This is a genomic window from Hymenobacter glaciei (assembly GCF_039539585.1).
Lineage (GTDB): Bacteria > Bacteroidota > Bacteroidia > Cytophagales > Hymenobacteraceae > Hymenobacter > Hymenobacter glaciei.
On record NZ_BAABDK010000011.1, the window covers coordinates 45,801 to 103,471 of the forward strand.

Below are 57,671 nucleotides of genomic sequence, written 5' to 3' on the forward strand. Positions count from 1 at the left end.
GCCAATAGGTCTTTGGTCAGCTCATCCTTGTCGGTGAAGAACAGGCCGTGAGGCGCGCCTTCGTACACTTTCAGGGTGGCACCGGCTACCATTTTTGCCGTGCGCTCGCCGCTTACGGGGAAGGGCACCGTCTGGTCCTTATCGCCGTGGATGACGAGCGTGGGCACGGTGATTTTCTTCAGGTCGTCGCGAAAGTCGGTACCCGAGAACGAGGTTACGCAGTCGTCGGTGGCGTTGGGAGCGGCCAGCGTGGTTACGGTCTGGTTCCAGTTCAGCACGGCCTGGCTCACGGGGTGGCTGATGAGGCTCTGGCCGTAGAAGTCCTTGGCGAAGCTTTCGAGGAAGGCAAAACGGTCCTTTTTGATGCCTTCGTGCATGCCATCAAACACCTTTTGCGGTACGCCGTCGGGGTTGTCGGTGGTTTGCAGCATGTAGGGCGTCACGGCGCTCACAAAGGCTACGCGGGCAATGCGCTGCTGGCCGTAGTTGCCAATGTAGCGGGCAATTTCGCCGCCGCCCATCGAGAAGCCCACCAGCGTCACGCCAGTCAGGTCGAGCTCGGTGAGCAGGGCGTTGAGGTCAGAAGCCAGGGTGTCGTAGTCGTAGCCGCCCCAGGGGCGCGACGAGCGGCCGAACCCGCGCCGGTCGTAGGCGATAACGCGGTAGCCGGCTTGGGCCAGCGCTACGGCCTGATGTTCCCACATCGTATGGTCGAGCGGCCAGCCGTGGATGAGCACCACCGGCGCACCCTGGCCCCAGTCTTCGTAGAAAATATTGACCGGATGCCCGCCCGTGTCGTTGCCTGCCTTAATATGAGCCATCGCGCGAAAGAAGAGTTGAGGTTAATTAATCTCTTCTCTTACTGCTGCAATGGGTCAGGGTTGTGCAATGCCCGGGTTTTGTTAGGTAGACACAGATATTGTAAGCGCAACAGCAAGGATAGGGCAGTTCTTACTTGGCTGCATCAAGTTCAGCGTCTTCAATGCCTCATTACATTTTCTATCATCAATCAATGGGAAAAGCAATTAGTTGGCCATTCCAGTCGTGTACCTCAAGGGTAGTAATTGCGTCAATTGGTTTGTAGACTAGCTGCCGGATATTCTTTCTGAGGCCCTCAAGCGATGCTGACTCATATTCGACTTCCAGGCCGGAAGCGTAGCAGATGGTGCAGGTGTATCTCTTATCCAGGGCCTTTTGCTCGTGCAATAATTGCTGAGTATGCGCCAGCTTCAGTTCCTTTTGGGCTTGCAGGAAATCCATCTTGCCAACTGAGAGTACGATATCGTTTCGCAGTAGGACGTGAGCGATTTCAGCTAGATATTCATCGTTCAGCGCCTGACCGAATGAACTGTATTGGTCCGTTAGTTTAGCCAACCAGCCAGGGTCATTGGTCTTTATATAATTGCTGAAATACTCGTCGTATAATTCGGAATGCCTTTCAGAATAGCCACTGATAAGGTCGTTGTCCGGTTCCAGCGTGGCTATGTGGTAGCCGTTGATTGTGGCCCAGATGGGAGAGCAAGGAATCGCCTCAAACCAAATGTCAATGGCAACCGCATCATTCCGGGACTCAAAGTGAAACTCATAGGCCAGCTGGCTTTCAGCAAAAGGCGGAAACCCGTACGATTGCAGGAATGCAAAACGAGTCTCAACGCTTTGCCTGACGTGGTCGAGTAAACCGGTTGCAGCCATGGTCGCTGTTGGGTTTAGGGTAAGCTGTAGCGAATGCTGTTACGCTAGAACCGCCGAGGTTTCGGTTTCCTTGCGCTCGCCGATTTGCTGGCGCCACATGGCGTAGTACAGGCCTTTTTGGGCCAGCAGTTCGGTGTGGCCGCCCTGCTCGGCAATGTGGCCGCGCTCGAGCACGAAAATGCGGTCGGCGTGCAGGATGGTGCTGAGGCGGTGGGCAATGAGGATGGTCATGTGCTGGCGCGAACCCGATAACTCGCGCACCGTTTTGCCGATTTCCTCCTCCGTCAGCGAGTCGAGGGCCGAGGTGGCTTCGTCGAACACCATGAGCGTGGGCTTGCGCAGCAGGGCGCGGGCAATGCTGAGGCGCTGCTTCTCGCCGCCGGATACCTTCACGCCGCCCTCGCCAATCACGGTGTCGAGGCCAAGCGGAGCGCGGGCCAGCAGCGTGTCGGCCGCGGCCTGGTGCAGGGCGTGCAGGCATTCGTCGTCGGTGGCGTGCGGGGCCACGAAGCGCAGGTTCTCGCGGATGGTGCCAGCGAACAGCTGGGTGTCTTGGGTCACGAAGCCGATTTGCTCACGCAACTCGTCGAGGTCGATTTCTGACCCCGGGATGCCGTTGTATTGAATCTCGCCCGAGAGGGGAGGGTAGAGGCCCACCAGCAGCTTCACGAGCGTGGTTTTGCCCGAGCCCGATGGGCCGACGAAGGCAATAGTCTCGCCGAGCTTCACCCCAAAGGAAATGTTGGTCAGCGCCTGGCCCTTGGCCGTGAGGTGCTGGAAGCTGACGTGGTCGAAGGCCAGGTTTTCGATGTGAGCGACCGACTTGGGGTGCAGGGGCTTCACGTCCTTGGGCGTGTCGAGAATTGTCTGGAAGTTGCCCAGCGAAATCTCGGTTTCGCGGTACACGCCGATGATGTTGCCCAGTTCCTGCAAAGGGCCGAAAATGGAGAACGAGTAAATGAAGAACGAGAAAAACTCGCCCAGACTGATATGATTCTGCACCCGTAGGTACAGGAGCAGCAGCACGATGATATTACGCAGCAGGTTCACGAAGGTGCCCTGCACGAAGCTCAGCGAGCGCAGGTAGCGCACCTTGCGCAGTTCCAGCTTCAGGATTTTGCTGGTGGTGGCGTTCAGGCGCTCGGTTTCCTGCTGGGCCAGCCCCAGGCTTTTGATGAGCTCGATGTTGCGCAGGCTTTCGGTAGTAGAGCCGGCCAGGGCCGTGGTTTCGGCCACAATAGTCTTTTGAATAACCTTAATGCGCTTGCTCAGGAAAAAGCTCAGAATGCCCAGCAGCGGAATGGTGAGGAAGTAGCCCAACGCAATGGGCCAGTACACCGTGATGGCGTACCACATCACGAAAATGATGCCCACCACCGCCGTAAACAGCACGTTCACGAAGCTCTGAATCAGCTTTTCTGCATCGATGCGCACCTTCTGGAGCTTGCCCAGGGTCTCGCCCGAGCGCTGGTCTTCGAATACCTGATAGGGCAGTTCCAGCGAGTGGCGCAGGCCGTCGGAGTACATTTTGGCCCCCAGCCGCTGGGTGATGACGTTGACGTAGTAGTCCTGAAAGTTCTTGGCGATGCGCGACACCATGGCCACCCCCAGCATGATGGAAAGTAGCGGAATGGCTTCGCGGAAAAAAGGCCAGAACGGCACTTGCCGAAGTTGATGCAGGGTAAGCTCGGGGTACTTGGCGGCGAAAAAGTCGACCAGTTTGCGAAAGAAATACGGGTCGAGCAGCGAGAACACCTGGTTGATGGTGGCCAGCCCGAGGGCCAGCACCAGCAGCGGCCAGTAGTTGCGCAGGTAGCTATAAAGGATTTTCATGGGGAGAACACACAGGTAACCCAACCGGGCCGGCCTGAAGGCAAGCAACCTGACCGGGCAGCAATGGTTTGGGATGAAAACCGGCCAACGGCCGGAGAAGGGAAAGGGTTAAACCGACCGCACTTCGGTGCGACTGCGCAGCACCAGCACCACTACCAGCAGCACCAACGATACAATGGCCGGCACACCATTGGCCAGGCCGCCGGGGATTTTGGTGGCGTGCATAAACACCGCCCCCAGCATGATGATGATAAGGCCAATGGCGGCGAGGCGCACCGTGCGCGGTATTAGCAGCCCGATGCCGCCCAGCAGCTCGGCCACGCCGATGAAGCCACCAAACCAGCCGGGGAGGCCCAACTGGCCAAACATGGTCATGGTGCCGTCGAGGTTCAGGAGTTTTTTGCTGCCACCATAAATAAAGAAGGCGGCCAGCAGGGCCTGTAAAATCCAGGCGATGATGTTGCGTACGGAAGGGCTCATAGCGAAAGGGAAGGGGTTGAGAATGAGTTGAGGCCACCAAGGTAGCGCGTCGCTGCCTGCACACCTGCCCCTGGCAGACGCGTAGCTGAGGCAAATACTTTACCGGCGCCCGCACCTGCTGCATCCGGGCTGCTACGGAGGGAAAATACCGGCTGGCTCGGATTGCCCAGCCTGGTACTATCCGGCTTCTTTGCGGCGGCGATAGTGCGGCTTTTTGGTCGGCTGCTGCCGGAGCCGGGTATCGTGGTGGAGAGCCGGTTCCTGCGTCTGTCGGCTTCTGCCTGCTCCGGGACGGGGTAGGTAGGGGCCGGCTTTCGGGCACTGGCACTGCCTGTTATTAAGGCCTAAGATTAATGGTAGGTAACATATCAGTATTTACCTCTAGCAGAACCCGTAGTTATCCAGCTTAGAAATCGAATGAGTATCACTAAATTCGTGTTATAGATAATTATTAATAGACAACTAGCCGATGGGTAGCCATCAAATCTGCTCTCATTAAACGTCTGTCGAATTCATTCAGCCCTGGTTATGACAACAGTATTCCACGAACTATTGCCTGAGAGTTACCTCATTATCCTGGCGCCGGGCACGGATGGCCCCTCCGAAGTAGCGCTGGCCGACCAGCTGCATTGCGCCGAGCGCAGCGGCAAGCCCGAAGTGTGGGTCGATTGCGGCATGCTGAATGAATTGTCGGGCGAAGCGGCCCACCTGCTGTGGGACGCGCATTACCACCTGCAAGAGCATTATGGGCGGCTGGTGCTGGTGCATGTGGCCGAGCCGGTGAAGAAAGCCCTGCTGGCCCAGCACCTTGGCCCCACGCCGCGCATTGTGCCCACGCTGCTCGATGCGGCCCGGCAGGTGCCGACCACGCTGCGGGCCGAAGCACGGGCGCGGCGTGTGGTGCGGCATTAAGCAGCGTGGGGCTGGCCTGATTAGCCTTCGGCGTTGGCGATGCTGGCGCTGGTGTGGCCGTTGCTGCCGTTGCCGCCGTTGAGCAGGAACTCGCGCAGGCGGTTGATGTGCTTGGTAATTTCCTCGAGCCGCTCGGCCTGTTGCACCGAGTACAAGCCCTCACCCCGCATGGCCATGCTGCCGAGCAAGTTTTTGCGCTCCTCCATCATGCGCAGTGCTACCCATAGCGTTTCCTCCAGGGTTTCCTGCGAGCTGCTTAGCAGCACATCCGCAGTGAAGGCGTGGCCCGTGTGGCAGCGAAACCGCAACACCTTTCCTTCGTTCACTTCCCATAGGTTGCCCCCGCAGTCGGGGCAGGTAAGGGCGACTTGATGCCCAATGCTATTGACTTCTTCGATTTTTCCCACAACTCTTTCCGCAATGGCGGCCTCCAGTTTTAGGTCCTCGGGTATCGTAACTGGATGATTCGAGGGGCTGCCGATGAGTTCATCCAGCAGCTGACCCATCTGGCCGAGCGGCACAACGTAATCGATGGCCACGTTTTGCAGCGCGCTTTGGGGCATGCTGGGGAATTCGGCTTCGGCCGGGTCCTGAACGATGGCAATGCCGCCGCAGCGCTTGATGAATTCCAGACCGGCGGTGCCGTCGTGTAGCATGCCGGTGAGCACAATGCCCACCGTGCGCTCGCCGAAGGCCACGGCGGCCGACCGGAACAAGGCATCGACGGACGGGCGGTAATGGTTTTCGCGGGGGCCTTTGGTTACGAGCAGCTGGGCGCGGCCCTGGTCTTTGGCCAGCAGGTGGCGGTCGGGCGGGGCCAGGTACAAGGTGCCGGCTTCGATGGACTCACCATCAGTGGCCAGGCGGCAGGGCAGAGCCGTGTGGCGGGCCAGCCGGGACACGAGGTGTTGGCCGTCGGAATCGGGCGCAAAGTGCTGCACCACCAGCACGGCGGCCGGTAGGGTAGCGGGCAGCTGGGCCACGAATTGCACCAGGGCAGGCATACCCCCGGCCGAAGTGCCCACAACAATTAAATGAGAAGGAACAGACATGAATAGCGCGTAAGCGAAGGCAACGGTTTTCCTACGATTATTAGGAATGAAAAGATAAAAAACGGGTGGGATTTACGGTAAATTTGCCTGGCGCGGCACCGGCCGCTACAGCGCCGGCATGTTGCCCGGGCCGCTTGCTGCTGCCTTTTGCCCCCCATGACTGAGCCAACCCTCCTGCCACCTGCTAACGAGCCGGGCCTGACCCTTACGCCGGCCGCCGACCTGCCGCGTGACGGCGATACCCCCCGCACGCCCGCTTTCCGGCGCGAAGCAGCCCGACTGGGCGGCCCCACCACCCCGTTTCCGCTGGTGGCGCTGGGAGGGTCGGCGGGTTCGCTGGTGGCCTTCGAGCAGTTTTTTCGGGCCATGCCGCCGGGCAATGGCATGGCCTTCGTGGTCATCACCCACCTTTCGCCGGACCAGGGCTCGGAACTGGCACAGGTGCTGCAGCACTTCACGCCTATGCCGGTGCAGGAGGCTACCGACGGCCTGCACGTGCGCCGCGAGCACGTGTATGTGATTCCGCCCAACCGCGACATGAGCATTCTGCACGGGTCGCTGCTGCTGTTTGCGCCTACCCAGCCGCTGGGCCGCCGCCTGCCCATCGATTTCTTCTTCCAGAGCCTGGCCAAGGATGCCCGCGAGCGCGCGGTGTGCATCATCTGCTCGGGGCTGGGGGGCGATGGCACGCTGGGGCTGAAGATGGTGATGGAGAACTTCGGGATGGTGATGGTGCAGGACCCCATCACGGCCGAGTTCGACGCCATGCCGCGCTCGGCGCTGGCCACCGAGTTTGTAGACTACGTGCTGCCGGCCAGCGAGCTGCCGGCCCGCCTGCTGGAGTACGTGCGCCACCCGCCGCACCGGCCCCGGCGCGACGAGGACAAGAGCGGCCAGACCAAGCCGGCCCACGCCCTGCAGAAGATTTTTCACCTCATCCGGGCCCAAACGGGGCACGACTTCTCTTTCTACAAGCGCAACACGGTATTCAGGCGCATCGAGCGGCGCATGAATGCCCATCAGATTGTGGACTTCACGCACTACGTGCGGTTTCTGCAGCAAACCCCGGCCGAAGTCACGGCCTTGTTCAAGGAGTTGCTGATTGGGGTGACGAAGTTTTTTCGGGACCGCGAGGCGTTCGAGCAGCTGCAGGCGCGGCTGCTGCCCCTGCTGCGCCTGAAGCCCGACGGCAGTACCGTGCGGGTGTGGGCCCCGGGCTGCTCGACGGGCGAAGAGGCGTATAGCCTGGCCATTGTCCTGCTCGAAGCCCTCGACGGCGTGGAGCGCACCAAGCACCTGAGCGTGCAAATTTTTGCCACCGACATCAACCCCGATGCCATCGACGCGGCCCGAACCGGCGAGTACACCAACAGCCTGGTGCCCGACGTGAGCCCCGAGCGCCTGCGTCGCTTCTTCGTGAAAACCGAAGCGGGCTACCGCGTGAAAAAGGAAGTGCGCGACGCCGTGGTGTTTGCCGTGCACGACCTGAACAAGGACGCGCCCTTCACCAAGCTCGACCTGCTGGTGTGCCGCAACCTGCTCATTTACCTAAGCGCCGAACTGCAGAAAAACCTGATTCCGATTTTTCATTACGCCCTGAACCCGGGCGGGCTGCTGCTGTTAGGGCCAAGCGAAAACCTCACCGGCTTTCAGGACCTGTTTCAGACCCTGGACGTAAAGTGGAAGCTCTCGCGCCGCACCGAGCAGGCGTCGTCCATCGCGCGGCTGGCCAATTTTTCGTTTTCATTGGGCCGGCACCCGCTCTCGGCCCTGCCTGCTTCTTCTTCTCCCGGCCCCATGCAGCCTGCTAATTCCCCCAAAGAAGGCCCGTTTGCCGCGCTGGTGCAGCGCCTGCTGCTGCGCCACTCACCCCGCCCGCCGTGGTGATAAACCCCAAAGGCGATATCCTATACGTGAACGGCCGCACCGGCCGCTTCCTGGAGCCGGCCCCCGGGCTGGGGGGCATGAACGTGTTCGACATGGCCCGCGAGGAGCTCAACTACGAGCTGAGCGGGGCCGTGCACAAGGCCCAGACCACCAGCGAGCCCGTGGTGATGGACAACGTGAAGCTGCGCGTCGAGGCCGGGATGCAGCTGCTGCGCCTCACGGTGAAGCCGCTGGTGAACGAAGGCGAGTCCTTGGCCGGCCTGCTGCTGGTGGTGTTTGAAGAGCAGCCCACGCCCCGCAAGCTGCGCCAGAACAAGGCGCCCACCGCGCCCGATGCCCAGGTGCAGGCCCTGGAGAAGGAGCTGCAATACACCAAGCACCGCCTCCAAACCACCATCGAGGAGATGGAAAGCAGCCTGGAGGAGCTCAAGAGCACCAACGAGGAGCTGCAAAGCGCCAACGAGGAGCTGCAAAGCACCAACGAGGAGGCCATGACCAACAAGGAGGAAATGCAGAGCCTGAACGAGGAGCTGATGACCCTGAACATGCAGTACCTGAGCAAAACCGAGGAGCTGAGCCAGGCCGCCAACGACATGAAGAACCTGCTCGATGCGACGGAAATTGCCACCATCTTCCTCGACCACGACCTGGTAATCAAGCGCTTCACGCCGCCGGTGCACCGCATTGTGCCGCTGCTGCCCTCCGACGTGGGCCGGCCCATCACGCACTTTGCCAGCTCGCTGCGCTACGACAACCTGGCGCAGGACCTGCGCCAGGTACTCGACCGCCTCACGCCCATCGAAGCCAACATCCAGACTACCCAGGGCGAGTGGTACGCCATGCGCGTGCTGCCCTACCGCACCCTCGACAACTACATCAGCGGGGCCGTCATCACCTTCACCGACATCACGGCCCTCAAAACCCTGGAGGCCCAGACCCAGGAAAGCAACCGCTTCGCCGAAAGCATTGTGGAAAGCATGCGCGAGCCGTTGCTGGTGCTCGATGCCGACCAGCGCGTGCTGGCCATCAGCGGGGCGTTTGCCCAGCTGTTTGGGCTGGATGCCGCGGCCATCAAGGGCCAATCGCTGCGCGAGCTCGACGGCGGCGCCTGGCGGCAGCCCGCCCTGCGCCTGCGCCTGCAGGAGGCCCTGGAAAACCCCGACCAGCCCTTCGAAGACTTCGCCTACTCGGCCGATTTCCCCGGCGCCGGGCCGCGCCGCCTGCGCCTCTACGGGCGGGCCCTCGTCAGCCACGGGGCCCAAACGGGGCGGCTGCTGCTGGGCGTGGAAAACAAAACGGCGGGCTAGCGCCGCCGGGGCCAGCTAGGACCGGAAATACACCGTGAATGTAGAGCCCACGCCCAGCTCGCTTTGTACCTCGATGCGGCCCCGGGCATTCTCCAACATTTTCTTCACCATGTAGAGGCCCACACCCGAGCCCTCGACGTGGGAGTGGTAGCGCTGAAACAGCCCGAACAGCGGCCGCTCGGGCGTAAGGGCCAGGCCCAGGCCATTGTCCTGCACGGCCAGCACCCAATAGGGCATTTCGAGGTAGCAGCGCAGGTGCACTACCGGCACCCGGCCGGGATGGTGGTACTTGAGGGCGTTGCTGAGCAGGTTGTAGACCACCGAGCGCAGGTTTTTCTCGGCGAAGGGAAACGTGGGGAAGCCCTCTAGGGCCACCAGTACCTGCGCGCCCAAGGCGTCAATCTGGGGCGAGAGGTCGAGGCGCACGTCGCGGATAACGTCGGCCAGCAGCACCGGGGCCAGTGCCTGGCCCGTCTCCTGCTGCAGGTGGCCAATGTCGCCGAGGTGGGTGATGGTTTGCAGGAAGCGGTCGGCCGAGCTTTGCATCAGGTCCAGGAGGTGGGCCGACTTGCCCACCAGGCTAGCTGGGGGTAACTCGTCGCGCAGGGCGTGCAGCAGGCCGGTGAGGTTGGTGATGGGGCCGCGCAGGTCGTGCGAGGCCGCGTACACAAACGTCGACAGGTCGACGTTGGCGTGGGCGAGCTGTTGGTTGGAGTCGTCGAGCTCGTCGATGGAGGCCCCCAACTCCACGTTGGTTTCGGCTAGGGCCTCGTTGGCAGCATACAGCTTGTGGTTGACGGCGGTGAGCTGCTGATTGAGTCCCTGCACCTGTTGGCGGGCTTCCACTTCCTGGGTTATGTCCGTTACCAGGGAATAGAAGCCGGCCACGCGGCCGGCCTGCACGTCGGGCACAAAGCTGGTGCGGATGTGCTTCACAAAGTCGGTGCGGTAGGGCATGCGCGCTTCGAAATCAACTCGCTCGCCGGCCAGCGCCCGCTCGAAGTGCGGCAGCACGCCCAGGTAAGCGGCCTCGCCCACCACCTCGCGCACCAGCTGGCCCTGCAGCGCCGCCACCGGCTGCCCAAACCAGGCTTCGTAAGCGAAGTTGTTGAAGCGGTAGCGGTGCTCATGGTCGACGTAGCTGATGAGGACGGGCAGCGCATCGGTGAGCAGGCGCAGCTGCTTGGCGGTGGCCTCGCTGGCCTGGCGGGCCCGCACCTGCGCGCTCACCTCGAAGGCAAACACCAGCACCCCATCAATGCGCCCGTGCTCGTCGTGCCGCGCCTGGTACGTGAAATCGAAGTACCGGTCTTCGAGGGCGCCCCCTTCGGTGGTGTGATAGGAAACCAGCAGGCCGTACTCGCGGCAGGTGAGGCCCGTTTCGTACACCTGGCGCAGCATGCCGAGCACCGGGTGGTTGGCCAGCTCCGGCAGGGCCACCAGTAGGGCCTGGCCTAGCAGGGGACGGCCGGGCAGCAGCGCCTGGTAGCCGGGGTTCACCAGCTCGAACACCAGCGCCGGCCCAGCCAGGATGCAAATGGCGGCCGGCGCGGCCGTGAAGAGCCGCTCCAGGCGCACGCGGTGGCGCTCGGCGTCGGCGCGGGCGGCGTGGGCGGCCTCGGTGCGCTCGGTCACGCGGGCATCCAGGGTTCGGTTGAGCAGCTCAAGCTGTTTTTGGGTGCGCCGCAACTCGGAGTTGTGGGCGTGCAGCTCGGCGTTGGCGGCGAGCAGCGACCCATTGGCATGGGCCAATTGCTGGTTCAGGGCCTGCACCTGCTGGCGGGCCTGCACCTGCTCGCTCACCTCGGTGGCCACCACCGTTACGCCGCTGATGGCGCCGTTGGCCTCGCGCAGCGGGTGGTACACGAAGTTCCAATGCACGGTGTCGCGGAGCCCGGCCCGGTCGATGAACGAGGGCAGCTCGTGCGCCACGTAGGGTACCCCCGTGGCCATCACTCCATCCAGCAGCTCTTCGAAGCCCTGGCCGGCGGCCTCGGGCAGCAGCTCGAACAGGGGCGTGCCCAGGGTTTGGGGCAGGGTGCGGCCCCAGAGGCCGCACACAGCCGGATTGGCCAGCTCGACGACGTAGCGCGGCCCCCGAAACACGGCAATGGCCACCGGGGCCTGCTCGACCAGCGCCCGGAATCCCTCCTGCTGCGCTTCGTGCTGCCGGCGGGCCCGCACCTGCTCGCTTACCTCGTAGGCAAAGGTGGAGATGCCCACGATTTCGCCCTGCTCGCGGTAGGCCTGGTAGGTGAAGGTGAAAAACAACTCCTGCGGTGCGCCCCCGTCGGGGGCTGCCATCAGCAGGGGCTGCTCGTGGCCGAAGTAGGTTTCGCCGGTGCGGTACACGGCGTCGAGCCGGGCCACAAAGCCGCCGCCCACGGCTTCGGGCAGGGCCTCGGCCACGGGACGGCCCAGCAGGGTGCGGTCGGCAAAGAGCTGCTGGTAGGCCGCGTTCACGTATGCGTAGCGGTGCTCGGGCCCGTGCTGCACGCAAATAGCGGCTGGCGTGTGGGCAAATACCTGTTCGAACACCTCGCGGGCCCGGGCTTCGGCGGGCGTCTCGGCCACGTGAGCGGGCCCAGCCGGTTGGAGGAGCCACGGGGGGAGGTTGGCGGGCATGGCGGCGGAAAGAGGGCTGCGTACGACCGGCAGATGGGCAACGACGCCGGCCTTCAGGGGCGGCGGTTCGGGAAAGGTACAACCGCAAGAGTAAGGAATGCTCTGCTCTTGATTGAAAGATATTTGCGCGGCAGAACCGCCGCCGCTCGCAGTCCGCCGTGCGCTCGGTTGTAGGCCTGCCCGAGCTGCTACACTGCCAGCAGCTCGGGTAGGTCGAAGGGTATCATGGCCTGGCTCTGGTGAATGAGGTGATAGAACTCCATGGTCCTGAGGAATGGGCACCAGGAACAAAGACAGGCTGCTGGTTGAGTTGAACGGTAGCAGCGCCTGAAAATGTACGATGCGTATGACAGAAGGGTGGCCGGGTTCGCGCACGCTGGTCAGCTTCCGCCGCGGCCCTTGTTTTCTCTCTTCTCCCAATACCTTTTACGTGCAGCGTTACGCGCCGGGCCATGCGCTTTTTCCGGTAAGCGATACAGGCCGCCGGGGCCCGGGCAAACTGGCTTGGCTACTTCCGCATGTTAGCCGTGCAACGCCGCCGGGTGGCTTCTTGGCAAGTGCCCGTCACGATAACTGATGCAGAACAAAGAGCACTCCGTTGCCTGCCTGCTGCGTAGCTGCTGCCGGCTTTAAGCCGATGCCTCCGCTTCGTCGAGGGCGCGGCGCACGTCGGCCCAGGTGAGCTCCCCGGCAATGTAGCGGGCACAAAGCTGCTCGGTTTCGGGCGTGACTGTGGTTTTGAGCTTGGGCAGCGCCTCCCGAAGCTGGTGCAGGACGTAGGCGCGCTGCTGTGGGGTTTGGGCGCAGGGTCCGAAGCGGGAATCGTGAGCCATGACGAGGGGTAGAAAGGGTAGCGCCAACCAATAGCCAGGAAGGATAACGCCGCTGCAAATTTCCGACAGGTAGTTACATTTCGCTACGGGCTAAATACGGATTTTGACCTCCGTGCGCGCCGTTTGGGCCGTTACAAATACTGAGTTTAGGGCGAGCTACCGTTCCCAATGCGCGGCTCACCCTATCTTCCGCCGCTATTTGGCTAGAGATGCTTAGAGCCGTTTCGGAGTCAGTGGATGTAGGGGCGGGGTCGTACCCGGTAGGGCTTGCCCCCGCCCGGACGTTGATGCCCGTTGACCGGTTCCGTTCAACGACGGGCGGGGGCAAGCCCTACCGGGTACGACCCCGCCCCTACATCGTTTAGCCTGTACCCTAACTACGAAACCACTATAATGCTGCCTGCCGCGCTTTGCAGGCCTCCTGTTACCCGCGCCGGCCCGAGCGAGAGGAATAGATAAAACTAAATATAACTCTGGTAGTTATGTCCGCAATTCTACCCACTGCTGCTGCTGAACACTTCTATCATAACTTACCGGCCCGACTTGCACATCGTATTCCTGCGCTGGCAGCAGCCCGGTACCCTGGCCGAAGTACAGCACTCGTACCGCGCCACCCTGGCCCTGGCCCTGCAGCACGACTGCGGCAACTGGCTGCTCGACTCGCGCCGCTGCGGCCCCATCCGGGCCGAAGAAACCGTCTGGCTCAGCCACACGTTTTTTCCGGAAGCCGTGGCCCAGCTGTCCCCGCGTCCGTTGCGGCTGGGCGTGTTCAGCTCCTTGCAGCGCATGGAGCAAATGCGCACCGACACGGCTATAATCCCCGCCGTGCGGGCCGCGCTGGCCGCCACGCAGCCCTACGAGGCGGGCATTTTCATTACCGAGGCCGAAGCCGTGGCTTGGCTGCAGGCGCCGGCGGTGTAGGCCGCGGCCCCTGCCCATGGGGCCGGGACTGGGCCGGGCCAATATATTTGTGGCCTACCCGGGCTTAGCCCTTCGCCGCCCCCCGTCATGCCCGATACTGCCTTTCCCGACTACGTTTACCGGCCCGACCTCGACCTTTTCACGGTGCGCTGGCCCACCCACGAGCGCACTGCCACTGCCCCGGGCGACTACGAAGCACTGCTGCTGCTGCCCGAAGCCCGGCGCACCCACCGCTGGCTGTTTGATGTGCGCCGCCGGCCCTATACCACCGCCGCGGCCGCCCGCTGGGTGGTCCGGGACTGGCTGCCCCGCGCCGGGGCCCTCACGCCGGCCCCCCTGCGCCTGGCCTTCCTGGTGGCCCCCGAGCGCGCCGAAGACCTGGCAACCGACTCGCCGCTGCGCACCGAGGTGCAGCCCTCCACGATGCCCGGGCAGCCCTACATCCTGCACGCCTTCACCGACGAGGGCGCGGCCGTGCGCTGGCTGCTGGCCTAAGCTGGCGGGCCGGATAGGTGCCCCGACCTGTAAGAGGCAAAATGGCCCGGCTTGCGGCCGGGGCAGCACCTTTTGAGACCAGTTTGGCTGCTGCTGCAGCCGCCGAGGACGCAACAGGTGCCGCCCCAGCAGCTATTGCGGCCCGCGCACCACCAACAGCGCCCTCGAAGGCACCTATTCGGGCCAACGTGGCCGCTATTACAGCCAATGGGGTAGTAATAAGTAGGTCGGGGGTAGTAATAAGTAGGTCGGACCCACTTATTACTACCCCCGACCTACTTATTCGTTCTGTGGCCGGGCCTAGCCCCGGGCGGCTGCTTTGGCCGTGGCTGCTGCCGTAGGCCGGCCAGGAAAGCGCTGGCTCAGGTCGTCGTAGGCGGCCTGGGCCCCGGGCTGCTTGTTCTTGGCCAGGAACTTAATGTTGCCATACACGGTGAGGGCGTTGCCGTAGGCTTCGGAGCCGGCCACCATCACGGTGCTGTCGAGGTCGAGGGCAAGCTGCTCGCACTGCTGGCGCAGGGGGGTGAGGGCGGCCATGCCGGCCGTGTCCTGCTTCAGCTCGGCCAGGTCGACGAAGGCCGGCACGAAAGCGGGGGTGCTGGTGGCGTAGTCGGCGGCCTTGTTCACGAAGGCCACCGTTTTATCGGCCATGCGCAGCATGGTTTTGCGCTCGTCGGGGGTAAGGGAAAGGAGGTAGGGCGCCAGGGCCGTTTTAATGGCGTCGAGGTGCTGCTGCACGTCGGTGAGGACCTTGGCCGGAATGTCGGCGTGGAATTGGTTGGGCATGACGGTAAACGCGTAAAATGGAAGGATATGCGGTGCCACTCGGCCGGGGCAAGGTAGCGCTTATCGGGCGATACTTGCCGGTGCTGGCGGGGCTGCATATCGGGGCATCAGGCGTTGCCCGTTGCGTCGTCGAGGGCCCGGCGCACGTCGGGCCAGCTCAGCTCGCCGGCCACGTAGCGGGCGTAGAGCTGCTGGGCGTAGGCCGTGGCCCTGGTGTGAAGCTTGGGGTAGACCAACTGCAGCTGCCGCAGCACATTGGCGCGCTGCTGCGGGGTTTGGGCGCTGGGGCCGAAGCGGGAGTCGTAGGCCATGAGCTGAGAAGGAACAGGCAACACCAGACAAGGGCGATAATGTCCTCTCCAAATGCCGGCTAAGCCAGCGGCGGGGCGCAAGTGGATAAATACGGGTTTGCAGGGGGATGAATACGGGTTGGGCCAGAAGGGAAACCCGGTACCTGCCACCGAGCTTGCCTGCGGGGGGGCGAGGACTTACCTTCATTGTTCCGCCCTTCATTTCCCACCTGTGCCCACGATGCCTACTCCTGCCCCCGACGAGTTACCGCCCGGCCTCACCGCGGCCCACGCCAGCCTGTTGGCGCTGCGCGACCGGGCCGAAACGCGTCGCCGGCTCGTAACCCAGGCTTCGGCCCCGCACACCCCCGAAGAGACCCAACGTCTGGTGCAGGAGCTGCAAGTGCATCAGATTGAGCTCGAGATGCAGTACGAGGAGCTGCTGCTGGCCCAGGCCGAGGCCGAGAATGCCCGCGGCCAGTACGTCGACCTCTACGAGTTTGCGCCAGTGGGCTACTTCTCGCTCAGCGAAAATGGCCTCATCGAGCAGCTCAACCTCTGCGCCAGCCAGCAGCTGGGCGCCGTGCGGCAGCGGCTGGTCGGGCGCCGCTTCGCCTTGTTTGTCGCCCCGGCCCAGCGCCTGGAATTCGGGCAGTTCCTGGCCCGGGTGTTTAGCTCCGAAGCATCGCAGAGCATCGAGCTGCCTTTGCTGCACGAAGACGGTACCAGCTTTTATGGGCACCTCGAAGGCTTGCGCACGGCCATGCCCAACGGCCCGCAGTGCCGGCTGGCCGTGCTGGATGTAACGGCCCGGCGCCGGGCCGCCGATGCGCTGGCCGCTAGCGAAGCCCGCTTTCGCAAGCTCTTCACCGACAGCTCCGACGCGGTGGTGCTGCTGCAAGGCACCCAGTACGTCGACTGCAACGCGGCGGCGCTGCGGCTTATTGGCGCCCGGCACCGCGAGCAGCTCGTGGGCCAGCCCGCCTGGATGCCCGCGCCCGAGTTTCAGCCCAACGGCCAGCGCACCAGCGACCTGTTTCAGGCCACCATCGCCGAAGCGGTGGCCCAGGGCTCGAGGCGCTGCGAGGCCCTGATGCACCGCGTCACGGGCGAGGAAATCTGGGTCGAGGCCGTGCTCACGCCCATCGAATTGGGGGGCACGGCCCCGCTGGTGCACATCCTGTGGCGCGACGTTACGGCGGCGCGGGCGGCGGCCCAGCGGCTGCATGACAGCGAAGCCCGCCTGAGTCTGGCCCTGGCCGCCTCGCAAACCGGCGTGTTTACCTGGGACTTTGGTACCAATGAAATAGTCGGCGATGCGCGTTCTCAGGAAGTGTTTGGCCGCCAGCCGACCACCGGCCCGGTGCTGGTGGAAGACATCAAAACCAGCTTCCACCCGCACGATTTGGCCCGCGTGTGGGGGGGGCTGCAAGCTGCCATTGCGGTGCAGGGGCCCCTGGAGCTCAGCTTTCGGGTGGTGTGGCCCGACGACTCGGTGCACTACCTGCACCTGGCCGGCCGCGTGGTGGCCAACGGCCAGGGCCACGCCACGGGCCTCACCGGCGTGCTGCGCGACGTGACCGCCCAGCGCGCCGCCGACGAAGAGCTGCACTACAAAAACCTGGTGCTCGAACGCATGCTGCAAAAGCTGCCCATGGTGCTCACCCGCCTGCGGCCCGATGGCACCTACCTCGAATCGGTGGGGGCCGGGCTGGCGTCCGTGGGCATCCTCCCAGGCAGCTTGGTGGGCAAGAACGTACACAACATATTCACTACCGTGCAGCCCGAGCTGGCGCGCGTGCTGCACGGCGGGCAGGCCGAGTTTCTGGCCCAGATTCCGGTAGCCGGAGGCCCGCCGGTGGCGTTCCAGAACTATGCTTTCTTTGATGAGCAGGGCCACCAGGTGGTGGTGCTGGCCGTGGACGTGACGGTTGCCGAGCAGCAGCGGCGGCAATTGCAGGTCGAAAAGGACTTCACCCAGAGCCTGCTCGAAAACAGCGTCGACTGCATCATCACCCTCGACGAGCAAGGGCGCATCGTGGTCTGGAATGCCGAAGCCGCCCGTTACTTCGGCCTGAGCACCGCCCAGGTGCAGGGCCAGCCGCTGTTAGACGTGCTGCCGGACCTGGGCCAATACACGGAGCACGAGCTGGCCCGCGCCCTGGCCGGCGACCGCATCGACCGCTTCAACCGCACGTTTCGGCAGCGGCCCGGGCGCTACGATGCCCACCTGGTGCCCCTGCCGCCCCCGGTCGGCAATGCCTCGGGCGGCGTGCTCGTCATTCTGCGCGACGTAACCGAGCGCGAGCGCCTGGCCGAAGAAGCCACCCAGCAGCGCCTGCGCCAGCAGCAGGAAGTGCTGGCCGCCATCCTCACCACCCAGGAAAGCGAGCGCAAGCGCATTGCCGAGGCCCTGCACAACGGCCTGGGCCAGCTGCTCTACGCCGCCAAGCTTAGCCTCGACAAGTCTGCCGGCCAGCCGCCCGCGCCACGCGAGTCGGTGCGCCTGCTCGAAGAAGCCATTCGCACCACGCGCACCATTTCCTTCGAGCTGACGCCCGGGATTCTGGAGGATTTTGGCCTGCGCACGGCCCTGGAGGCCCTCGTGAAGCGCATTGCCCCGGCCCGCCTGCCCGTGCACCTGCACCTGCGCGGGCTCGAGCAGCGCCTACCCGCCCAGGTGGAAATTGCCGTGTACCGCGCCGTGCAGGAGCTGCTCAACAACGTGATGAAGCATGCCCAGGCCACCGAAGTCGAAGTGCACGTGGCCCACGAACCCAAGCGCCTCTACGTGAGTGTGGAAGACAACGGCTGCGGCTTCGAGCCCGCCGTGCTGGCCGCCGAGCCGCTGGTGGGCATCGGGCTGGCCGGCGTGCGCAACCGGGTGGCCTTGCTGGGCGGCGAGCTGTCGGTGGAGTCGGAGCTGGGCCGGGGCACCATCATCAGCTTCGAAGTAGACGTGTAAGCTGGGCCCGGGCCGGCCTATATTTGTGGAGGTCAGCCGTTGGTTGAGCACCGCGGGCACTTTTTTGCCCGGCGATGCGTCCCGCACCACCCATTGCGCTTGGCACTTCCCGCGTACTTTTTTCGATGAAAGCAGGACTTACTCGCATTCTGGCTCCTGTGCTCGCCGCCCTGGCCCTGGCCGGCTGCCAGCACGATGCCGAAACCGTGACGCCGGAAGTTCCTGTGGCGGCCCCGACGGCCTATGTGCTCGACGTGCCCAGCAACTTCCCGGTCCTGCCGGCCGCGCCGGCCGATAACCCGCTCACGGTAGAAGGGGTGGGGCTGGGCCGCCGGCTGTTCTACGACAATGCGCTATCCGTCGACAACAGCATTTCCTGCGCCTCCTGCCACCGCCAGGAGCTGGCCTTCAGCGACGGCCGGGCCCATGCGCTGGGCGTGAACGGCGGCCGCACGCCCCGCAGCGCCATGAGCCTGGCCAACCTGGCCTGGGAGCCTAAGCTAACCTGGGACGGCGCGGCCACCAGCCTCGAAAACCAAGCGCGCATCCCCCTCGAAAGCCCGGTGGAAATGCACCAGGCCCTGAGCGCCGGGGTGGCCCGCCTGCAGGCAGGCAGCACCTACCCGGTTTTGTTCCGCCAGGCCTTCAGCAGCAGCACCATCACCGAAACCAACCTGCTCAAAGCCCTGGCCCAGTTCGAGCGCACCCTGGTGTCGGGCAACTCGCGCTTCGACCAGTTCCGGCGCGGCAACCGCACGGCCCTGAGCGCCTACGAGCAGCAGGGCCTGCTGCTGTTCAACACGCACCCCAATGGCACGCTGCGCGGCGGCAACTGCGGCGACTGCCACTCGGGCGACCTGCAAACCAACCACACCTTCAGCAACAACGGCCTCGATGCCGCCCCGGCCGACAGGGGTCTGGGCGCGCAAACCGGCCTGGCCACCGACAACGGCAAGTTTCGGGTGCCCTCGCTGCGCAACATTGCCCTCACGGCGCCCTACATGCACGACGGCCGGTTTACTCGCCTCGAAGACGTCGTTAGCCACTACAACGAGCACGTTGTCCTCAACAGCCCCAACATCGACCCGCTGCTGCTCAACACCACCAACGACCCCGCCCAGCGCAGCCTCACCCTGGATTTGACGGCCGACGAAAAGGCCAAAATCGTGGCCTTCCTGCGCACGCTCACTGATACCACGTTTACCCACGACCGGCGCTTCGCCCGGCCGTAGCGGGTAAGTCTTGGCTGGTGTAAAGACGCATACTTACGTCTCGTCGTCGAACGACAGAGGCAAACGAAACCCGAACAAACGAGGCGAACGACCCCCGGATGACATCGTTCAACGACGAGACGCAAGTATGCGTCTCTACCCCGTTCAAGAGCAACCCCAAACCCGTGGGCCACAGGTTTCGCATAGATTCCTCCACGACTTTCGCGGCCTGCATTTGCAACCCGGCCCAGCAAATCGTGTCGGGCTAGTAGCCAAATGAATTGGTGAGCCAGAGAAGAACACGGTTGTGATGATTTTTGAAGAATACCGGGAGGATGCGCGGCGGCGCCACCAAAGCAAGCTATGGCTGAACCTATTAACCCTGCTGCTGCTGGCTGGGTCGCTGGGCGCCCAGGCCCAAACCACCGGCCGGATTGACGGCACGCTGCTCGACGCCGCCAGCCAGCAGCCGCTGCCTTTTGCGGGCGTGGTGCTGCTACGGGCCTCGGATTCTACCTTCGTTACCGGCGCGCAGTCGTTGGAAAGCGGGGCCTTCGCTTTGGAAAAAGTGCCCTTGGGCAGCTACGTGCTCAAAGCCACCGTGGTGGGCTACCGTACCGGCCTGCGCGCCGTGAGCCTGACGGCCGCCGCCTCCGAGCTGCACCTGGGGCCACTGCGGCTGCGCACGGCCGCCACCAAGCTGGCCGAAGTAGTGGTGAAGGGCGAGCGCGCCATTGTGACCGACAACCTTGACAAAAAGGTAATCGACGTGACCAAGGACCTGACTGCTACCGGGGGTACCGCCGTGGACGTACTTCAGAACGTGCCCTCCGTGACGGTGGACCAGAGCGGCGCCGTGAGCCTGCGCGGCTCGACCAACGTGCGCATTCTGGTGGACGGCAAGCCCACCGGCGTGACGCTGGACCAGTTGCCGGCCAGCTCGATTCAGAACATTGAGGTAGTCACCAACCCCTCGTCGCGTTACGACGCCGAGGGCTCGGCCGGCATTATCAACATCGTGCTGAAGAAGGAGCGGCAGGACGGCCTGAACGGCCAAGCCAGCGCCACGGCCGGCACCGGCCGCAAGTACAACACCTCGCTCAGCCTGAACTACCACCAGGGTAAGTTCAACGTGTTTGGCTCGTATGACTGGCGCGACGACCGCCGCACGGGCTATGGCTCGGTGCGCCAGCGCAGCGAAACCGCCACCGGGGCTGTGGTGCTGAACCAGGACCGCACTGGCGTGTTCCGGGGCGTGTCGCACGCCGTGCGCCTGGGCTTCGATTACGCCCTCACCCCCGACCAGACCCTGACGCTGACCGTGCAGCCGCGCTACAACTCGCAGAACAACCGCGAGGAAATCATCTCCAACCAAACCAACCTAACCACCGGCGACCGGCCCTCGCTGGGCAACACTACGCGCTACAATACCAACGCCGGCGCAGCCAAACAGGCCGATTTCAGCCTGGATTACCGCCGCATCTGGCCCGAACAAAAAGGGCGGGAGCTGACCGCCAACGTTGTGTACACGCCGGTGCACAGCGACATCGGGGTGAATTCGACGGTGGACTACCGCGACCAGCCCACCGGCTACCAGCAGCAGCAGTTCGACACCCAGAACGACCTGGCCTCGGCCCAACTCGACTACGTGCGGCCGGTGGGGGAGAAGGGCCGCTACGAGCTGGGCGCCAAGAGCATTTCGCGCCGCTCCGACGACGATTACCGCTTCATCAGCCAGCCCGCGCTGGCCTACAACCCCTCGAACCGTTTCATCTACCACGAGTTCATCCAGTCGGTGTATGGCACCTACGCCAACGTGGCCGGCGCGTTCAACTACCAGTTCGGCCTGCGCCTGGAGCAGACGGACACGCGCGGCGACCTGGTGGCCAACGTGCCCGCCCCAAGCTTCACGCGGAGCTACTTCAGCCTGTTTCCGAGCGCCGTGCTGGCCTACGATGTGAGCAAGGAGCACCGGGTGCAGCTCAGCTACTCGCGCCGCGTGCAGCGCCCGAGCGCCGACGAACTCAACCCTTTCCCCGACCGCTCGGACCCGCTGAACCTGCGCGCCGGCAACACCGAGCTGCGCCCTGAGTTCGTGCATTCGCTGGAGTTGGGCGACCAGCATTTTTTCGGGGCCGGCAGTTCGGTGAGCGCCACGGCGTTTTACCGGCTCGAAGAAAACACGATTACCAACATCCGCGACCCGTTGTTTTTCGATGTGATTACCAATTCCATCGTCACGAACACCACCCGCCTGAATGTGGGCCAGGAAACCAACTACGGCCTCGAAGCCGTGGTGAGTGCGCCGCTCACCAGCATCTGGAAAGTGAGCTTGAACGCCTCGGCTTTCCGGCGCATCATCAAAGGCTCGGCCCCGACCAATGTCGATTTCAACACCAGCAATTTCGTGTACACGAGCCGGCTGAATACCACGGTATCGCCCACCAAGCTGCTCGACTTGCAGCTCTCGGCTAACTACCGCTCGCCGGTGGTGTCGGTCCAGGGCCAGCGCCTCACCCAGTTCAACGCCGACTTTGCCGCCAAGTACAGCGTGCTGAAGGAGAAAGGCAGCCTCACGCTGCGGGTGTCTGATATCTTCAATACGCTGCAGTTCAATTTCAACGCCGCCGGCACCGGCTTCGAGTCGGTGGCGCGCAACAAGCGCGAGTCGCGCATCGCGTACTTGGGCTTTAGCTACCGCTTTGGCAACGGCAGTGCGGCCCCGCGCCCCAAGCGCAAGGAGGAGCCGGCCGATGAGCGCGGCTTCGAGTAGGCCTTTCACTATCATTCAAACAGCTTCTTAGCTCCTGAATTTGAAGTTCGGCAACGTTAGCAGTTGCTGCACTACCGCTTCTTTCCTGAAGTAGGTGCGCAAAAATAAACGAGTAAAAGAACGTCATGCAGAGCGCAGCGAAGCATCTCGCGTGTGGCAGTAAATCAATCGTTTAATGATGCGAGCGAGATGCTTCGCTGCGCTCTGCATGACGCTTACTTGTGCGTGACTACTTAAATTCCTGTCATGTTCGCCTCGTTTCGCATTTCCTTGCTCACACAGCCTGTAGAGCCGGAGAAAAAGCCGTAGCGCCGGTTACTATCGGGGCTGGCAGAGGGCATAATTACGCAGCTTTGGACGCGAATTCTGTGGGGGGTGCGGGCGGCCTGAATCGTAAATTTGCCCTTGCAGTCAGGCTGATTTCCGGCAGCCTTCACGGCCCGTTTTGTCGCGAGCCATTCTCATTTAACTTCTCCTTATCATGTCCACGCTTCAATTCAAAACCACCATCAACTGCGGCGGCTGCATAAAGGCCGTCACGCCCGCGCTCAACCAAGCCGTGGGAGCCGGCAACTGGCAGGTTGATACCGTCAACCCCGCCAAAATCCTGACCGTAACCTCCGACCAGGCCACGGCCGAGCAGATAGTGCAGGCCGTAGAAGGTGCCGGCTTCGAGATTCAGGCCGCCGCTTAGGTCGCGGCTGGGATGAATCGAAAAAGGGCAGCCCTGCATCGGGGCTGCCCTTTTTTGGCTTTGAATTCAGGTGGGGAGCGGTTCCACCAGTCCGACCGCCCTAGGCGGTCCGACCGGTTGTCGTTGGGGCGGAGTCGTTGCTGCTTCCACCGGTCAGACCGCCTAGGGCAGTCGGGCCGGAGCGGGCCCGCTACTCCACCACCAGCTGACGGCTGGTTGTCAAGTCGCCCACTTGCAGTTTCAGCAGGTAGACGCCAGCCGGCAGGCGGCCGAGCACCAATTCCTGGTGGCCGGCCTGACGGGCCGTTACCGTGCGCACGCGCTGGCCCAGTGCACTGTACACGCTCAGCGCTATGGGCTGCGCGCCGGGGCCGGGCACGGTGTAGGCCAGCATGGCGGCAGCGGCAGCGGGGTTGGGGTACAGCGAAACATCCAGCGCCTTATCGGCCGCGCTGCGGCTGGCTAGCACGCCGCTGCCCAACTGGAACGCCACGTACTGGTTGCCGGGAATGGCGGTGAAATCGGGGTTGGCCCCCAGCGGCGTGGTGCGGCCGGGAATCGTCGGAATCACATCGGTGAAGAAAACACCGTCGGCATCGGTGTAGCCGGCAAACAGCTCGATGCGACTGCCCGCGCCCACCGAAGCCCCCGCCGCACCCAGCGCCGCCAGCGGAATCTCAATTTCAAGGCCCGCGTTGCTGGTGTTGGTCGTGAGGGTGGGCGTGTTGAAGTAGGCAAAGCGCGCGCCGGCAAGGTCGAGCGTGGCCGGAGCCACAACTACGCCGCCGGTTTTGGTGCCAGCCCCGATGTACGTGTCGTTGCCCGGCGTAACGGGTCCCCCCGTCACGTAGGAAACGCGGCTGAAATACACGTCGTTGGCCGTGGCCGAAGTTGGCCCCACCGACACGCGGAAACCGTAGTCGGCCTGCATATCGAGCGTCGGGCGGTGCTTGAGCGGCGAAGGCGCATTACTGCCGCCGATGAGCTGCTGGCTGGCCGGCGCACCCAGCTGGCCGGCCGTGTTCAGGTACAGCACCAAGGCGCGGTAGCTCCCGCCCGCCGATTCGGCCGAACCAGTCAGCAGCAGGTTTAGCGTAGTAGCGGTGCTGCCCACGTACAGGGCTTGCAGGCCGCGGTCGGTTTCGGAGTGCGGGCCGGTGTAGGTGGCGGCCAGCTGGTACTGGCCCGGGCCGGTACCGATTTCGGCCGCCGAGGCCTGGCCATCGAGCGTGAACTGCGGCGTGGCCGCCGTGGTGCTGGCTACAAATTCTACCTCATCGAGCCGGGCGGTCTGGCCCGCGCCGGCTGTCGAGCGCAGTCCGATTTCGCACTGCCCGTTGCTCACCACAACATTGCTGACTTGCACCGGCACCCAGGTGGTCGAAGTCGGTAGGGTAGTCGCCAGCTCGGTACCGCCGAAGCCGCTGGCGTAGAGCTGGCACTGCGTCTGGCCGCCGCTGCTTTGGGCGCGGGCCCGTAGCGTGTAGGTGCCGTTGGGCACATTGGTGAGCAGCTGGTAAGTGCGCACCTGGTAGGCCGCAGCTTTCTGGTGCGTGAGCTGGTAGAGGCCCGCGACGCCGGGTGCTTGCGTCAAGTCGGCATCAGCAGTAGAGGCGGTGCTCCAGCCCAGCGGCGTTTGCGTGGGGCCGGTGAACTCGAAGCCGGGGTTGTACACCAGGCCGGCGGCCGGCGGCACGTTTCGAAAGGCCCGCAGGGCAGTGGTGGGCCGGCCGGCGTTGGTCCAGGCGCCCAGATTGTAGCCCATCCAGTTGTAGGCCTGCGGCTCCCAGTACAGCACGCCGAGGCCCTTGTTGCCGGGCACGGCCTGGGTTTTGGCCTGCAGGTCGAGGAGCATTTGCTGAGTGGGAATGGTCGCATCGGTGGGCATGCCGGTTTCTACCACCATCACCTCTTTGCCGGGGTAGCGCACCACCAAGTCGTTCATGTTGGCCTGGCACTGCGCCGTGAGCGTGGGCCAGTCGGTGATGCTCGGGTAGAGCGAGAGGCCCATCACATCGAACCGCGCCCCGTTGTTGGTCAGGCCGCCGAAAATGTAGCGCGAGGTGTTCACGTTGAAGCCGTTGGAAACGTGCGCAATCACCTTGATACTTTGGTTCGATGCCTTCACAGCCGCGTAGCCACGGTCGAACAGCTGGGCAAACTGCGCCATGTTGACGGAAGCCTTACCCTCGGGCCAGAGCATGCCGTCGTTGGTCTCGTTGCCCACTTGCACCCACTTGGGCGTAATGCCGTTGTTTTTCAACAGCTCCAGCGTGGTGAAGGTGTGGTCATAAACAGCAGTGAGCAGCTGCGGAAACGGGTAGGCAGCCCAAGCGGCGGGCTTGTTTTGGCGGCCGGGGTCAGCAAATTCGTCGCTATAGTGGAAGTCAATCATGACGCGGTAGCCCAGCGCCTGGGCCCGCATTGCCTTGGCCAGCACGTCGGCCGGACTGTTCCAGCCGCCGGCCGGGTTCACCCACACCCGCAGGCGGACGGTGTTCATATCGTAGCCCTTCAGCAGCTGAAACAGGTCCTGCGGGGTGCCGCCTTCGGTGTAGAAACGGTAGTTCGATTGCTCCATCTGAGTTACCCAGCTCACATCAGCTCCTTTTGCGAAGGGCGCGGTTGTCTGGGCGTTGGCGTGGGGCACGAGCCCGGCCAGCAGGCTCAGGAGCAATAGAAGTCGTTTCATCAGGGTGGAGTTGGTTGTAATGATTGGATAGTTTACATCGAATGAGGTAGGGGCGGGGCTTGCCCCCGCCCGGCGTTGCACGGAATCGTTGGAAAAGCACGGAACTATTGAAAGGGTTCTGACGCCCGGGCGGGGGCAAGCCCCGCCCCTACATCGTTCGAATAGCCAGCATTTCTAAGTGGACAAAAAGACCGAAACCTCGCCCGAAAACGTGAGCGTGAGCTGGTGCATGGCGCGGGTGCAGGCCACGTAGAGCATGCTCTTATCGACCTCCGTTTTGTAAGTGCGAGCGGAGGCAAACGGCACAATCACCTCATCAAATTCCAGACCCTTCGCCAGATGCGCCGAGGTGATGATAATGCCCTCTTTGAAGCTCGTGGACTCGTCGGTGAGCAGGTAAATACCGGGCGCTTCCAGTACCCGAAAGGCTTCTTCGGCCTGCCGCAGGGTTTTGCAGATGATGCCCAATGAATGATTCCCGGAGCTCAGAAAGTTAGTAATCAGTTCTTTAATGCCCTGCAACTCCTCATCCCTACTAGCGAAACGCACCACCGCGGGCGCGGGCCCGTGCCGTTCCAGCGGGATGATGTTGGGGTTGGGCGTGATGCGCTGCGCGAACGCCGTAATCTCCATCGTGGAGCGGTAGCTGCGGTAGAGCCGCACCACCTCGGCCTGTGGGAACACGCGCTCGATGGTTTCGGCCGAGGACGCGCTGTACGGGTTCACGGTTTGGCTGACGTCGCCGAGAATGGTTTTGCGGCAGGCGAACACGCGCGACAGCACGGCGTACTGCACGGGCGTGTAGTCCTGCATCTCGTCCACCAACAGGTGCTTCACGTGGTCGTAGGTATTGAGGCCTTCGAGCCGAATGCGGAGGTAGACGAAGGCAAACACGTCGGCGTATTCCAGGGGCTGGCCGTGCTCCATCCGGAACAGTTCGGGCCGGCCCAGCCAGCGGTAAAAGTCCCGGTACAAATCCATCACCTGATGGAACTTGAACATGCGCGGAATGGCCTCGCCGATGGTGGATTTCTCGTGGTTGCTGAGCTTGCGGCGGACGGCATCGCGCACGAAGGCCCGCACCTCCTCGGCCACCAGTGCAAACCGTTTCAGGAGCGGCACCCGGTGGAAAGTCCGAAACTTGGCCAGCAGGAATTGCAGCGGCACTACAGTACTGCCCACCCGCAGCTCCTTAACGGTAAAGTAGTTGTTCTCGGCGTGCAGCAAATACTGGTTGAGCTGGCTCAGGAATTTAAACGACGACTTGTAGCGGATGCGTTCGATGAACGCGGGGTGCGGCTGCTCGAGCAGCGCCGATACCTGCTCGAAAAAGGTCTGAAACGGATACTGATGGCCGAGCAAATCGGCGGCCAGCTCCTCCATGCCCAGCTCCGGAATATGCTCCTCGCCCAGTTCAGGCAGCACATTCGAGATGTAGTCGGCGAAGACCTTGTTGGGCGAGATTATCAGCACGTCCCGGGCGCCAATCGTCTCGCGGTAACGGTACAGCAAAAACGCGATGCGGTGCAGGGCAATGGACGTTTTGCCCGAGCCGGCCACGCCCTGAATAACCATCACGGGCGCGGTCTCGTTGCGAATCACCGCGTTCTGGTCGCGCTGAATGGTGGCGACAATGTTCTTCAGCTTGTCGTCCGAAGACTTGGCCAGCTCGCGCTGCAACACGTCATCGTGAATATTCACGTCGTTTTCGAGCATGAATTCCATGCGGCCGTCGCGGATTTTGTACTGCCGTTTCAGGTCGATGGTGCCCTGCATCGGGCCAGCCGGCGTGGTGAACGAAGCCGGCCCCAGCTCGAAATCGTAGAACATGGACGACACCGGGGCGCGCCAATCGTAAATCAAGTTCTGGCGCTGCCGCTCCTCCATAAAGGAGTAGATGCCGATATACACCGGTGGCCATTTCCCCTTGCCCTGGGGCGTGAAATCGATGCGGCCAAAGTAGGGCGACTGCCCCAGCTTGAGCAGCTTGCGCTTACGGCCCACGGCCGCCTCGCCCGTAAACGCCATGCGGTTGACGGACTGCTCGGCGGCTACCATGTCGGCATCGTCCATGCCCGACTGGTGCTCGTGGATGTACTCCTTTTTATCCCGGAGCTCATTAGAAAACTGCTTCACGTCGCCATCAATCCGCCGAATGGCCAGCGTCAGCTTCTCCTTAATTTCTTCCAGGTATTCTCTTTCCTCTTGCTGCGTCGCGTTCATCCCGGGGGTGTTTTCTTGAAAATGGACCGCAAAGGTCAGGCTCAAATTCTGCTCTGAGGCTATAGTAAACGATGTAGGGGCGGGGCTTGCCCCCGCCCGTCGTTGAACGAACTCGTTGGAGAATTGCAAACGACGGGCGGGGGCAAGCCCCGCCCCTACATCTACCACAACCTACCGCAACGTAATCGACTCCACATCCACGCTAGCCGGGCTGCCCGTTACGCTGGTGGCATCCCACACGAGTTGCAGCACTTCAGCGTCGGCCAGCTTCAAAGGCGGCGAAGTAGCGGGTTGGTAGGTCAGGGGCCCGAAACCGGGGTAGGGGCGGGGCACCAGCAAACCCGCCGCGGCGCGGAAAGCACTGAGCGGCACCACCACTTCCTGCATGGCCGCGCCCGCTGCCAGCGCCACCGGGGCCGCGTAGCTCACGGCATCTTTGGTGGTGAGCTGCAGGCTGAGCTTAGCATTGGGCTGGCTGGTGCGTGCCCGAAGAACTACCTGCGTGAAGCGGCCCAAATCCTCGGGCCGGCCCACCAGTCGGTCGCCGAAAAAGGCGCGCAGGCTCACAGCCGGGCCACTGGCGGCGGGCTGACCGGCCCGGGCCGGGCCCTGCACCAGGCGCAGGGCCAACGTGCCCTTGGGCGAAGGCACGTAGTCGGTCCAAGTGTTGGGGGCTAGGCCGCGGGCTTCAATGCGCTCCTGGTCGCGGTCGGCGCGGTAGAGGAGTAGCGGCGTGCCAGCCGCCACAATGGGAACTTCGTAGTGCTCGGCGTGGGCGTAGTCCCAGTCGCGCGGCTGGCCCGCAAAACCGCCGGGGAAGGTGAGAATCTGCGCGCCCTTCTTCACAGCCAGCCAGTAGCGTAGCTCGCCAGCGTACAGCAGCTCATCGGGCACTCGGGCCTCATAGGTGGCGTAGGCCGTGGCGCGCATCGGCACGGTGCGGGTGCGACCGTAGTAGTGCTGTGCCACCAGGAACACACTGTCAGCCGCGCCTACGCCGGTGATGGTGGCGCCGATGCTGAGCGGCTGGCCGGCAGTGGCCTGAGCCAGCGGGATGTGGCGCACTTGCTGCTGTGCCCCTTCCAAGAACATAAACCCTTTCGGCGCCGCAAAATCACGCAATTCCCCGTGGTTGAACACGGTGCGCGAAGCGAAAGGAAGGGTTGATTTGCCAGACGCAGCGACAAGGTATACACCGGGTCGCACGTTGATGCGGCCGTTGGCGGTATGTGCCTCATAGGTATTGCCCTCGTTCAGGGCACGCAGCGAAAAGCTGCGGCCGAGGTCTGGCAGCGCTACTTCCAGCGGCTGCTCGTTCCACAGAATCTGCGTCACCGGCTTGCTGGGCGAGGCTTTCTCGAACGGGTCCCGGATAGCCACGGCATCGGGCATTACTTCCAAGCGCCACACGCCAGGGGCCAGCCGGTCGAGGAAGTAGGCGCCGAGGCCGCCATATTTCACCACTTGCGAAGAGCCTACGCCGGCCAGATGCCTCAGCTTCGTGGGCTGCTGCGGGGCAGTGCTAGTGTTAGCAGTGTAATAGAACTCGGTGGGTGTGTTCATCTCGCTCAGCTGCTGGCGGTAGCTGACGTGGAAATCGCCAAACACGGAATCCTGCGGGTAGCGGCCGAATTGCTGCCCGCGCTTGACGGTGCGGAAAACTTTGCCCGCGATGAGCATGCTCAGCGCCTTGGCTGGCGTGTAGGCTAGGTTCAGGTAGTGGGTTTGGTACTCGGTGTTGGCGTAGGCCAGCGCCAACGGGTCGTAGGCAAACTGCGTGGCCCACTGAAAGCCCGCCGTGCGGAAACTGCGCGCCATAAACGGGTACATAATCGGCTGCAGAATATCGGCCGACTCAAACTCGTACACCATCTTCGCTTTCGACTTAAACCGTGCATCGCTGCTGAACGGAATGGGATATTGGTCGACGTAGGGCAGGAAATTGCCGCGCAGCGTGTGCCCCGCCACCAGCCCCTGCGGGTACCACTGAAACGTGAGCCCATCCACTTTCGCGTTCAGAATGGCCTCGGCCACATCGGGGTTTTCCGACACGTTGTAGAACACCGGCTTGTGGCAGCCCGTGGCCCGAATGGCCCCGGCCATGCGGTCGGCGAAGCTGGTGATAGGGGCCAGCGGCTTGCCGTACTTGGGCTCGTTGCACACCTCGAAAGCCAGAATGTCGGGGTCTTCGCGGTTCAGGTTTTTCGTGTAAGAATTGCGGTGGTTGAGAAACTGCGTGAGGTAGCGCTCCTGGGCGGCAATGGCGCGCGGGTTGGTATAGGCTGCGCCCTTCGAGTAGATGCTCGAAAAGCCGGTGCCCAAGTCGTTCTCGGGGTAGCCGTTGTTCCAGTAGGCAATAGGAGTGAGGATGATTTTGATGCCGCGCTGCTTGAGCTCGTTCACCAGGAAATCGAGCAGCCGCAGGTGCTCATTCTCGAGCAAATTGCCCGTCGTATCCGTGATTTCCACGTCCCAGACATGCACCCGGAAGGCGTCGACGCCCAGGCGGCTCAGGTGGTACACATCCTGCCTGATGGCCTGCTCGTGGTTCACGCCCAGCCGCTGGTGGGCCCGGTAGGCGTAGGCAAAGGGCGTGGTGTAGTTCACGCCGAACAGCGCGACCTCCTGTTTCGTTTTTTGCCAGCGCAGCACGCCGGCTTGGTCCACATACACGTCGCCGCTTGGTGCGGTCGGAGCCTTTTGGGCCGATACCGGCGGCAAGGCGAGTAGAAAAGCAAGGCTGAATAGCAGCAGCGGCAGCAAACGTACAGGCATAGAAACCAGCAGTAAAAGGGCAATAGCGGAATGTAGCTGCGAAGGTAAGGCCTTTCCCGATTTACACAAACGTTTGCGTAACTCAGGGAAATATGCTGTACTTTTCGCCGCAGAATCCTGGTGCTGGTCGTCACTCTTGCTCTTTATTGCGTAGTAATTGGCAGCCGACCACCTCCTGTTTTTTCGCTCTTCTTCCTCCCGTTTTCCTATGTCCGACTCCCTGGCTCAGGCCGTACAGGCCGATTTTCAACAACGCTACGGCTACGCGCCGCTGCTGGTGCGTGCGCCGGGCCGTGTCAACCTCATTGGCGAGCACACCGACTACAACGCCGGTTTTGTGTTGCCAGCGGCGGTCGATAAGCAGATGGTGTTTGCCGTGGGCCTGAACGGCGGCGAGCAAATACGCCTCTTCGCCCACGACCTGAACGAGAGCCTCGAGCTGCCCAATTCTGCCGACATTAGCCCCACCGAAACGCACTGGGCCAACTACCTGTTGGGCGTAGCGGCGCAGTTCCAACTGCGCGGCGTGGCCGTGCCGGGGTTCGACTGCGTGCTGGCCGGCACCGTGCCCATGGGCGCGGGCATGTCGTCCTCCGCTGCCGTGGAATGTGGCCTGGCCTACGCCCTGAACGAGCTGCTGAAAACCGGCTTCGAGAAAATGGACCTCGCCCGCATGGCTCAGCTGGCCGAGCACACCTACGCCGGCGTGCAGTGCGGCCTGATGGACCAGTTCGCCAGCGTGTTTGGCCGGGCCGGCCAGGTTGTGCGCCTCGACTGCCGCTCGCTCGACTACCAGTACTTCCCCTTCGATACCCAGGCCTGCCGCATCGTGCTCGTTAATTCAGGCGTGAAGCACAGCCTGGCATCTTCCGAATACAACACCCGCCGGCAGGAGTGCGAGCGCGGCGTGGCAGTGCTCCAGCAGCACTACCCCAAAATTATGGCCCTGCGCGATGCCACCATGGCGCAGCTCGAAGCCCATCACAGCGAGTTGGGCGGCACGGTTTTTCGCCGCTGCTCCTACGTAGTGCAGGAAAATGCCCGCGTCGAAGCGGCCTGCCGCCACCTCGAAGCCGGCGACCTGGCCGCTTTCGGCCGCGAGATGAACGCCAGCCACGCCGGCCTGCGCGACGACTACGAAGTAAGCTGCGTCGAACTCGACGTGCTGGCCGAAGCCGCTCTGGCCGCGCCCGGCATCTTCGGCTCGCGCATGATGGGCGGCGGCTTCGGTGGCTGCACCATCAACCTGGTCGCGCCGGATAAGGTGGAGGCCTTTATTGAAAGCGTGAGCGCGGTGTATGAGCAGCGCTTCGGCCGCCGGCCGGAAACCTACCAGACCACAATTGTGGATGGGGTGGGGAAAATCTAGTTGTCAGTTACTGGTTGTTAATTGTCAGGAGCTAATGCTTACATGACTTCAGATAACCAGCGCGTGCTGCCTACCAACTGACAACGAATACCTAACAACCAGAAACATGCCTTTCGATTCCACCGAACACCCGCACCGTCGCTTCAATGCCCTCACGGGCGAGTGGGTCCTTGTGTCGCCGCACCGCTCGAAGCGGCCCTGGCAGGGCCAGCAGGAGGAAACGGAGCAGGACCAGCGCCCCGCCTACGACCCCACCTGCTACCTCTGCCCCGGCAACCCTCGCGTGGGTGGCGAGGTGAACCCGCAGTACACCGACACCTTCGTGTTCAACAACGACTTTGGCGCGCTGACGGCCGATGTGCCCACCGGCGGTATCGACGAAGGCGGCCTTCTGCGGGCCGAAGCCGAATCTGGCGTTTGCCGCGTCATCTGCTTCTCGCCGCGCCACGATTTGACGCTCCCGCAAATGACCACGCCGGCTATTCGAAAAGTAGTGGATTTGTGGGTGAGTGAGTTTGCCACGCTTGGCGCGCGGCCCGACATCAACTACGTGCAGATTTTTGAAAACAAGGGCCCGATAATGGGCTGCTCGAACCCGCACCCGCACGGCCAGATTTGGGCCCAGCGCACCGTGCCCGGCGAACCGGCCAAAGAAGGCGTGCAGCAGCTGACTTACTTCCAGGAGCACGGCCGGACGCTGCTGAGCGACTACCTCAAAATCGAGCTGGAGAAAAAGGAGCGGGTGGTGCTCGAAAACGAGCATTTCGTGGTGCTGGTGCCGTTCTGGGCCGTGTGGCCCTTCGAAACCATCGTCATCGCCCGCCGTCCGGTGCAGGACGTAACCCAGCTCAGCGAGCCCGAGCGCGACGCGCTGGCCGACGTGCTGCGCCGCCTCACCATCCGTTACGACAACCTGTTCAACATCTCATTTCCGTATTCGTCAGGCCTGCACCAGCGCCCGACGGATGGCCAGGAGCACTCCGAATGGCACTTGCACATGCACTTCTATCCGCCGCTGCTGCGCTCGGCCACCGTGCGCAAGTTCATGGTGGGCTACGAGATGCTCGGCGACCCGCAGCGCGACATCACGCCCGAGTTCAGCGCCGGGCGGTTGCGCGAACAGGCCGAAATGCATTACAAGGGCGCGGTTGAATAGGCACCTAGCTATAAACAGAACGTCATGCTTCTCTTGCGCTCAGCATGACGGTTAAATTTGGACAGGCGCTGCGCCTGTCGCCAGCCGCTAGCGTCGGGTGGGGCTCATCGGTTTATCATTGGCCCGCCCCTACATTTGGATTCCCACCACCATCAACATCTCACCGCTTTGTCGCAAAAAAGAGCCTCCATTTCAGATATCGCCAAGGAGCTGAACCTGGCCGTGTCGACGGTTTCGCGGGCCCTGAGCGGGCATTCGCGCATCAGCAAAGCCACCCGCGACCGGGTGCAGGCCCTGGCCGAGCAGCTCAACTACCAGCCCAACCACCTGGCCGCCGCCCTGCGCAAAGGCCACAGCAACACGCTGGGTGTGATTGTGCCCCACATCGATGGCCACTTCTTCTCGCAGGTGATGAAGGGGGCCGAGTCGGTGGCCAACCGCGCTGGCTTCAACGTGCTGCTCTGCCAGTCGAACGAGGACTACGAGCAGGAGCAAAAGAACGTGGTGACGATGATAAATGCGCAGGTCGACGGCATTTTGGTATCCGTAGCCCGGCCCACGCACGATTTCAGCCACTTCGATAAAATCGAGAAGCGCGGCATTCCGCTGGTGTTTTTCGACCGCATCGTGGACAGCCCCGAACTGAACGCGGTAGAGCTCGACGACTTCCAGGGCGGCTACCAATCCACGAAGCACCTGCTGGAGCAGGGCTGCCGGCGCATTGCCCACTTCGGCGGCCCCCAGCACCTCCAGATTTACATCAACCGCTTCGGCGGCTACCGCCAGGCCCTGCAAGAATTCGGCATGGAGGTAGAGGACGAATTGGTGCTGTTCAGCGACATGTGGGAGGCCGACGGCCGCGCCGGCATGGAGCAGTTGCTGGCCTTGCCGACTCCGCCCGATGCCATCTTCTCGGCTAGTGACTTTTCCATTGCCGGGGCCATGCGCGTGCTCAAAGAGCGCGGCCTGCGCATTCCGCAGGATGTGGCGCTGGCCGGCTACAGCAACGAAAGCTTCTGCTCGCTCACCGAGCCCAACCTCACCTCGGTCGACCAGTGCCCCGAGGAAATGGGCCGCGCTGCCATGCAGCTGCTCATGGAAATGGTGCACGACACCGGCGACGTAGCCGTGGCCCCGCGCAAAGTCGTCATCCAGCCGCGCCTAATGAAGCGCGAGTCGTCGATGAAAGGGAAGAAGTAACGTTACTAATTGAACGTCATGCCGAGCGCAGCCGAGGCATCTCGCGTGGGGTAGTAATCCAATCGTTGAAAAGAGTTAGTGGTGGCACGCGAGATGCCTCGGCTGCGCTCGGCATGACGTTCTTCCAATTCAGTGAAAGACTACCTCCTGTTCGTCGATACCGAGACCTCGGGCATCCCGCGCGACTGGAACAAGCCGTATGCTGCGCGGGGCAACTGGCCGCACATTGCGCAGCTGGCCTGGGTGGTGTACACCCGCGCCGGCGAAGAGGTGAAGGCCGAAAACCACTACATCCAGCCCAACGACTACGACCTCGACCCGGCTTCCGGCAGCGTGCACGGCCTCACGCTGGAATTCCTGCGGACGCATGGCGAGTCGCGCCACGCCGTGATGCAGGCCCTGCACCGCGACCTGCTGCATTATCAACCGCAGGTGGTGGCCCATTTCATGCAGCTCGACTACCACATGGTAGGAGTAGGGTTTCACCGCGCCGGCCTCACCAACCCGATGCTGGGGCTGCCCACGTTTTGCACAATGCGCGCCACCGGGCCGCTATTGAGGCACTCATCGCAGGGCTTCCTGCGGCTGGGCGAGCTTCACCAACGGCTTTTCAAGGAGGACCAGCCCCGCGAGCACGACGCCCTCGCTGATGCCTATGCCGCAGCGCGCTGCTTCTTCGAAATGCAGCGCCAAGGCATTGTGACGGATGAAATCATGCGCCAGCAAGGGCCGCCGGTGGGGCTGCAGCAACCGATGCCGGCTAGCCAGCGGCTCCGGATTGGCGTGGCCCCGTGGCTGCTGGTGGCCACCGTGCTGCTCGTGCTGCTGGCGTTTCTGCTGATTGGGTGAGGGGTGAACAGATATGGAAAACGCAATGAATGAACGTCATGCTGAGCGCAGCCGAAGCAGTTCTACCGCGCAAGTAATCAATGCTGACTGCAACGAAGCGGTAGAGATGCTTCGGCTGCGCTCAGCATGACGTTCCTTTTACTCACTACTCACTACTCACTACTCACTACCCCGCCTACCTATGTCCGATAAACTCGATTTTCTCCGCACCGTGGCTCCCTTCGACTTGCTGCCCGACGATGTGCTGGCTGAAGTTGCCGAGGGCTTGCAGGAGGTGCACCAGCCGCGCGAGGCCACCATCTATCTGCAGGACGAAACCAAGCTGCGTGGGCTCGACATCATCGTGCAGGGCGAGTACGAAACGTTTTTTTACGACAGCCAGCAGCACCGGCGCGTGGTGGAATACACCCGGCGCGGCGAGTGCTACGGCGGCATCTCGTTGTTGCTGAACAAGAAACGCTCGCTGCGCACCGTGGTGGCCAAGCGCGACACCCGCGTATACTTCCTGCACCGGCGCGAGTTTCTGGCGCTATGCCAGGGCTACGAAAGCTTCTTCCACTTCTTCACGGCGCGCTACGGGCGGCGCATGCTCGACGAGGAGTACGCCAACTTCGTGCGCCCCGCTACGGGCGGCAGTTCCAGCTCCAGCTACTTGGCATCGGACCAGCTGTTTTCGCGCCGCATCGAGACGCTGGAGTTGCGACCGGTGCTGCTGTGCGCGGCCTACGTGCCCATTTGCGAGGTGGCCCAGCGCATGGCCACCGCCCGCACCAGCTGCTACTTCATCACCGATGCCGACGTCGACGGCCAGGTTATCGGCTACGTCACGGACATTACCCTGCGCGACAAAGTGGTGGCCGGCCTGGCCGATGCCCGCCTGCCGGTCGAAACCATTGTGGATGCGCCGGTGGTCAGCATTAGCTCGCGGGCCTTTGTGTATGAGGCCATTTTGCTGATGTTTCGGACGAAGACGCGCTATTTGCTGGTCGAAACCGATGGCGAGTACGTGGGCTTCATCAGCCGCAACAAGCTGCTGACCGATGACCAGGCCCAGTCGCCGTTTATCTTCATCCAGTCGGTGAAGCAGGCGCAGGCCGTGCCCGAGCTGCGCCGCCGCTGGGAGCAGGTGCCCGAAATGGTGTACCAGCTGCTGAACCGCGGCGTGAAGCCTGAAATCGTGAATCAGGTTATTACCACGGTGTCGGATACCATTGCGCTGAAGCTGATTGAGGGCGCGATTGCCGAGCTGGGCCCGCCGCCGGCGCGCTTCGTGTACATGGTGTTGGGCAGCGAGGGCCGCAAGGAGCAAACCCTGCTCACGGACCAGGACAACGCCATTATCTACGAAGACAAGGCCAACGAGCAACGCGAATTGGTGCGCGACTACTTCGTGAAATTCGCCGGCATGGTGAGCGACCAACTCAACGAAATTGGGTTCAGCTATTGCGACGGCGGCTTCATGGCCAAAAACCCGAAGTGGACGCACTCGCTCTCGCACTGGAAGCGCAACTACGTGGAGTGGATGAGCGACGCCAACCCCGAAACGGGCATGCAGTTCGCCGCCTCCTTCGACTGCCGCTACCTCTACGGCGACGCCACTATCATGGACGAGCTGCACGAATTCCTGGCCCTGGAGCTGGAAAAACCCACCGACCGGTTCTTTCATTACCTCGCCGTGAACGCCCTGCAGTACGAGCCGCCCCTCACGTTCTTCCGCAACATCCGCACTTTTGCCCACGGCGACCAGCAGGTGTTCAACCTGAAGAAAACCATGTCGCCCATCGTCGACCTGGTGCGCATGTACGCCCTCAAGCACCGCATTTTCGCCACCAACACCGGCGAGCGCCTCGACGCCTTGCGCGCCCAAGGCGAATTCACGGAGCGCGAAACCCAGGAACTGCTGCAGGCCTACTATTACCTGATGGGCGTGCGCCTGAAAAAGCAGGCTGCCCAAATCATCCGCGACCACACCGCGCCGGACAATTACCTCGACCCCAGTACCCTGACCAAAGTCGAGCAAGTGACGCTGAAAGAGATATTCAAGGTTATCACCGATTTCCAGCTCAAGATTAAAGTTGGCTTTACGAAGTCGCTGGGGTAAAGCGGTTTTTGTAGAGACGCGACCCTTCGCGTCTCGGCGTTGAACGATGCTGCTTAGCTATTGGTGGGGCTACTTCCGGCGCATTTCTTCGCGCCGCATGGCCATCTTATCCACGGTGCCGAACAAATGGGCAGGCTGCATGGGATGCCTGCTTTTTTCCTTCACCCCGCCGTCTTTGCCGATGAGGGCGACGCAGAACGAGGGTAGCTTGAGGCCTATGTGCTGCATTAAATAGTTTCGGTCGATTGGCGAAAGCTAGTCGTACAGTACCTCCAGTACCAGAAAGTCGCGGTCGGCCAATTCTTGCGGGTGCGCGGCCAACAGCGCCTTTTGCGTTTTGAAATCGGCTTGCGCGGCGTTGGGCGCAGCGATGAGCAGCACGCGTTTCTTGCCGCGGCTTTCGCGCAGGGTTTGTTCCAGCGGCACGAGGTTAGGCGTTTGCGCGGAGCCGACCAGGAACAGACCAAGCAGAAGTGGAACGGCGAAAAGAGCGGAAATTTTCATGGAACAATAATGCAGCGAGGAAGTGACATAGAGACGCGTAGTGGCATTGCTCCGTTCGCGAGGCACAGGCCGGAACCGCGTTATTTGCAAATCCGCGCCCTATTCGCGGCTTCTTCCCGATGAAATCAACCCGCCTTGCCACTGCCTTTCTGCTCACGCTGGGCCTGCTCAACGCCTGCCAAACCACCAAGCCTGCTGTCATCACTGCTACCTCCGTTGTAATGAAACCCATCTGGCAATCGGACGCCTACAGCCTCTACCGCGACAGGGTGGTGCAGGGCCCGCACGAGGGCCGCGCCCTTTCGGCTACCCAGCTGACGTCTAACTACGTGAGCCCGGTGAACGACCGGCTGAGCCCGCGCGTTGAGTTCAAGTTCAGCATCAACGGCAAGGACAACGAGATGGCTCCCGGCCTGAACCACGTGCTGCTGGCCGTGGCCCGGCCCGGCGGCGCGGCCATCGAAACCCCGCCCATTGTGTTCGGGCAGTGCTACCAAGATGCCACCCCCCTGGCGGCCACCCAATACTTGGCTCCTAATACGCCCATTAAAATCCGGCTCGACATGCGCCCGGTGCTGGCCGCATTCAAGAAGGACGGCTATTTCACCACCTTCAAGGGCGACAAAATCTACCAGCAGGATTTCAAGCACGTGTACGTGGCTGGCGGCACCGCGCCCCTGAGCTGGGATTTCGACAACCTCACCAACAAGCCCGAGCTGGAGCTGACCGATGCCAACGGCGACGGCATCTACGAAGCCACCCTCACGCTGAACCAGCCCACCGCCGCCAAAACCATTGCCACGAGCTGGCAGCAAAGCATCAATACCGCCGATTTTCCGCAGTACAGCTCCGACTACCCGCTGGCCGACGCGCTCTACAATCTGGCCCTGGAGGAAGCCCGCCGTGCTGTGGAGCCCGACAGTACTTTCCGCACCGGCAAGGAGTGGGCGGGCGTCTGGACGCGCGATGTGAGCTACAGCATCATTCTGGCGCAGGCTGCGCTGCAGCCCAAAGTGGCCATGAACAGCCTGCTGCGCAAGGTGAGCCCCGATGGCCGCATCATTCAGGACACTGGCACGGGCGGGGCCTACCCGTGCTCGACCGACCGCATGATTTGGGCCGTGGCCGCCTGGGAAATTTACCAGGCCACCGGCGACCTGGCCTGGCTGCGCAAGGTGTTCCCCATCATCAAGCAAAGCCTGGCCGACGACGTGCAGAATGCCTACGACGAAAAAACGGGCCTCGTGCGCGGCGAGTCGTCGTTTCTGGACTGGCGCGAGCAAACTTACCCGCGCTGGATGCAGCCCGTCGACATTTACCAGAGCGAGAACCTGGGCACCAACGCCGTGCACTATCAGGCCAACGTGGTGTTGAGCCAGATGGCGGCCCGCCTGAGCCAGCCCGGCCAAGCGGCTCTTTACAAGCGTCAGGCCGAGGCCATCAAGCTCGGCATCAACGAGCACCTGTGGCAGGCCGATAAGGGGTACTACGGCCAGTACTTGTACGGCCGCACGGCCCTGTTGCTTTCGCCCAAAGCCGAGGCGCTCGGCGAGGCGTTGTGCGTGCTGTTTGGCGTGGCCGAGGGCGAGCGGGCCCAAACCGTCGTGAGCAAGACGCCGACCACGCCGTTCGGTATTTCCTGCATCTACCCGCAGATTCCGGGCATCCCGTCTTACCACAACGATGCCGTGTGGCCCTTCGTGCAGAGCTACTGGGCGCTGGCCGCCGCCAAGGCCGGCAACGAAGCTTCGGTGATGGAAAGCATAGCCGCCATCTACCGGCCGGCGGCGCTGTTTCTCACCAACAAGGAGAACTTCGTGGCCCGCAACGGCGACTTTGCCGGCACCCAGATTAATTCCAGCAACATGCTCTGGAGCCTTTCGGGCAGCCTGAGCTTGGTGTACAAAGTCCTCTTCGGAATCCAGTACCAGGGCGAGCAACTGGTATTCCGGCCCTTCGTGCCGCAGGCGTTTCAGGGCCAGCGCCGCCTCACGGGCTTTCCCTACCGCAAGGCGGTGCTGGATATCGAGATGCAGGGATTCGGCAACGAAATTGCCAGCATCACCATGGACGGGCAGCCGCTGGTCGACGCATCGGTGCCGGCCAGTCTCAGTGGCAGGCACTCGGTTAGCATCAAGCTACAGAGCGTCGTCCCAGCGGCTCAGCCTGTGAACCGCGTGGCCAATGTTGTAGCCCCTGAAACGCCTGCTGTGCAATTGGAGCTTGGTTATCTGAGTCACTTGAAATGGAGTGCAGTTGAAGGGGCTAAGGAATACAGGGTGCTGAAAAATGGGGCCCTTGATTCGACTATTGAGTCAGGTTTCTACCCCGTCACTATAGGCAATAACGCCTTTGCTTTCTATCAAATCATTGCCGTAGATGGTACTGGGCATAGTTCCTTCGCTAGCGAGCCTATTCAAACCGGATATTGGAATTCGGACTTCGAGATACAGCTCGAAACCGTAGCCCCCAAAGCCATTCAAGCTTATGAAGGCTATACCGGTAAAGGCTTCGTCGAAACCACTACCACCAAAAACACGACCCTGACCATCCCTGTCACGGTGCCGGAGGCGGGCCTCTATGCCCTCGATTTCCGTTACGCCAACGGCAACGGCCCCATCAATACCAACAACAAGTGCGCGATTCGCACGCTGCGGCGCGGCCCCAAACTGCTGGGCACCGTGGTGCTGCCCCAGCGCGGCGTGGAGGAATGGAGCAACTGGGGTTTCTCGAACCCCGTGCTGGTGCGCCTCGGCAAGGGTACTACCCGCCTGCGGCTGGCCTACGAGCCCGCCAACCAGAACATGAACATCGAGGTGAACCAAGCCATGCTCGACTGCCTGCGCGTGCGCCGGATAGAGTAGTCTGGTCTTTCTAACCCACTCTGCTGATGGGGTATGTTGTAATAAACTGACTATTAGATATATAAAACTATATGTATCGATGTTTCAACCGGACCTGATTATACTATTTGATTTATTTGATATAACATACGATGCAGTGCTCTTAAATGCTGTTTAATTTATAAATAATCCGATTTATTGTAAAGATTATATTTTTTTTTAGAAAAATATTATTCTACTTTGTGTTGTCGCTGGTAAAATTTGAGTTTTACCAAGACCCTTTATTGGGCAGTAAGGGTTATCTGTCCGCAGTTTATTTTTTTCACGTTTATGAAAGCTCTTTACTTCCTCGCGCTCGGCATCTTTGGGCAGTTCGCTGCCGTGGCTGCTCCCACGTTATACACATCGTCGTATACCGTGCAGCTGACAGGACAGCGTTATTATGCCTATCCTGCCGCGCAGGTGTGCAACTCTGACTTTGCCCAGTCGGATGACGAGCGCACACTACCCACTGCGCTCGGCGGCGGCGGCGGCTGGAACGCTGGGAACCAGTCGTTCACATCCACGGCTATTCCTAACAACATGTCGGTAAAGTCAGTATCGGTGACGTTACATTTCAGTACAGATGTTACCGCACCCATCACTCTAAAACTTAATGGGACGCCGGCCGAAACTATTTGGTCAGAAGCAGGCATTCTGCGCGATGGTTGCCAAACTGCTACCTTTCAGTTTCCTACCACTGCCTACGTCGATGGTGGCGTGAATACCGTGAACGTGACGGTAGGTGCCAATGCTGTAGTGGCAGTAAGTAGCGAAATAACGACCATTACCTACTCGGTTGGTAAGGGCTCGAACGGCGATACCCACGGTGCATTGGTGCAGGTGTGCCACAAAGGCAGCCCCATCTATGTTGCAGCTAGTGCTGTTGCAGCCCACATTGGCCACGGCGATAGCCAAGGCGATTGCACCACGCCCGCTACTGCCAAAGCAACTCCAGCCGTTGCAACTGAGCTGAGCGTGTCGCCCAACCCGGCTACCGACCAGGTTGCCTTTTCCTTCCGCACTGCCGGACCCGGCAAGACCCAGCTTCAGGTATACAACCAGTGGGGCAAGTTGGTCGCCACCGTGTACAACAAGAACAGCGAAGCCGGCGAGCTCAACGTGGTGCCTTTCAACAGCCAGCAGTTGCCCGAAGGCCTGTACCTCTGCCGGTTGGTTAGCAATTTCGGTGTTCAGACAACACGTTTGACCGTGAGCAAATAACTTCCCTCAAACAGCAAAAAGCCCCCATCGATTTTTGTCGGTGGGGGCTTTTTGCTGCCTATACTAAGCCTAAAGCCATCCGGAAGTCTGGCTGCCACCCAGGCTGGCTGTTCTGGCTACCAGCAAGAGACTAGGTGCTGCCGACGCGACCCAGTCTGTTGCCGCGTGGACGGTAGAATAGCGCTAAAATTATAGCTGAAAAACAGTGAAAATCAATAATTGGATATCGCTGGGAGAGGATTAGCTTTGCCAGGGTTGGTTGCAAAATCTTAGCCAATCCATCCGCATCTTTTTTCTGCCCTTTTATGAAACAACCTTCCCGCCCGCCCCACGAACTCGACGTAGCTGGCGTGCTTACCCCAACGGAGTTTAACACCGCGGCAGACCTATGGCGGAGCATTCGCCAGGCTGGCGGCCGCGAGCTGACTAACTGCCTGTTGCCTTCTGGCGTTGCCAACCGCCTGCCGGCCGTGTATTTCCCGGTGATGCAGGTTGTAGAGCTGGTGTCGGCGGTAGGCGTGCAAAGCATCCGGGCACGCTTCGTGGTGCTGCGCGATGAGAAAAACCACCCGCATTTTTCGGTAGTTATGTACGCTGCCGGGGCCAACGATACCGTGCTGAGTTCCTATTATTTGGCCACACGCTACTGGAGCTCGAAGCCTGGGACTTCCGTGGCCTATAGCGGCCCGATGGCTCCAAAGTATAGCCGCGATGCGCCAAAACACGCGCTGCCGGTTGCGCTGGCAAACTATTGGGTAGGCAATTGGGGCAATGCTGTTCGCTACCCCACCAGCCCAGCCCTGTTCACGAGTGCGGGCCAACCGCTGCATGGCTACAACTTCGCCCTAAGCGACCTGATGGACCCGCTCCGGGGCCTGGGTGAATTCAAAGACCAGGTGCTGGCAATGAGTTTTGGCCTGCACACTTTTCTGAATTCCAACGGCACCATCGATGCTCCAGTTGCCACCCTCGGGTTGATGCTGCGGATGGTAAACACTTCGGCCAAAGATGAAGCCGGAGTAGGAGATGAGGCTGGAGCAGGAGACGATGCTTACGATGTGGGCACACCATGCCCCCCAGCGCCCTGATAACCAGTCCCACATGTGGGAGTAACTGCTGCTGAAGCGTCGCCTGGCATGAAGTACGACCCTGTTTCTTTAATTGTGCTGGTTGGGCAATGCCAGCAGGTATTATTATTGCTGGCAGGCCTGCTTGGCCTGTTTCGATTTCGGACACTGCTCCCAGAACTGCGGTGGCTGGTTGGGCTAATTTGGTTTGGGTTGACTCTGGAGTTGGCATCGTTCACTTTGGGTAAGCTTTATCACGCCAACTTATGGTTGATGCCCATCGACGCAACGGGCGAGGTGTGGCTGCTGTCGCTGGTATTTGCCCTGGCGTTGCAGTCGCCAAATTTCTCACGGGTTCGGCCGTGGGTAGTGGCGGTATTTGTTATTTATGCGGCGCTGAGCAGTGGCCTCACGATTACGTTTTCACGCGAAGCAGCCCGCTTCCCACCCGCGCTGCAGGTATTCGAAGCCCTGCTCATATTAGGAATGAGCATGCTTTACTTCCGCAAACTGCTCAACGAACTCCGGGTACGGGTACTTACCCACGACCCGATGTTTTGGGTGTCGGCCGGGTTAGTTATTTACTCCCTTAGCAAGCTACTGATTGCGTTGTTCAGCAATTTCATTCTAGAGCATTATTCTCAAAACCTGAGCCTGCTGGTGTGGACGATTAATGGTATGTTGACCCTCGTACTTTACTTCTGTTACCTTCGGGCTTTATGGTTGCGCCCGCAGAAGTAACCTTCGCGCCCCTGTTGTTGGGCGGCATTGGCCTGATGGTGCTGGTGGCAGGGGCGTTTGTATGGTTTGTGGTGAGCTACCAGCAGCGCCTCTACCGCCAGCAGCTGGCCCAGCGGGCAGTCGAAGCAGCCCATCAGCAAGCCCTGCTGGCAGCAGTTATCGACGCACAGGAGGCCGAGCGTGCCCGCATTGGCCGCGACCTGCACGACGACGTAGCCTCGTCGGTGGCCATGGCCCAAATGCTCATCGAGCGCCTCGCCACCCACGATACTGCCGATGACCCCGCCGCCCTGTTTGGGCTGGCGCGCGAGGTGCTGGGCGCCGCCGTGGCCGATGTGCGCAGCACTTCCCACCAGCTGTACCCGGCCAGCCTGGCCCTGGTGGGCCTGGTGAAGGCCCTGGAGCGGCTGGCCGACCTTAGCCGCCATTCCGAAACCCTGGCGGTGCACTTTGAGGCCCATTACCCGCACGCGCTGCCGCCGGCTGCCGAGCTGGCCCTCTACCGCATCTGCCAGGAGCTGGTGCACAATGCCCTCAAGCACGCGCACGGAGCCACCAACCTGCGCATTGGCCTGCACCAGGCCAAAACCAAGCTCGTATTGGCCGTGGAGGATGATGGCTGCGGCTTTGTGCCCGAGCATTCCGGGGCAGCTACCCTGGCTGGGGCCGGGGTTGGCCTGCGCAGCATCGATGCGCGGGTGCAGTTGCTGGGAGCCCGGCTGGTGCAACGCACCGCCCCCGGCCAGGGCACGAGCACCCACGTCGAACTCAACCATCAGGCGGTGGAATTGTAGGCGCGGGTGCCAACGTTCCCGGCAACGATTGCGCAAATAAAGCGGGTGCTGAAAGGCCTTTTGGGCAGCTTTCGCGGTTGGTTGGGGGTAATATTGTTGGGGCCAGCCACGCGGCCGGCCCACCTTGTGCAACTGACTTAACCGGCTTTGATAGTGATGAAAACAAGTGCCACGCTGCTGCTGGCGGGCCTCTCGGCGCTGCTGGCCACGGCATTTCGGCCGGCCGCCGCGCCGCCCACGCAGCTTTTCCTGGTTGGCGACTCGACCATGGCCGATAAGCCCGACCTGAGCAAGCCCGAGCGCGGCTGGGGCATGGAGTTCGGCCAGTACTTCGACAACGGGGTGGTGATTCGCAACACGGCCGTGAACGGGCGCAGCACCAAAAGCTTCTACCGCGAGGGCCGCTGGACCAAGGTGCTCGAGGCCCTGAAGCCCGGCGACTGGGTGTTCATCCAGTTCGGCCACAACGACTCGAAAACCGAGGACAGCACCCGCTCGGCTCCGGCCCAGACGCTGTACCGCCAGCTCCTCACCAAGTTCGTGCTCGAAGCCAAAGCTAAAGGCGCCAACCCCGTGCTGCTGACACCAGTGGGCCGCCGCTATTTCGACGAGGCCGGCAAGCGCAGGGACGACCACGGCGAATACCCCGGCGTGGTGCGCGAGGTAGCCAAAGCCCAAAAGGTGCCGCTGATTGACCTGCACGAGCAAAGCTGGGCTATGTACTTGCAGCTTGGAGAAGCGGGTACGCGGCCGCTGTTCTGGAGCTACCAGAACGGCTACTACCAGCAAAACCCCGTGCCGCCGGCTAAAAACGACAACACCCACTTCTCGGAATACGGTGCCACCCGCGTGGCCCAGCTGGTGGCCCAGCAAATACAGGCCCAGCACCTGGCCCTTGCCAGCCACCTCAGCCACACGGCCTATGCTGGCAAGCTGACGGCCGACCTACCCGTTGTGCTGCAAACCGCTTTCAAAAAAGACACCTTCAACCTGGCCAAGTACGGCGGCGTGGCCGACGGCCAGACCCTGAACACCGAGGCGTTCCGCAAGGCCATTGCGGCCTGCGCAGTGGGCGGCGGCACCGTGCTGGTGCCGCGCGGCCTGTGGCTCACGGGCCCCATCGCCCTGCAGAGCAACGTGAACCTGCACCTGACCACCGGCGCGCTGGTGCAGTTTACGGCCGACCGCAGCCAGTACCCGCTCATCAAAACCACCTGGGAAGGGGAGGAGGCTATTCGCAGCCAGGCCCCAATTTCGGGCGTGGACCTCACGAACATTGCCATCACCGGCAACGGCACCTTTGATGGGGCCGGCGACGCCTGGCGCCCAGTGAAGAAGAACAAGCTCAACGAAACGCAGTGGCAGAAGCTGGTAGCTTCGGGCGGCGTGCTCAGCGACAAAAAGGACTACTGGTACCCTTCGGCCGGCTCGCTGAAGGGCAACCAACTGGCCACGGCCGCTACCCCTCGCAAAAGCCTCGACCCCACGGCGTTTGATGACATCCGTGATTTTCTACGGCCCAACATGCTTAGCCTCACGCGCTGCAAGCAGATTCTACTGGAGGACTTCGTCATTCAAAACTCCCCGGCCTGGACCATCCACCCGCTGCTGTGCGAAAACCTGACGGTGCGCCGCGTGACGGCCCGCAACCCCTGGTATGGCCAGAACACCGATGCCATCGACATCGAATCGTGTCGCAACGGTTTGATTGAGGGCTGCACGTTCGACGTGGGCGACGACGGCTTGTGCATCAAATCGGGCCGCGACGCGGAAGGCCGCAAGCGCGGCGTGCCCACCGAAAACTTCATCATCCGCGACTGCCGGGTGTACCACGCCCACGGTGGCTTCGTAATTGGCTCGGAAATGTCGGGCGGCGTGCGCAACCTCTACGTGAGCAACTGCACGTTTATGGGCACCGACGTGGGCCTGCGCTTCAAAACGGCCCGCGGCCGCGGCGGCGTGGTCGAAAACATTTTTGTTGATGGCATCGACATGACCGACATTGCCGGCGAGGCTGTGCTGTTCGACATGTATTACGCGGCCAAAGACCCCGTGCCGCTGGCCGGCGAAAGCACCGCCCCGCCCGTCATCGCTGCGCAGCCCCTAAACGAAGGCACGCCGCAGTTCAAGGGCTTTCGCATCAGCAATATTACCTGCAAGGGTGCCACCACTGGCATTCTGGTGCGTGGCCTGCCCGAGATGAGTATCAAGGACATTAGCATCGAAAACGCCGTTATCGAAAGCAAGAAGGGCCTCGTGTGCCAGGAAGCCGAAAACATTCGCCTCAAGAACGTCACCTTGCTCTCGGCCGATACCGCACCCGTGCTCGAGGTGCAGAATAGCCATAATATTATCCTCGATGGCATCCGCTACGCGGAGGGAGCCGAACTGCTTCTGCGCGTGACCGGTGACCGCAGCAAAGACATTCGATTGACCAATACCGATACGAAAAAGGCCAAGCGCGGCGTTGAGCTGGGCCCGAAAATGGCAAAGAAAACCGTGACACTAGCCACGCGGTAGTTATTTTTGATACAGGAACGTCATGTTGAGCGCAGCCGAGCCATCTCGCGTGCCAGGGTAATTCAATTACTACCCCACGCGAAGTGCCCCGGCTGCGCTCGACATGACGTTCGGCTATTTCCGTATTGTATGATGAAACGACTTTTTTTGCCGCTGCTGGTCCTGCTCGCCCAAACTGCTGATGCGCAAACCACTTCGGCCCCAACCACCCCAGCGCCAACCACTGCCGCCCAGGCCGCGCTGCTGGTCCCGTACTCGCAGCGCATGGCCGATGCCTTCATGAGCTGGCACCCGGATTCCATCGTCATCGGCTCGCGCAAAACGGCCCGTTGGGATTACGAGCAGGGCCTGATGCTGAAGGCCCTGGAGCGGGTGTGGCAGCGCACCGGCGATGCGAAATACTTCACCTACATTCAGAAGGACCTCGACCAGTACGTGCGCAAGGATGGCACCATTCGCACCTACAAAGCCGACGAATACCAACTCGATAACCTGACCACCGGCCATGCCCTGCTGCTGCTGGCCCAGGTGTCGGGCCCAAACCAGGAGAAGTATACCAAGGCCGCGCAATTGCTGCGCAAACAGCTCGACACCCAGCCGCGCACCAACGAAGGCGGCTTCTGGCACAAGAAAATCTACCCCGACCAGATGTGGCTCGATGGCTTGTACATGGCCGGGCCGTTCTATGCCGAGTACAGCCGCCTCTTCAACCAACCCGCCGGCCTCGACGATGTGGCCAAGCAATTCGAGCTGATTGAAAAGCGGTTGGTGGACCCTAAAACCGGCTTGCTTTACCACGGCTACGACGAAAGCCGCGAGCAGGCCTGGGCCAGCAAAACCACCGGCCAGAGCCCCCACTTCTGGGACCGCGGCATTGGCTGGTACGCCATGGCGCTGGTTGATGTGCTCGACTATTTCCCCGAAAACCATCCGCAGCGGCCCGTGCTCATCAACGCGCTGCAGCGGCTGGCCCCCGTGCTGGCCAAGTACCAGGACGTTAAAACCGGCACTTGGAACCTGGTGATGGGCGAGGAAGGCCGCAAAGGCAACTACGGCGAGGCCTCGGGCAGCAGCATGTTTGTGTATGCGCTGGCCAAAGGCGTCCGCCTGGGCTACATCGATAAAAAATACTTTGCAGTGGCCCGTAAAGGCTACTACGGCGTCATTACTTCCTTTCTGGAAACCTCAACGAAGGGCGCAGTATCCTTGGTTGGCACGGTGAGCGTGGGCGGGCTGGGCGGCAAGCCCTACCGCGACGGCAGCTATGAGTATTACCTCAGCGAACCCCTGCGCAAGAATGACTTAAAAGGGGTCGGTCCCTTCATTCTGGCCAGCACCGAAATGGAAATAGCGGCCGAAGCCATCCCCATCAAGCTAAAGAAAGATGGACTACCCCCCAAAGAGCTGAAAGTGGGGCTCGACTACTATTTTAACCACGAAACCCGCAAAAACACTTTCTCGGGCGAGCCCGAGCAATGGCACTACACTTGGGAGGAGCGCACCCACGGTGGTTTCTGGCTGTGGGGCAACCAATTGCGTGAGCTGGGCGCTCGCACCGTGGCCGTAACCGAAGCGCCCACCACCGCCAGCCTCAAGCCCTTGAGCGTGTACGTTATCGTCGACCCCGATACGCGCAAGGAGTCGCCCCAGCCCAACTACATCAAGGACGCCGACAGCAAGGTGATTACCGAATGGGTACGCGGCGGCGGTACCTTGGTGCTGCTTGCCAACGACACCGCCAACTGCGAAATCCGGCACTTCAACAAATTGGCCCAAAATTTTGGGGTGCAGTTCACTTCGCAGAGCGTGAACATGGTGCAGGGTAGCCGTTTCGAGCAGGGCCGGGTCGATTTGACACCGGGCAATGCCGTTTTCAAAAAGGCTACTTCTGCCTACATCAAGGAAGTGGCCGTGCTGAGCGTGGCCGCGCCTGCCCAGGCGCTGGTTACGAACAACGGCAAAGTCATCATGGCCACGGCGCGGCTAGGCAAGGGCAAAGTGTTCGTCCTCGGCGACCCGTGGCTGTATAACGAGTACATGGACGGTCGCAAGATTCCGGCCTCGTTCCCGAATTTCCAGGCCGGCAAGGACTTGGGCCGCTGGTTGCTGGGGAAGTAAAGAAAGTTTTGTCATGCTGAACGCAGTGAAGCACCTTATCACGCTGGAACGATTGGTTCTAACGTGATAAGGTGCTTCACTGCGTTCAGCATGACAACTGGCTACAGCCCAATCCGAAAATCTGCTTCGGCCCGCACGGGTGGGGCTGATGACTCGCGTATGACCAGCGTGGTGGGCAGCTTCACGGTGGCCGGAGGCGAAGCTTTCTGCTTGCGCTCGATGAGCTCGATGAGGCGCTCGGCGGCGAGCTGGCCTATCTCCTGGGCTGGTTGCGTCACCGTGCTTAGGGGCGGGTTCAGCATTTCGGCGGCGGGCAGGTTGGTGAAGCCAATGAGCGAAATATCCTCCGGAATGCGAATACCGCGCTTGCGCAGCGCCGTGAGGCAACCCAGCGCCAGCCGGTCGCTGGCCGTGAAAAACGCGTCGGGGCGCGGCTCCTGGGCCAGGAGCTGCTCCACCAGCTCGTCGGCCTCGTCGGGGCCGAAGGTGCCGTAGCGCACCAGGTTTTCATCGAAGGCCACACCGTACTGCTCCAGGGCGGCGCGGTAGCCGGCCAGGCGCTCCTGCGTGATGCTGAGGTAGGGCGGAATAGTGAGGTGCGCGATGCGGCGGCGGCCGGTTTGCAACAGGTGGGAGGTAGCGGCGTAGGCACCGCCGAAGTTGTCGGCCACTACCTGGGTCACGGGCAGGTCGGGGGCTACTCGGTCGAACAGCACCAGCGGCACGCCCTGCGCGTGCAGCGCGTGCAGATGGGTTACGTCGGAAGTCTCGCTGGAAAGGGAGAGGAGCAGGCCGTCGACGCGGCGGGCCACGGCCTGCTGCACATTGGCCATTTCGCGCTCGTAGCTCTCGTGCGTCTGGAAAATGATGACGTGGTAGCCGCGGTTGTAGGCAATGGCCTCGATGCCGTTGATGGCCTGCGAGAAGAAGTTATTGGCAATTTGAGGCACAATAACGGCCAGGGCCTTGCTGCTGCTGCCTTTCAGGCTGAGGGCAATGGGGTTGGGGCGGTAGTTGAGGCGCTCGGCATACTCCATCACGAGCCGCTTGGTCTCGGGGCTGATTTCGTAGCTGTCGCGCAAGGCCCGCGACACAGTCGACGTCGACAGGTTCAGGGCGCGGGCAATGTCTTTGATGGTAACGGGGTCCAAGCTGCTTTCCTTATAAAGTTCAATAAACGGCGGCAGCCGGGTGATGCTGAAAAGGCACCGCTAAATGGCCTGTAAGGTACTGCGAAAGGCCAAAATAGGTGAGCGGACACTCGCTGTCTGCAACGTGACATCGTTCCCGGCAACGATTGCACAAAAAAACATTGTCCAACTCTTGCTTTCGGCTGCTGCTGCCCAGAACCTTTAACTAGCCAACTGCTCCACAAGAGTAGGAAATATCTGGCTAATTACCGCTTAAAGTCCTAGCCCACCCCGCTTCGTTTATGACCTCGTTCCCTGCCCTTTTCAGTCTTGCCGGTCAGCGTGCCCTCGTTACGGGCTGCGACCGCGGCATTGGCCAGGCCATTGCCATCGGGCTGGCCGAGGCCGGGGCCGACATCCTCGGCGTGTCGCGCAGCCTGCCTGAAGGTGGCGAAACCGAAACTGCCGTGCGCGCCCTGGGCCGCGACTTTCGGGGCTACCGCGCCGACCTCGGCGATACGGCGCAGCTGCGGGCTTTTATCGAGCAGGTGCAGTCCGAATTTTCGGTTATCGATATTCTCGTCAACAACGCCGGCATCATCCGCCGCGCGCCGGCGGCCGAGCACTCCGACGAGGACTGGGACGCCGTGCTTAGCGTGAACCTTGACGCGCCTTTCCGGTTGGCCCGCGCTTTGGGCGGACGGATGCTGGAACGGGGCCGCGGCAAAATTATTTTCACGGCCTCGCTGCTCACGTTTCAGGGCGGCATCAACGTGCCGGGCTACGCGGCCAGCAAGGGCGCCATTGGCTCGCTGGTGAAGGCACTGGCCAACGAGTGGGCCAGCCGCGGAGTGGGCGTGAACGCCATTGCGCCCGGCTACGTGGCCACCGACAACACGGCGGCCCTGCGGCAGGATGCCGAACGCAGCGCCGCGATTCTGGCGCGCATTCCGGCCGGCCGCTGGGCCGAGGCCGACGATTTCAAAGGCCCGGCCGTGTTCCTGGCTTCGGCCGCGAGCAACTACGTGCACGGCACCATCCTCACCGTCGACGGCGGTTGGATGGGGCGGTGATTCAATGAGGAATGAAGAATGAGGAATGAAGAATTCCCTTTCGAATCGATTCCTCATTCTTAGATTCTTCATTCCTCATTAAATAAAATGACTCAGCGCTTTGCCATTGGCCCCCGCGAAACTGCCACGCTTGATACGAGCGGGTTGCGCGAGCATTTTCTGATTGAGAACATCTTCACGGCGGGCGAAATCGGGTTGACTTACACGCACTACGACCGCATGATTGTGGGCGGCGCGCAGCCGCTGGCTGAGGCGCTGGCCTTGCCCTGTCCCGAGTCGCTGAAAGCCAATTCCTTTCTGGAGCGCCGCGAGCTAGGTGCGCTGAATGTGGGCGGCCCCGGCACCGTGACGGTGGACGGCACCGTGTACGAACTGGGCAACCAGGACTGCCTGTACGTGGGCATGGGTTCGAAAGAAGTGAGTTTCGCCAGCGTTGACACAGGCAGCCCGGCCAAGTTTTACCTGCTGTCGGCCCCGGCGCACGCGGCGCACCCAACTACCCGCCGCACCCAGGCCGAAGCCACGCCGGTGCAGATGGGCGCGGCCGAAACGGCCAACGTGCGCACCATCTACAAGTACATCTACGCCGAGGGTATCCAAAGCTGCCAGTTGGTGATGGGGCTGACGCAACTGGCCCCCGGCAACGTGTGGAACACCATGCCGAGCCACACCCACGACCGCCGCATGGAGGCCTACCTCTACTTCAACCTGCCCCCGGGCCAGCGCGTGCTGCACCTGCTGGGCGAGCCCACCGAAACCCGCCCGCTGTGGGTGAGCAACGAACAAGCCATTCTCTCGCCGCCGTGGTCCATCCACACCGGCTGCGGCTCGGCGGCTTACGCCTTCATCTGGGGCATGGCTGGCGAAAACCGCGAATACACTGATATGGATGCCGTGCCTTTGGAGGCATTGCGCTAACAGGTTGGTTGTCAGTTAAAGGTTGTCAGTTGTTAGTCGCAATGCAACAGCTGGAACGACCTGGCAACTGACAACGAGCAACTGACAACTGAAAAACTCCCACCCAACATCCCCCTTTAAACCCATGAAAAAACATTTTCTCCTGCTCTGGCTGCTGCTCCTGGGGAGCATTGGGCTGGCCGCGGCACAGAGCCGCCAGGTTCAGGGCGTCGTGAAATCGGATACGGGCGAAACGCTGCCCGGCGTAACGGTGCTGGTGGAAGGCACCACCAATGGGGCCTCAACGGGCGCCAATGGCGACTACAGCATTACGCTGCCCGCGGGCAGCGACAACGCTACGCTGCGTTTTAGCTTCATTGGCTACACTGCCAAGTCGGTGAAAGTGGGCAGCCAGTCGAACATTAGCGTGACGCTGGTTACTGACAGCAAGCAGCTGGAAGACGTGGTGGTAATCGGCTACCAGGAGGTGCAGCGCCGCGACGTAACCGGCTCGGTGTCGTCGGTGGGCGCGCAGCAGATTAAGGACGTGCCCGTGAACTCGGCCGCGGAGGCGCTGACCGGCCGTTTGGCCGGCGTGCAGCTCACCTCGGCCGAAGGCACGCCCGGCAACGCCAACGTGCAGATTCGGGTGCGCGGCGGCGGCTCCATCACCCAGGACAACTCGCCGCTGTACGTGGTGGACGGCATTCAGGTAGAGAACGCGCTGTCGGTGATTTCGCCCCAGGACATTGCCTCGGTTGATGTGCTGAAGGATGCTTCGGCCACGGCCATCTACGGCGCGCGCGGAGCCAACGGCGTGGTCATCATCACCACCAAAAAAGGCCGCGACGGCAAGGTGGTGGTGAACTACACCGGCTTTGCCGGCGTGCGCCGCCTCTCGCGCAAGCTCGACTTGATGAAGCCCGCCGATTATGTGGACTACCAGTTTGAGCGGGCGCAGTCGATTGGCGTGGCCGCCGGTGGCATCAACACCTTCAAAACGGCTTTTGGCAGCAAGAACTATTTGAGCGATACGCTCAACCGCAGCCGCAACGCCCCGTTCATCGATTGGCAGGACGAGGTATTTGGCCGCGATGCCTTCCAGCAGACCCACAACGTGTCGGTGGCCGGCGGCGCGAAGGGCACGACGTACTCGCTGAGTTTGACCGACAACAAGGAGGACGGCATTCAGCGCGGCTCAGACTACGAACGCAAGCTGGTGAACTTCCGCTTCGATACCAAGGCCAGCGACCGGTTTTCGTTTGGCCTAAACGCCCGCTTCAACAACCAGGAAAGCAACGGCGCGGGCACCTCCAGCGCGCTGTCTACCATCACCTCGCGGCTACGCAACGCCGTGCAATTTCAGCCGCTGGCCGTGCCGCTGGCCGGCGCGCTCGACCCCACGCAGTTCGACGAAGACTTCTTCCAGCAAACCAGCCTGGTGAACCCGGTTATCGCCATCGATAACGAGTACCGCCTGGACCGCCGCCGCACCTACAACCTGAGCGGCAACGTGGCCCTGACCCTGATGCCCGGCCTGGTGTTCCGCTCCACGGCTGGCTTCGACATCACCGACACGCGCCTCGAAACCTTCAACGGCCGCTACTCGCCCACCATCCGGCAGGTGGCCGGCAACTACGCCGCCCTGCCCTTTGCCTCGCTCAGCTCGGGCGTGCAGACGACCATCAACAACTCCAACGTGCTGACCTACGCGCACAAAACCGGCCGCCACAGCTTCGATGCGCTGCTGGGCCAGGAGACGTACCAGCAGCAGGGCACCACGCAGTACATCCAAACCAACTTCCTGCCGCTGGATATTACTTCCCGGCAGGCGCTGGCCAACATCAACCAGGGCGTGCTGCCGGCCGGCACCCAGGCCCAGCCCAACCTGCCCACCACTGGCGTGGCCGCCAACTCGCGCATTCTTTCGGGCTTCGGCCGCCTGAACTACACGTTTGACGACAAGTACCTGCTCACGCTCACCATGCGCGCCGACGGCTCGTCGAAGTACGCGGAGGGCAACCGGGTGGGGTATTTTCCGGCCGCCTCGCTGGCCTGGCGGGTGTCGCAGGAGAGTTTTGTAAAATCGATTGAAGCCATTTCGGACCTGAAGCTGCGCGTGAGCTACGGCCAGGCCGGCAACAACCGCATCAACGACTTCTCCTACCTCAACCTGTTCTCAGGCGGCGGCGGCGAGTACTGGCTGAACCACATTCGGGTGGGCGGGGCCAACGTGCCCTTCCTGGCCAACCCTAACCTGAAGTGGGAAACCACCATTTCGCGCAACGTGGGCATGGACTTGGCCCTGTTTAACAACCGGCTGCAATTCACGGCCGATGCCTACTACAACACCACGCAGGACCTGCTGGTGGCCCGGCCCATTCCGGTGGTAACCGGCTACAGCTCGCAGCTGCAAAATATTGGCTCGACTTCAAACCGCGGCCTGGAATTGCAGCTCAGCGGCACGGTGTTGCAAACGCCGGACTTCACCTGGACGGCCAACCTGAACACCTCCTTCAACCGGGGCCGGATTGAAAGCCTAGGCGGCGCCCCCGAGATTCCGGGCGTGTACTCGGGCTGGGCCAGCACGGCCATCTCGCAGGATTTTGTGGCCCGCGTGGGCAGCCCCATCGGCCTGATGTACGGCTACGTGACCGACTTCGACAACGGCCGCAAGGGCTTTTATACCGCCGATGATTTCTCGGGCTACAACGCCACCACCCGCACCTGGGTGCTGAAAGCGGACATTCCGTCGAACGTAGGGGTGCAGGGTCAGGCCCTGGCCCCCGGCATCATCAAGCTGAAGGACCTGAACGGCGACGGCATCGTGAACGAGCTGGACCGCACGGTCATCGGCAACGCCAACCCCAAATTCACGGGTGGCTTCAACAACCAGTTTTCTTTCAAGGGTTTTGATGCCAGCATCTTCGTCAACTTCGTGTACGGCAATGATGTGTACAACGCCAACAAGCTGGAGTTCACCAGCGCCATCAACCCCCTCAGCAACATGCTGGGGCTGATGAACGACCGGTACCGCACCATCGACGCCAACGGCGTGGCCATCACCGACCTAGAAGTGTCGCGCGCCGCGAACCAGAACGCCCAAATCTGGCAGCCCACCCGCCAGCTATTCACCCACTCGTGGGCCATCGAGGACGGCTCGTTTCTGCGCATCAACAACCTCACGCTGGGCTACTCGCTGCCTAAGGCCCTCATCAGCCGGGCCAAGCTCACGCAGCTGCGCTTCTACGTGACGACCAACAACCTCTACACCTTCACCAAATACACCGGCTACGACCCCGAAGCCAACACGCGCCGCGCCACCGGCCTCACGCCTGGCGTGGACTACGCCGCCTACCCGCGCAGCCGCGCATTTCTCTTCGGCATCAACCTGGCCTTGTAATCTCCTGAAATCATGAAAATTACTAAACTACGCCTGACGCTGGGGGCCGCCTCGCTAGCCCTGTTGGCCGGCCTGAGTGCCTGCAAAGACTACCTCGACGTGACGCCTGATGCCTTCTACACCACCGAGCAGCTGTTCGGAACGGTGAGCGGCGCCACCACGGCCGTGGTGGGCGCCTACGACCTGCTCTCGGGCGACCGCACCTACGGCACCCGCCTGAACCTGTATTACCCTTACGATACCGACGAGCTAATTGGCGCGCCCGGTGCGGCCAACTCCGGCAACCGGGGCCTGTCGCGCTACAAGGCCCTGCCCACCAACGCCGAAGTCATAAACCCCTGGAACGACCTGTACGTGGGCGTGGAGCGGGCCAACATCTGCATCAAGAACATCCCGCAGATGGCCCTGTACCGCAACGGCACCTCGGCCGATACTGCCACCCTGCACCGCCTTCACGGCGAGGTGCTGACCCTGCGCGCCCAGTATCTGTACGAGCTGATTCGGAACTGGGGCGACGTGCCGGCCCCGCTCACGCCCACCGACGCCTCGGCCAGCTTCCAGCTGCCATCGGCCGACCGCAACGTGACCCTCGACACGCTGATTGCCAACCTGGGCCGGGCCTCGAAGCTGGTGCCGTGGCGCACCAACGCCGGCGCGCCCACCGAGCGCATCACCAAGGGCGCGGTGAAGGCCCTGCGCGCCCGCCTGGCTTTGCAGCGCGGCGGCTACTCGGCCAATGCGCGCACCGGTGCTATTGAGCGCCCCGCCGACTACCTCACCTACTATCGCATCGCGCAGCAGGAATGCGCCGATTTGATGCGTAACCGCAACCAGCACACGCTCAATTCCAGTTTCTACGACCTGTTCAAGAGCATCAACGAGCAGCGCCGCGAGTCGGCCAACGAAATCATGTTTGAAGTGGCCATGGGCGGCAGCAGCGCCGTGTCAGACAGCAAGCACGGCTATTACGACGGCCCCCGCCTGAACGCCTCGCCCATCTTCGGGTCCTCGCAGGGCTCCATCGTGGCCGTGCCCACCTACTTCTACGCCTTCGACTCGACGGACGTGCGGCGCGACATCACCCTGACGCCCTACACCATCGGCAACACCAACAACCAAGCGGGCACCAGCCTGACTGCGGTGACTACTGGCAAGTTTCGGCGCGATTGGCGCGTGCCCACGCTGCCCGGCACCGGCAACTACCTGGGCTACAACTGGGTGTTGATTCGCTTTGCCGACGTGCTGCTGATGTTTGCCGAGGCCGAAAACGAGCTGAACGGCCCCACCACGGCCGCCAAAAGTGCCCTGCTCGAGGTGCGCACCCGTGGCTTTGGCGGCAACGCCACCCGCGCCGCCGCCAACCTGGATTTGACCTCAAAAACATCCTTCTTCACCACGCTGCAAAAGGAGCGCCTGCTGGAATTCGGCGGCGAAGGCATTCGCAAATACGACCTGCTGCGCTGGGGCATGCTGGCCACCAAACTGGCCGAAACCAAAGCCGAGCTGGCCAAGATGCAGGCCGGCCAGGCGCCCTACAACACCGTGCCGCAGTACCAGTATTACCGGGTGGTGAACGGCCTGGTGCAGTGGGCCCGCTCGTTCTACCGGCCTTCGCCGGCCGCTACGCCCACCGGCACCACCCGCGTGAACTGGCGCCTGGCCGTGGACGCGGCTTACATCACCAACACCCGTCCGGGTGGCACCGGCCTGGCCGCCGATTTCGTGCCCAACGTGGGCAAGGAGTTGCTGCCCATCCCGCAAAGCACCATCGACACCGACCCGAATGTGAAGCAGAATTTCGGCTACTAGCCCTAGCTGGGGTAGGCTTGCCAGGGCAGGGCTCATTCGCCCCAGTGTTCAATTTTCAGGCACCATTGCATTGTCTTTTTTCATCATGAAGCTGCCCTTGATGCTCCTGTTGCTGGCCACGGGCCTAAGCGAGGTGGGACTTAGCCCAACCCTGCCGCCAGCAACGCCGGAGCGTGGCGCGGGGGACCTGGCCACCGGCCGGGTTCCCCAAGCGACACCCCTCACCGACAGCACCGCCGAGAAGATGCTCGTGTTTCAGCGCAGCATCGGCGGCTGGCCCAAGGCGGTGGGCAGTAAGAAAGTCGACTATAAGCATTCGCTAAGCGCCGCTGAGCGCACCGCCACGCTGGCCGACAAAGGCCGGACCGACGCGACCGTCGACAACAAC

The 57,671-nt window shown here is 62.1% G+C and carries 39 protein-coding genes and 1 pseudogene (1 of these 40 only partly in view); 26 read left to right on the top strand and 14 right to left on the bottom strand.

Annotated elements, in window-relative coordinates; all coding sequences use genetic code 11:
• From ABD837_RS06970 to ABD837_RS06985, 4 genes are all read right to left on the bottom strand, one after another.
• Window positions 1-821, bottom strand: an 821-nt coding sequence (locus tag ABD837_RS06970; RefSeq protein ID WP_345052079.1) for an alpha/beta fold hydrolase, incomplete at its 3' end; no start/stop codon positions are given.
• A gap of 184 nt (window positions 822-1,005) precedes the next feature.
• Window positions 1,006-1,692, bottom strand: a complete 687-nt coding sequence (locus ABD837_RS06975) for a hypothetical protein (RefSeq protein WP_345052081.1) — start codon at window positions 1,690-1,692, stop codon at window positions 1,006-1,008.
• 39 nt (window positions 1,693-1,731) lie between these two features.
• Window positions 1,732-3,525 (bottom strand): ABC transporter ATP-binding protein, encoded by a 1,794-nt coding sequence (locus ABD837_RS06980; RefSeq protein ID WP_345052084.1) that lies wholly within the window; start codon window positions 3,523-3,525, stop codon window positions 1,732-1,734.
• Between the two features lie 108 nt (window positions 3,526-3,633).
• Window positions 3,634-4,005 carry a DoxX family protein gene (locus ABD837_RS06985; protein WP_345052086.1) on the bottom strand — a complete coding sequence of 124 codons (372 nt, stop codon included), beginning with the start codon at window positions 4,003-4,005 and terminating at the stop codon, window positions 3,634-3,636.
• Window positions 4,006-4,533: 528 nt separating this feature from the next.
• Here ABD837_RS06985 and ABD837_RS06990 point away from each other — a divergent pair.
• Entirely contained in the window at window positions 4,534-4,917 is a 384-nt protein-coding gene (locus ABD837_RS06990; protein ID WP_345052088.1) for a hypothetical protein, read from the top strand.
• Between the two features lie 20 nt (window positions 4,918-4,937).
• On the opposite strand, the gene ABD837_RS06995 is transcribed toward ABD837_RS06990, so the two are convergent.
• Window positions 4,938-5,969 carry a chemotaxis protein CheB gene (locus tag ABD837_RS06995; RefSeq protein ID WP_345052090.1) on the bottom strand — a complete coding sequence of 344 codons (1,032 nt, stop codon included), beginning with the start codon at window positions 5,967-5,969 and terminating at the stop codon, window positions 4,938-4,940.
• Between the two features lie 156 nt (window positions 5,970-6,125).
• Here ABD837_RS06995 and ABD837_RS07000 point away from each other — a divergent pair, with 156 nt between their 5' ends.
• A complete protein-coding gene (locus ABD837_RS07000; protein ID WP_345052092.1) occupies window positions 6,126-7,856 on the top strand; it encodes a CheR family methyltransferase in 1,731 nt (576 codons plus the stop codon).
• Window positions 7,853-9,163: a PAS domain-containing protein gene (locus ABD837_RS07005; protein WP_345052095.1), complete on the top strand. Its 1,311-nt coding sequence runs from the start codon at window positions 7,853-7,855 to the stop codon at window positions 9,161-9,163. Before ABD837_RS07000 ends, ABD837_RS07005 begins: the two co-directional genes overlap by 4 nt.
• A 15-nt stretch (window positions 9,164-9,178) precedes the next feature.
• On the opposite strand, the gene ABD837_RS07010 is transcribed toward ABD837_RS07005, so the two are convergent.
• Together ABD837_RS07010 and ABD837_RS07015 are read right to left on the bottom strand one after the other, a co-directional pair.
• A complete protein-coding gene (locus ABD837_RS07010) occupies window positions 9,179-11,788 on the bottom strand; it encodes a PAS domain-containing sensor histidine kinase (RefSeq protein ID WP_345052098.1) in 2,610 nt (869 codons plus the stop codon).
• Window positions 11,789-12,417: 629 nt separating this feature from the next.
• Window positions 12,418-12,621 (bottom strand): hypothetical protein, encoded by a 204-nt coding sequence (locus ABD837_RS07015; protein WP_345052101.1) that lies wholly within the window; start codon window positions 12,619-12,621, stop codon window positions 12,418-12,420.
• Window positions 12,622-13,164: 543 nt separating this feature from the next.
• Between ABD837_RS07015 and ABD837_RS07020 the strand changes: the two genes are divergently transcribed.
• Together ABD837_RS07020 and ABD837_RS07025 are read left to right on the top strand one after the other, a co-directional pair.
• A complete protein-coding gene (locus ABD837_RS07020) occupies window positions 13,165-13,542 on the top strand; it encodes a hypothetical protein (protein WP_345052104.1) in 378 nt (125 codons plus the stop codon).
• 87 nt (window positions 13,543-13,629) lie between these two features.
• The gene (locus ABD837_RS07025; RefSeq protein WP_345052106.1) at window positions 13,630-14,037 is read left to right on the top strand and encodes a hypothetical protein; all 408 of its coding nucleotides are present in this window, start codon (window positions 13,630-13,632) and stop codon (window positions 14,035-14,037) included.
• Between the two features lie 300 nt (window positions 14,038-14,337).
• On the opposite strand, the gene ABD837_RS07030 is transcribed toward ABD837_RS07025, so the two are convergent.
• Both ABD837_RS07030 and ABD837_RS07035 read right to left on the bottom strand, forming a co-directional pair.
• Window positions 14,338-14,823 (bottom strand): hypothetical protein, encoded by a 486-nt coding sequence (locus ABD837_RS07030; RefSeq protein WP_345052107.1) that lies wholly within the window; start codon window positions 14,821-14,823, stop codon window positions 14,338-14,340.
• Window positions 14,824-14,930: 107 nt separating this feature from the next.
• Entirely contained in the window at window positions 14,931-15,134 is a 204-nt protein-coding gene (locus tag ABD837_RS07035; protein WP_345052110.1) for a hypothetical protein, read from the bottom strand.
• Between the two features lie 220 nt (window positions 15,135-15,354).
• Between ABD837_RS07035 and ABD837_RS07040 the strand changes: the two genes are divergently transcribed.
• From ABD837_RS07040 to ABD837_RS07055, 4 genes are all read left to right on the top strand, one after another.
• The gene (locus ABD837_RS07040) at window positions 15,355-18,078 is read left to right on the top strand and encodes a PAS domain-containing sensor histidine kinase (RefSeq protein ID WP_345052112.1); all 2,724 of its coding nucleotides are present in this window, start codon (window positions 15,355-15,357) and stop codon (window positions 18,076-18,078) included.
• 125 nt (window positions 18,079-18,203) lie between these two features.
• Complete coding sequence (locus ABD837_RS07045) at window positions 18,204-19,310, top strand: cytochrome-c peroxidase (protein ID WP_345052115.1); 1,107 nt, start codon at window positions 18,204-18,206, stop codon at window positions 19,308-19,310.
• Between the two features lie 289 nt (window positions 19,311-19,599).
• On the top strand, window positions 19,600-22,062 hold the full coding sequence (locus tag ABD837_RS07050) for a TonB-dependent receptor (RefSeq protein WP_345052117.1): 2,463 nt from the start codon (window positions 19,600-19,602) through the stop codon (window positions 22,060-22,062).
• A gap of 481 nt (window positions 22,063-22,543) precedes the next feature.
• Window positions 22,544-22,756, top strand: a complete 213-nt coding sequence (locus tag ABD837_RS07055) for a heavy-metal-associated domain-containing protein (RefSeq protein ID WP_345052120.1) — start codon at window positions 22,544-22,546, stop codon at window positions 22,754-22,756.
• Window positions 22,757-22,946: 190 nt separating this feature from the next.
• On the opposite strand, the gene ABD837_RS07060 is transcribed toward ABD837_RS07055, so the two are convergent.
• From ABD837_RS07060 to ABD837_RS07070, 3 genes are all read right to left on the bottom strand, one after another.
• Window positions 22,947-25,448, bottom strand: coding sequence for a glycosyl hydrolase 53 family protein (locus ABD837_RS07060; protein ID WP_345052123.1), 2,502 nt, complete (start codon window positions 25,446-25,448; stop codon window positions 22,947-22,949).
• A 174-nt stretch (window positions 25,449-25,622) separates the two neighbouring features.
• Window positions 25,623-27,671 (bottom strand): HelD family protein, encoded by a 2,049-nt coding sequence (locus tag ABD837_RS07065; protein WP_345052126.1) that lies wholly within the window; start codon window positions 27,669-27,671, stop codon window positions 25,623-25,625.
• A 171-nt stretch (window positions 27,672-27,842) separates the two neighbouring features.
• Complete coding sequence (locus ABD837_RS07070) at window positions 27,843-30,446, bottom strand: cellulase family glycosylhydrolase (RefSeq protein ID WP_345052128.1); 2,604 nt, start codon at window positions 30,444-30,446, stop codon at window positions 27,843-27,845.
• Between the two features lie 208 nt (window positions 30,447-30,654).
• Here ABD837_RS07070 and galK point away from each other — a divergent pair, with 208 nt between their 5' ends.
• From galK to ABD837_RS07095, 5 genes are all read left to right on the top strand, one after another.
• Window positions 30,655-31,815: a galactokinase gene (gene galK / locus ABD837_RS07075; protein ID WP_345052131.1), complete on the top strand. Its 1,161-nt coding sequence runs from the start codon at window positions 30,655-30,657 to the stop codon at window positions 31,813-31,815.
• A gap of 106 nt (window positions 31,816-31,921) precedes the next feature.
• On the top strand, window positions 31,922-32,971 hold the full coding sequence (locus ABD837_RS07080; protein WP_345052134.1) for a UDP-glucose--hexose-1-phosphate uridylyltransferase: 1,050 nt from the start codon (window positions 31,922-31,924) through the stop codon (window positions 32,969-32,971).
• A gap of 168 nt (window positions 32,972-33,139) precedes the next feature.
• Complete coding sequence (locus tag ABD837_RS07085; RefSeq protein WP_345052136.1) at window positions 33,140-34,171, top strand: LacI family DNA-binding transcriptional regulator; 1,032 nt, start codon at window positions 33,140-33,142, stop codon at window positions 34,169-34,171.
• Between the two features lie 132 nt (window positions 34,172-34,303).
• Entirely contained in the window at window positions 34,304-35,020 is a 717-nt protein-coding gene (locus ABD837_RS07090; protein WP_345052138.1) for a 3'-5' exonuclease, read from the top strand.
• Window positions 35,021-35,201: 181 nt separating this feature from the next.
• Entirely contained in the window at window positions 35,202-37,121 is a 1,920-nt protein-coding gene (locus ABD837_RS07095; RefSeq protein ID WP_345052139.1) for a DUF294 nucleotidyltransferase-like domain-containing protein, read from the top strand.
• Window positions 37,122-37,190: 69 nt separating this feature from the next.
• Here ABD837_RS07095 and ABD837_RS07100 read toward each other — a convergent pair.
• Window positions 37,191-37,625 (bottom strand): annotated as a pseudogene (locus ABD837_RS07100) (DUF4174 domain-containing protein).
• Window positions 37,626-37,744: 119 nt separating this feature from the next.
• Between ABD837_RS07100 and ABD837_RS07105 the strand changes: the two are divergent.
• From ABD837_RS07105 to ABD837_RS07135, 7 genes are all read left to right on the top strand, one after another.
• Entirely contained in the window at window positions 37,745-40,489 is a 2,745-nt protein-coding gene (locus ABD837_RS07105) for an alpha-L-rhamnosidase-related protein (RefSeq protein WP_345052142.1), read from the top strand.
• A gap of 309 nt (window positions 40,490-40,798) precedes the next feature.
• Entirely contained in the window at window positions 40,799-41,731 is a 933-nt protein-coding gene (locus ABD837_RS07110) for a T9SS type A sorting domain-containing protein (protein ID WP_345052145.1), read from the top strand.
• 305 nt (window positions 41,732-42,036) lie between these two features.
• Window positions 42,037-42,819: a hypothetical protein gene (locus ABD837_RS07115; RefSeq protein ID WP_345052148.1), complete on the top strand. Its 783-nt coding sequence runs from the start codon at window positions 42,037-42,039 to the stop codon at window positions 42,817-42,819.
• A gap of 15 nt (window positions 42,820-42,834) precedes the next feature.
• Window positions 42,835-43,539 carry a hypothetical protein gene (locus ABD837_RS07120; protein ID WP_345052150.1) on the top strand — a complete coding sequence of 235 codons (705 nt, stop codon included), beginning with the start codon at window positions 42,835-42,837 and terminating at the stop codon, window positions 43,537-43,539.
• Window positions 43,518-44,333 (top strand): sensor histidine kinase, encoded by an 816-nt coding sequence (locus tag ABD837_RS07125; RefSeq protein ID WP_345052153.1) that lies wholly within the window; start codon window positions 43,518-43,520, stop codon window positions 44,331-44,333. Before ABD837_RS07120 ends, ABD837_RS07125 begins: the two co-directional genes overlap by 22 nt.
• 156 nt (window positions 44,334-44,489) lie before the next feature.
• The gene (locus tag ABD837_RS07130; RefSeq protein ID WP_345052155.1) at window positions 44,490-46,853 is read left to right on the top strand and encodes a glycosyl hydrolase family 28 protein; all 2,364 of its coding nucleotides are present in this window, start codon (window positions 44,490-44,492) and stop codon (window positions 46,851-46,853) included.
• 129 nt (window positions 46,854-46,982) lie between these two features.
• Window positions 46,983-48,971: a glycoside hydrolase family 88 protein gene (locus ABD837_RS07135; protein ID WP_425554307.1), complete on the top strand. Its 1,989-nt coding sequence runs from the start codon at window positions 46,983-46,985 to the stop codon at window positions 48,969-48,971.
• Window positions 48,972-49,072: 101 nt separating this feature from the next.
• On the opposite strand, the gene ABD837_RS07140 is transcribed toward ABD837_RS07135, so the two are convergent.
• Window positions 49,073-50,122, bottom strand: a complete 1,050-nt coding sequence (locus ABD837_RS07140) for a LacI family DNA-binding transcriptional regulator (protein ID WP_345052159.1) — start codon at window positions 50,120-50,122, stop codon at window positions 49,073-49,075.
• Window positions 50,123-50,403: 281 nt separating this feature from the next.
• Between ABD837_RS07140 and ABD837_RS07145 the strand changes: the two genes are divergently transcribed.
• From ABD837_RS07145 to pelA, 5 genes are all read left to right on the top strand, one after another.
• Window positions 50,404-51,174 (top strand): SDR family oxidoreductase, encoded by a 771-nt coding sequence (locus ABD837_RS07145; protein WP_345052162.1) that lies wholly within the window; start codon window positions 50,404-50,406, stop codon window positions 51,172-51,174.
• An 87-nt stretch (window positions 51,175-51,261) separates the two neighbouring features.
• Window positions 51,262-52,092, top strand: coding sequence for a 5-dehydro-4-deoxy-D-glucuronate isomerase (gene kduI / locus ABD837_RS07150; protein WP_345052164.1), 831 nt, complete (start codon window positions 51,262-51,264; stop codon window positions 52,090-52,092).
• A 124-nt stretch (window positions 52,093-52,216) separates the two neighbouring features.
• Window positions 52,217-55,474 carry a SusC/RagA family TonB-linked outer membrane protein gene (locus ABD837_RS07155; RefSeq protein ID WP_345052166.1) on the top strand — a complete coding sequence of 1,086 codons (3,258 nt, stop codon included), beginning with the start codon at window positions 52,217-52,219 and terminating at the stop codon, window positions 55,472-55,474.
• A 12-nt stretch (window positions 55,475-55,486) separates the two neighbouring features.
• Complete coding sequence (locus ABD837_RS07160; protein WP_345052168.1) at window positions 55,487-57,283, top strand: RagB/SusD family nutrient uptake outer membrane protein; 1,797 nt, start codon at window positions 55,487-55,489, stop codon at window positions 57,281-57,283.
• An 85-nt stretch (window positions 57,284-57,368) separates the two neighbouring features.
• On the top strand, window positions 57,369-57,671 hold the start of the coding sequence (gene pelA / locus ABD837_RS07165) for a pectate lyase (RefSeq protein ID WP_345052170.1). It continues 807 nt past the right edge of the window; only the first 303 of its 1,110 coding nucleotides appear in the window; its start codon is at window positions 57,369-57,371; its stop codon lies beyond the right edge, outside the window.

What these genes read in the sequence shown, in the direction of transcription:
- ABD837_RS06975 (WP_345052081.1), bottom strand. Translation starts at nt 1,692, where the DNA reads ATGGCTGCAACCGGTTTACTCGACCACGTCAGGCAAAGCGTTGAGACT.
- ABD837_RS06980 (WP_345052084.1), bottom strand. Translation starts at nt 3,525, where the DNA reads ATGAAAATCCTTTATAGCTACCTGCGCAACTACTGGCCGCTGCTGGTG.
- ABD837_RS06985 (WP_345052086.1), bottom strand. Translation starts at nt 4,005, where the DNA reads ATGAGCCCTTCCGTACGCAACATCATCGCCTGGATTTTACAGGCCCTG.
- ABD837_RS06990 (WP_345052088.1), top strand. Translation starts at nt 4,534, where the DNA reads ATGACAACAGTATTCCACGAACTATTGCCTGAGAGTTACCTCATTATC.
- ABD837_RS06995 (WP_345052090.1), bottom strand. Translation starts at nt 5,969, where the DNA reads ATGTCTGTTCCTTCTCATTTAATTGTTGTGGGCACTTCGGCCGGGGGT.
- ABD837_RS07000 (WP_345052092.1), top strand. Translation starts at nt 6,126, where the DNA reads ATGACTGAGCCAACCCTCCTGCCACCTGCTAACGAGCCGGGCCTGACC.
- ABD837_RS07010 (WP_345052098.1), bottom strand. Translation starts at nt 11,788, where the DNA reads ATGCCCGCCAACCTCCCCCCGTGGCTCCTCCAACCGGCTGGGCCCGCT.
- ABD837_RS07015 (WP_345052101.1), bottom strand. Translation starts at nt 12,621, where the DNA reads ATGGCTCACGATTCCCGCTTCGGACCCTGCGCCCAAACCCCACAGCAG.
- ABD837_RS07025 (WP_345052106.1), top strand. Translation starts at nt 13,630, where the DNA reads ATGCCCGATACTGCCTTTCCCGACTACGTTTACCGGCCCGACCTCGAC.
- ABD837_RS07030 (WP_345052107.1), bottom strand. Translation starts at nt 14,823, where the DNA reads ATGCCCAACCAATTCCACGCCGACATTCCGGCCAAGGTCCTCACCGAC.
- ABD837_RS07035 (WP_345052110.1), bottom strand. Translation starts at nt 15,134, where the DNA reads ATGGCCTACGACTCCCGCTTCGGCCCCAGCGCCCAAACCCCGCAGCAG.
- ABD837_RS07040 (WP_345052112.1), top strand. Translation starts at nt 15,355, where the DNA reads ATGCCTACTCCTGCCCCCGACGAGTTACCGCCCGGCCTCACCGCGGCC.
- ABD837_RS07045 (WP_345052115.1), top strand. Translation starts at nt 18,204, where the DNA reads ATGAAAGCAGGACTTACTCGCATTCTGGCTCCTGTGCTCGCCGCCCTG.
- ABD837_RS07050 (WP_345052117.1), top strand. Translation starts at nt 19,600, where the DNA reads ATGATTTTTGAAGAATACCGGGAGGATGCGCGGCGGCGCCACCAAAGC.
- ABD837_RS07055 (WP_345052120.1), top strand. Translation starts at nt 22,544, where the DNA reads ATGTCCACGCTTCAATTCAAAACCACCATCAACTGCGGCGGCTGCATA.
- ABD837_RS07060 (WP_345052123.1), bottom strand. Translation starts at nt 25,448, where the DNA reads ATGAAACGACTTCTATTGCTCCTGAGCCTGCTGGCCGGGCTCGTGCCC.
- ABD837_RS07065 (WP_345052126.1), bottom strand. Translation starts at nt 27,671, where the DNA reads ATGAACGCGACGCAGCAAGAGGAAAGAGAATACCTGGAAGAAATTAAG.
- ABD837_RS07070 (WP_345052128.1), bottom strand. Translation starts at nt 30,446, where the DNA reads ATGCCTGTACGTTTGCTGCCGCTGCTGCTATTCAGCCTTGCTTTTCTA.
- galK (WP_345052131.1), top strand. Translation starts at nt 30,655, where the DNA reads ATGTCCGACTCCCTGGCTCAGGCCGTACAGGCCGATTTTCAACAACGC.
- ABD837_RS07080 (WP_345052134.1), top strand. Translation starts at nt 31,922, where the DNA reads ATGCCTTTCGATTCCACCGAACACCCGCACCGTCGCTTCAATGCCCTC.
- ABD837_RS07095 (WP_345052139.1), top strand. Translation starts at nt 35,202, where the DNA reads ATGTCCGATAAACTCGATTTTCTCCGCACCGTGGCTCCCTTCGACTTG.
- ABD837_RS07105 (WP_345052142.1), top strand. Translation starts at nt 37,745, where the DNA reads ATGAAATCAACCCGCCTTGCCACTGCCTTTCTGCTCACGCTGGGCCTG.
- ABD837_RS07110 (WP_345052145.1), top strand. Translation starts at nt 40,799, where the DNA reads ATGAAAGCTCTTTACTTCCTCGCGCTCGGCATCTTTGGGCAGTTCGCT.
- ABD837_RS07115 (WP_345052148.1), top strand. Translation starts at nt 42,037, where the DNA reads ATGAAACAACCTTCCCGCCCGCCCCACGAACTCGACGTAGCTGGCGTG.
- ABD837_RS07125 (WP_345052153.1), top strand. Translation starts at nt 43,518, where the DNA reads ATGGTTGCGCCCGCAGAAGTAACCTTCGCGCCCCTGTTGTTGGGCGGC.
- ABD837_RS07130 (WP_345052155.1), top strand. Translation starts at nt 44,490, where the DNA reads ATGAAAACAAGTGCCACGCTGCTGCTGGCGGGCCTCTCGGCGCTGCTG.
- ABD837_RS07135 (WP_425554307.1), top strand. Translation starts at nt 46,983, where the DNA reads ATGATGAAACGACTTTTTTTGCCGCTGCTGGTCCTGCTCGCCCAAACT.
- ABD837_RS07145 (WP_345052162.1), top strand. Translation starts at nt 50,404, where the DNA reads ATGACCTCGTTCCCTGCCCTTTTCAGTCTTGCCGGTCAGCGTGCCCTC.
- kduI (WP_345052164.1), top strand. Translation starts at nt 51,262, where the DNA reads ATGACTCAGCGCTTTGCCATTGGCCCCCGCGAAACTGCCACGCTTGAT.
- ABD837_RS07155 (WP_345052166.1), top strand. Translation starts at nt 52,217, where the DNA reads ATGAAAAAACATTTTCTCCTGCTCTGGCTGCTGCTCCTGGGGAGCATT.
- ABD837_RS07160 (WP_345052168.1), top strand. Translation starts at nt 55,487, where the DNA reads ATGAAAATTACTAAACTACGCCTGACGCTGGGGGCCGCCTCGCTAGCC.